The sequence below is a fragment of the Pseudomonas sp. AU11447 genome, assembly GCF_001672555.2.
GTDB classification, from domain to species: Bacteria; Pseudomonadota; Gammaproteobacteria; order Pseudomonadales; family Pseudomonadaceae; genus Pseudomonas; species Pseudomonas nitroreducens.
This window is the reverse complement of sequence record NZ_LZDG02000035.1, coordinates 1-54,665: the sequence shown is the minus strand read 5'-3', so window position 1 is coordinate 54,665 and position 54,665 is coordinate 1. Positions and strand designations below refer to the sequence as shown.

The 54,665-nt window shown below is 65.9% G+C and carries 57 protein-coding genes and 3 pseudogenes (1 of these 60 running past the window's edge); 29 read left to right on the top strand and 31 right to left on the bottom strand.

All coding sequences use genetic code 11. The annotated features are described in order from the left end of the window. Positions 1-349 carry the final stretch of a glycosyltransferase family 39 protein gene (locus tag A6723_RS11070; RefSeq protein WP_054909385.1) on the top strand. Its footprint begins 1,172 nt before the window's first position, so only the last 349 of its 1,521 coding nucleotides appear in the window; the start codon falls outside the window, past its left edge; the stop codon is at positions 347-349. Between the two features lie 22 nt (positions 350-371). Here the strand turns inward: A6723_RS11070 and A6723_RS11065 are convergent, their stop codons facing one another. Further along, positions 372-689 (bottom strand): Mpo1-like protein, encoded by a 318-nt coding sequence (locus A6723_RS11065; protein ID WP_045210136.1) that lies wholly within the window; start codon positions 687-689, stop codon positions 372-374. Positions 690-833: 144 nt separating this feature from the next. Between A6723_RS11065 and A6723_RS11060 the strand changes: the two genes are divergently transcribed. Then, positions 834-1,832, top strand: a complete 999-nt coding sequence (locus A6723_RS11060; RefSeq protein ID WP_054909384.1) for an AraC family transcriptional regulator — start codon at positions 834-836, stop codon at positions 1,830-1,832. Positions 1,833-2,038: 206 nt separating this feature from the next. Here A6723_RS11060 and A6723_RS11055 read toward each other — a convergent pair whose 3' ends face one another. Next, on the bottom strand, positions 2,039-3,493 hold the full coding sequence (locus A6723_RS11055; RefSeq protein ID WP_054909383.1) for a TrkH family potassium uptake protein: 1,455 nt from the start codon (positions 3,491-3,493) through the stop codon (positions 2,039-2,041). Between the two features lie 179 nt (positions 3,494-3,672). On the opposite strand from A6723_RS11055, the gene A6723_RS11050 reads away from it, so the two are divergent. Then, a complete protein-coding gene (locus tag A6723_RS11050) occupies positions 3,673-4,233 on the top strand; it encodes an NAD(P)H nitroreductase (protein WP_054909382.1) in 561 nt (186 codons plus the stop codon). Here A6723_RS11050 and A6723_RS11045 read toward each other — a convergent pair. The 7 genes from A6723_RS11045 to A6723_RS11015 form a co-directional block, all read right to left on the bottom strand. Next, a complete protein-coding gene (locus A6723_RS11045) occupies positions 4,214-4,693 on the bottom strand; it encodes a hypothetical protein (protein ID WP_054909381.1) in 480 nt (159 codons plus the stop codon). The genes A6723_RS11050 and A6723_RS11045 overlap by 20 nt on opposite strands. A gap of 26 nt (positions 4,694-4,719) precedes the next feature. Next, positions 4,720-6,057, bottom strand: a complete 1,338-nt coding sequence (locus tag A6723_RS11040) for a HAMP domain-containing sensor histidine kinase (protein ID WP_054909400.1) — start codon at positions 6,055-6,057, stop codon at positions 4,720-4,722. A gap of 91 nt (positions 6,058-6,148) precedes the next feature. Beyond that, positions 6,149-6,604: a Spy/CpxP family protein refolding chaperone gene (locus A6723_RS11035; protein WP_024766429.1), complete on the bottom strand. Its 456-nt coding sequence runs from the start codon at positions 6,602-6,604 to the stop codon at positions 6,149-6,151. Positions 6,605-6,773: 169 nt separating this feature from the next. Beyond that, positions 6,774-7,451: a response regulator transcription factor gene (locus A6723_RS11030; protein WP_054909380.1), complete on the bottom strand. Its 678-nt coding sequence runs from the start codon at positions 7,449-7,451 to the stop codon at positions 6,774-6,776. Positions 7,452-7,464: 13 nt separating this feature from the next. Next, on the bottom strand, positions 7,465-7,923 hold the full coding sequence (locus tag A6723_RS11025; RefSeq protein WP_054909379.1) for a hypothetical protein: 459 nt from the start codon (positions 7,921-7,923) through the stop codon (positions 7,465-7,467). 102 nt (positions 7,924-8,025) lie between these two features. Then, complete coding sequence (locus A6723_RS11020) at positions 8,026-8,325, bottom strand: YciI family protein (protein ID WP_024766426.1); 300 nt, start codon at positions 8,323-8,325, stop codon at positions 8,026-8,028. Between the two features lies 1 nt (position 8,326). Further along, the gene (locus A6723_RS11015; protein ID WP_054909378.1) at positions 8,327-8,920 is read right to left on the bottom strand and encodes a septation protein A; all 594 of its coding nucleotides are present in this window, start codon (positions 8,918-8,920) and stop codon (positions 8,327-8,329) included. A 166-nt stretch (positions 8,921-9,086) separates the two neighbouring features. On the opposite strand from A6723_RS11015, the gene A6723_RS11010 reads away from it, so the two are divergent. From A6723_RS11010 to bglX, 6 genes are all read left to right on the top strand, one after another. Further along, positions 9,087-9,962: a PHP domain-containing protein gene (locus tag A6723_RS11010; protein ID WP_054909377.1), complete on the top strand. Its 876-nt coding sequence runs from the start codon at positions 9,087-9,089 to the stop codon at positions 9,960-9,962. Beyond that, positions 9,959-10,588: an L-threonylcarbamoyladenylate synthase gene (locus tag A6723_RS11005; protein ID WP_024766423.1), complete on the top strand. Its 630-nt coding sequence runs from the start codon at positions 9,959-9,961 to the stop codon at positions 10,586-10,588. The genes A6723_RS11010 and A6723_RS11005 overlap by 4 nt, the downstream gene beginning before the upstream one ends. A 61-nt stretch (positions 10,589-10,649) precedes the next feature. Next, positions 10,650-11,864 carry a tryptophan--tRNA ligase gene (locus A6723_RS11000; RefSeq protein WP_082450737.1) on the top strand — a complete coding sequence of 405 codons (1,215 nt, stop codon included), beginning with the start codon at positions 10,650-10,652 and terminating at the stop codon, positions 11,862-11,864. Positions 11,865-12,172: 308 nt separating this feature from the next. Then, positions 12,173-13,027: a ScpA family protein gene (locus A6723_RS10995; RefSeq protein WP_233298355.1), complete on the top strand. Its 855-nt coding sequence runs from the start codon at positions 12,173-12,175 to the stop codon at positions 13,025-13,027. A gap of 81 nt (positions 13,028-13,108) precedes the next feature. Continuing rightward, positions 13,109-14,149 (top strand): SMC-Scp complex subunit ScpB, encoded by a 1,041-nt coding sequence (gene scpB, locus A6723_RS10990; protein WP_054909375.1) that lies wholly within the window; start codon positions 13,109-13,111, stop codon positions 14,147-14,149. Positions 14,150-14,354: 205 nt separating this feature from the next. Continuing rightward, entirely contained in the window at positions 14,355-16,652 is a 2,298-nt protein-coding gene (bglX, locus tag A6723_RS10985; protein ID WP_256233945.1) for a beta-glucosidase BglX, read from the top strand. A 61-nt stretch (positions 16,653-16,713) separates the two neighbouring features. Here bglX and A6723_RS10980 read toward each other — a convergent pair whose 3' ends face one another. Next, the gene (locus A6723_RS10980) at positions 16,714-17,493 is read right to left on the bottom strand and encodes a hypothetical protein (protein ID WP_054909374.1); all 780 of its coding nucleotides are present in this window, start codon (positions 17,491-17,493) and stop codon (positions 16,714-16,716) included. Between the two features lie 166 nt (positions 17,494-17,659). Between A6723_RS10980 and A6723_RS10975 the strand changes: the two genes are divergently transcribed. Beyond that, positions 17,660-17,842: a DUF1289 domain-containing protein gene (locus tag A6723_RS10975; RefSeq protein ID WP_054909373.1), complete on the top strand. Its 183-nt coding sequence runs from the start codon at positions 17,660-17,662 to the stop codon at positions 17,840-17,842. A 174-nt stretch (positions 17,843-18,016) separates the two neighbouring features. Here A6723_RS10975 and gap read toward each other — a convergent pair whose 3' ends face one another. Continuing rightward, the gene (gene gap / locus A6723_RS10970; protein WP_054909372.1) at positions 18,017-19,021 is read right to left on the bottom strand and encodes a type I glyceraldehyde-3-phosphate dehydrogenase; all 1,005 of its coding nucleotides are present in this window, start codon (positions 19,019-19,021) and stop codon (positions 18,017-18,019) included. Between the two features lie 128 nt (positions 19,022-19,149). Here gap and edd point away from each other — a divergent pair, with 128 nt between their 5' ends. The 10 genes from edd (at position 19,150) to A6723_RS10920 (ending at position 31,507) form a co-directional block, all read left to right on the top strand. Continuing rightward, a complete protein-coding gene (gene edd, locus A6723_RS10965) occupies positions 19,150-20,976 on the top strand; it encodes a phosphogluconate dehydratase (protein ID WP_054909371.1) in 1,827 nt (608 codons plus the stop codon). A 122-nt stretch (positions 20,977-21,098) separates the two neighbouring features. Continuing rightward, positions 21,099-22,097, top strand: coding sequence for a glucokinase (locus A6723_RS10960; RefSeq protein ID WP_054909370.1), 999 nt, complete (start codon positions 21,099-21,101; stop codon positions 22,095-22,097). A 43-nt stretch (positions 22,098-22,140) separates the two neighbouring features. Further along, positions 22,141-22,875, top strand: a complete 735-nt coding sequence (locus A6723_RS10955; RefSeq protein ID WP_054909369.1) for a response regulator — start codon at positions 22,141-22,143, stop codon at positions 22,873-22,875. Further along, positions 22,868-24,316 carry an ATP-binding protein gene (locus A6723_RS10950; RefSeq protein WP_064979645.1) on the top strand — a complete coding sequence of 483 codons (1,449 nt, stop codon included), beginning with the start codon at positions 22,868-22,870 and terminating at the stop codon, positions 24,314-24,316. The genes A6723_RS10955 and A6723_RS10950 overlap by 8 nt, the downstream gene beginning before the upstream one ends. Positions 24,317-24,480: 164 nt before the next feature. After that, positions 24,481-25,743, top strand: a complete 1,263-nt coding sequence (locus A6723_RS10945) for an ABC transporter substrate-binding protein (protein WP_054909367.1) — start codon at positions 24,481-24,483, stop codon at positions 25,741-25,743. 102 nt (positions 25,744-25,845) lie between these two features. Further along, entirely contained in the window at positions 25,846-26,772 is a 927-nt protein-coding gene (locus tag A6723_RS10940; RefSeq protein WP_064979643.1) for a carbohydrate ABC transporter permease, read from the top strand. Continuing rightward, positions 26,765-27,610 carry a carbohydrate ABC transporter permease gene (locus A6723_RS10935; protein ID WP_054909365.1) on the top strand — a complete coding sequence of 282 codons (846 nt, stop codon included), beginning with the start codon at positions 26,765-26,767 and terminating at the stop codon, positions 27,608-27,610. Before A6723_RS10940 ends, A6723_RS10935 begins: the two co-directional genes overlap by 8 nt. Before the next feature lie 12 nt (positions 27,611-27,622). After that, positions 27,623-28,783: an ABC transporter ATP-binding protein gene (locus tag A6723_RS10930; protein WP_054909364.1), complete on the top strand. Its 1,161-nt coding sequence runs from the start codon at positions 27,623-27,625 to the stop codon at positions 28,781-28,783. Between the two features lie 71 nt (positions 28,784-28,854). Further along, positions 28,855-30,216, top strand: coding sequence for a carbohydrate porin (locus tag A6723_RS10925; protein ID WP_054909397.1), 1,362 nt, complete (start codon positions 28,855-28,857; stop codon positions 30,214-30,216). A gap of 454 nt (positions 30,217-30,670) precedes the next feature. Continuing rightward, complete coding sequence (locus tag A6723_RS10920) at positions 30,671-31,507, top strand: D-hexose-6-phosphate mutarotase (protein ID WP_024766410.1); 837 nt, start codon at positions 30,671-30,673, stop codon at positions 31,505-31,507. A gap of 109 nt (positions 31,508-31,616) precedes the next feature. On the opposite strand, the gene A6723_RS32400 is transcribed toward A6723_RS10920, so the two are convergent. From A6723_RS32400 to A6723_RS10910, 3 genes are all read right to left on the bottom strand, one after another. Further along, complete coding sequence (locus A6723_RS32400) at positions 31,617-31,745, bottom strand: hypothetical protein (protein ID WP_017516671.1); 129 nt, start codon at positions 31,743-31,745, stop codon at positions 31,617-31,619. 73 nt (positions 31,746-31,818) lie between these two features. Then, entirely contained in the window at positions 31,819-32,007 is a 189-nt protein-coding gene (locus A6723_RS10915; RefSeq protein ID WP_054909363.1) for a hypothetical protein, read from the bottom strand. A 21-nt stretch (positions 32,008-32,028) separates the two neighbouring features. After that, entirely contained in the window at positions 32,029-32,466 is a 438-nt protein-coding gene (locus A6723_RS10910) for a hypothetical protein (RefSeq protein WP_054909362.1), read from the bottom strand. A 216-nt stretch (positions 32,467-32,682) separates the two neighbouring features. On the opposite strand from A6723_RS10910, the gene A6723_RS10905 reads away from it, so the two are divergent. Continuing rightward, entirely contained in the window at positions 32,683-33,117 is a 435-nt protein-coding gene (locus A6723_RS10905; RefSeq protein WP_024766408.1) for a PGDYG domain-containing protein, read from the top strand. 154 nt (positions 33,118-33,271) lie between these two features. Beyond that, positions 33,272-34,177, top strand: coding sequence for a YihY/virulence factor BrkB family protein (locus tag A6723_RS10900; RefSeq protein WP_024766407.1), 906 nt, complete (start codon positions 33,272-33,274; stop codon positions 34,175-34,177). On the opposite strand, the gene A6723_RS10895 is transcribed toward A6723_RS10900, so the two are convergent. Continuing rightward, positions 34,174-34,725: a hypothetical protein gene (locus A6723_RS10895; protein ID WP_054909361.1), complete on the bottom strand. Its 552-nt coding sequence runs from the start codon at positions 34,723-34,725 to the stop codon at positions 34,174-34,176. The two genes, A6723_RS10900 and A6723_RS10895, sit on opposite strands and share 4 nt — an antisense overlap. A 111-nt stretch (positions 34,726-34,836) precedes the next feature. Further along, positions 34,837-35,745 carry a LysR family transcriptional regulator gene (locus A6723_RS10890; RefSeq protein ID WP_054909360.1) on the bottom strand — a complete coding sequence of 303 codons (909 nt, stop codon included), beginning with the start codon at positions 35,743-35,745 and terminating at the stop codon, positions 34,837-34,839. A 106-nt stretch (positions 35,746-35,851) separates the two neighbouring features. Here A6723_RS10890 and A6723_RS10885 point away from each other — a divergent pair, with 106 nt between their 5' ends. Then, positions 35,852-37,084, top strand: a complete 1,233-nt coding sequence (locus A6723_RS10885) for an SGNH/GDSL hydrolase family protein (RefSeq protein ID WP_054909359.1) — start codon at positions 35,852-35,854, stop codon at positions 37,082-37,084. 231 nt (positions 37,085-37,315) lie between these two features. On the opposite strand, the gene A6723_RS10880 is transcribed toward A6723_RS10885, so the two are convergent. The 4 genes and pseudogenes from A6723_RS10880 to A6723_RS10870 all read right to left on the bottom strand — a co-directional run bounded on the left by A6723_RS10880 (position 37,316) and on the right by A6723_RS10870 (position 41,753). Beyond that, positions 37,316-38,431, bottom strand: a complete 1,116-nt coding sequence (locus A6723_RS10880; RefSeq protein ID WP_054909358.1) for a PilT/PilU family type 4a pilus ATPase — start codon at positions 38,429-38,431, stop codon at positions 37,316-37,318. A 114-nt stretch (positions 38,432-38,545) separates the two neighbouring features. Further along, a pseudogene (locus A6723_RS32635) lies at positions 38,546-38,986 on the bottom strand (methyl-accepting chemotaxis protein); the annotation flags it as partial. Positions 38,987-39,085: 99 nt separating this feature from the next. Continuing rightward, a pseudogene (locus A6723_RS32630) lies at positions 39,086-39,772 on the bottom strand (PAS domain-containing protein); the annotation flags it as partial. A 226-nt stretch (positions 39,773-39,998) separates the two neighbouring features. Next, the gene (locus A6723_RS10870) at positions 39,999-41,753 is read right to left on the bottom strand and encodes an ATP-binding protein (protein ID WP_054909356.1); all 1,755 of its coding nucleotides are present in this window, start codon (positions 41,751-41,753) and stop codon (positions 39,999-40,001) included. 27 nt (positions 41,754-41,780) lie between these two features. On the opposite strand from A6723_RS10870, the gene A6723_RS10865 reads away from it, so the two are divergent. Continuing rightward, positions 41,781-42,440, top strand: a complete 660-nt coding sequence (locus A6723_RS10865) for a response regulator transcription factor (protein WP_024763105.1) — start codon at positions 41,781-41,783, stop codon at positions 42,438-42,440. A 203-nt stretch (positions 42,441-42,643) separates the two neighbouring features. Continuing rightward, positions 42,644-43,270, top strand: coding sequence for a LysE family translocator (locus tag A6723_RS10860; protein WP_054909355.1), 627 nt, complete (start codon positions 42,644-42,646; stop codon positions 43,268-43,270). Between the two features lie 58 nt (positions 43,271-43,328). Here A6723_RS10860 and A6723_RS10855 read toward each other — a convergent pair whose 3' ends face one another. Together A6723_RS10855 and A6723_RS10850 are read right to left on the bottom strand one after the other, a co-directional pair. Beyond that, complete coding sequence (locus A6723_RS10855; RefSeq protein ID WP_024763107.1) at positions 43,329-43,610, bottom strand: peptidylprolyl isomerase; 282 nt, start codon at positions 43,608-43,610, stop codon at positions 43,329-43,331. 300 nt (positions 43,611-43,910) lie between these two features. After that, complete coding sequence (locus A6723_RS10850; RefSeq protein ID WP_054909354.1) at positions 43,911-44,495, bottom strand: NAD(P)H-dependent oxidoreductase; 585 nt, start codon at positions 44,493-44,495, stop codon at positions 43,911-43,913. 169 nt (positions 44,496-44,664) lie between these two features. Here A6723_RS10850 and A6723_RS10845 point away from each other — a divergent pair, with 169 nt between their 5' ends. Beyond that, on the top strand, positions 44,665-44,958 hold the full coding sequence (locus A6723_RS10845; protein WP_024763109.1) for a putative quinol monooxygenase: 294 nt from the start codon (positions 44,665-44,667) through the stop codon (positions 44,956-44,958). A gap of 7 nt (positions 44,959-44,965) precedes the next feature. Here A6723_RS10845 and A6723_RS10840 read toward each other — a convergent pair whose 3' ends face one another. After that, positions 44,966-46,408, bottom strand: coding sequence for a diguanylate cyclase (locus A6723_RS10840; protein ID WP_054909353.1), 1,443 nt, complete (start codon positions 46,406-46,408; stop codon positions 44,966-44,968). A 241-nt stretch (positions 46,409-46,649) separates the two neighbouring features. On the opposite strand from A6723_RS10840, the gene A6723_RS10835 reads away from it, so the two are divergent. Next, the gene (locus A6723_RS10835) at positions 46,650-47,498 is read left to right on the top strand and encodes a CAP domain-containing protein (protein WP_024763111.1); all 849 of its coding nucleotides are present in this window, start codon (positions 46,650-46,652) and stop codon (positions 47,496-47,498) included. Positions 47,499-47,502: 4 nt separating this feature from the next. Here the strand turns inward: A6723_RS10835 and A6723_RS10830 are convergent, their stop codons facing one another. The 5 genes from A6723_RS10830 to A6723_RS10810 all read right to left on the bottom strand — a co-directional run bounded on the left by A6723_RS10830 (position 47,503) and on the right by A6723_RS10810 (position 51,145). Beyond that, positions 47,503-48,024, bottom strand: a complete 522-nt coding sequence (locus A6723_RS10830) for a hypothetical protein (RefSeq protein WP_054909352.1) — start codon at positions 48,022-48,024, stop codon at positions 47,503-47,505. A gap of 183 nt (positions 48,025-48,207) precedes the next feature. After that, positions 48,208-49,044 (bottom strand): bifunctional allantoicase/(S)-ureidoglycine aminohydrolase, encoded by an 837-nt coding sequence (locus tag A6723_RS10825; protein WP_024763113.1) that lies wholly within the window; start codon positions 49,042-49,044, stop codon positions 48,208-48,210. 177 nt (positions 49,045-49,221) lie between these two features. Next, a complete protein-coding gene (locus A6723_RS10820; protein WP_054909351.1) occupies positions 49,222-50,106 on the bottom strand; it encodes a LysR family transcriptional regulator in 885 nt (294 codons plus the stop codon). A gap of 213 nt (positions 50,107-50,319) precedes the next feature. After that, complete coding sequence (locus A6723_RS10815; RefSeq protein WP_054909350.1) at positions 50,320-50,517, bottom strand: hypothetical protein; 198 nt, start codon at positions 50,515-50,517, stop codon at positions 50,320-50,322. Between the two features lie 433 nt (positions 50,518-50,950). Next, positions 50,951-51,145, bottom strand: coding sequence for a hypothetical protein (locus A6723_RS10810; protein ID WP_054909349.1), 195 nt, complete (start codon positions 51,143-51,145; stop codon positions 50,951-50,953). Positions 51,146-51,427: 282 nt separating this feature from the next. Here A6723_RS10810 and A6723_RS10805 point away from each other — a divergent pair, with 282 nt between their 5' ends. Continuing rightward, positions 51,428-51,751 (top strand): hypothetical protein, encoded by a 324-nt coding sequence (locus A6723_RS10805; protein ID WP_037014990.1) that lies wholly within the window; start codon positions 51,428-51,430, stop codon positions 51,749-51,751. Between the two features lie 144 nt (positions 51,752-51,895). Here the strand turns inward: A6723_RS10805 and A6723_RS10800 are convergent, their stop codons facing one another. After that, positions 51,896-52,246, bottom strand: a complete 351-nt coding sequence (locus A6723_RS10800; protein WP_054909348.1) for a hypothetical protein — start codon at positions 52,244-52,246, stop codon at positions 51,896-51,898. 369 nt (positions 52,247-52,615) lie between these two features. Beyond that, positions 52,616-52,837, bottom strand: coding sequence for a DUF1654 domain-containing protein (locus tag A6723_RS10795; protein ID WP_024763117.1), 222 nt, complete (start codon positions 52,835-52,837; stop codon positions 52,616-52,618). Positions 52,838-53,194: 357 nt separating this feature from the next. Between A6723_RS10795 and ycaC the strand changes: the two genes are divergently transcribed. After that, a complete protein-coding gene (ycaC, locus tag A6723_RS10790; protein WP_054908536.1) occupies positions 53,195-53,824 on the top strand; it encodes an isochorismate family cysteine hydrolase YcaC in 630 nt (209 codons plus the stop codon). Positions 53,825-54,542: 718 nt separating this feature from the next. Here ycaC and A6723_RS32395 read toward each other — a convergent pair. Beyond that, a pseudogene (locus A6723_RS32395) lies at positions 54,543-54,635 on the bottom strand (glutathione-dependent disulfide-bond oxidoreductase); the annotation flags it as partial. Between the last annotated feature and the right edge of the window lie 30 nt (positions 54,636-54,665).

The window sequence follows — 54,665 nt, the reverse complement described above, 5'->3', positions numbered from 1 at the left end:
CGGCGACCGGGTGGTGGTCGATGACATCCTCTGGTACCTGACCTTCCGCTACTACAACCAGACCGGCCACGAACCATTGCTCTACACCGCACCGGCGGCGGATGGCAGCTCGGGGCGGCCGGGGCGTTATGGCTTTGGATCGCTGATCGACGACCGCCAGCATGCCTTCGTCGACCGCCTGGCGGACCTGCCGCAGGACCAGGGGCGCGTCTGGCTGGTGATGAGCCGCTACAACGACCAGGAGATTCCCGACGTGCCGGCCACCTGGAAACGGGTGGCGCAGCATGCCGGCGGGGAGGTGCAGGCGATTCTCTTCGAGCGCACGACGCAGCGTAACGCTGCGCGCTGAGGGCAAGCGTTGCGTTGCAGGCTTAGAAACGGATGCGCCCGGTAAAGGCGTCCTTGAGCATCACCCAGTCGCCCATCAGCGACCACAGCGGGTACTTGAAGGTGGCGGGGCGGTTCTTCTCGAACACGAAGTGGCCGACCCAGGCGAAGCCGTAGCCGGCCAATGGCATGGCCAGCAGCCACAACCAGTGCCCGCTGACGATGGCGTAGGCGAGGATCGACAGCACCAGCAGGCTGCCCACGTAATGCAGGCGACGGCACACGGCGTTGCTGTGCTCCTGCAGGTAATACGGGTAGAACTCGGCGAAGCTCTGGAATCGATCGGCGGTCTGGGTGCTCATGGCGCACCTCCTGTTGTTGTGGTGGCCCAGTGTAGGCTGGAGCTGTCGGACTTGCGGATGGCATAGGGGACCAGTTTAGTATCCCCCTGCGCCGCCAGCTGTCTGGCGGTGGCGCCGTTGACCACCATAACCAGAAGAAAACGCATGCCTGAGCGTACGACCCTGTCCAGTTGGGTGCGGGGAATCGTCCAGTCCCTGGAACTGGAAGGCCTGGACAGCCGAGCGCTGTTCGCCGAACTGGGATTGGATTTCGCTGCCCTCGACGACCCCGATGCGCGCTTCCCGCAGGACGCCATGAGCCGTCTGTGGAACCGCGCCGTGGAGCTGTCCGGCAATCCGGCCATCGGCCTGAACATTGCCCGCGTGCACACTCCGGCGTTCCCGGTGGTGGGCTACGCGCTGATGTCCAGCCGCAATCTGGGCGAGGGCTTCGAGCGGCTCGAGCGCTACCAGCGGATCATTGCCGAGGGCGCCGACCTGACCTTCCGCCGCCTCCCCGAAGGCTGCCTCTACCGCATCGTGGTCCACGGCGACCGGCTGCCGGTGCCGCGGCAGAGCGCGGAGTGCTCGCTGGCCAGCCTGACCGCCATGCTGCGCTGGATTACCGGGCGGGCGATCAAGCCGCTGGAGGTGCGCCTGGCGGGCGAGCCGCCGCAGGACATCGAGCCCTACCGGGAACTGTTCCAGGCGCCGCTGAGCTTCGGCCACGCCGACTGCGCGATGCTGTTTTCCCACGAGGACATGGCCGCGCCGCTACCCACTGCCAACGAGGAACTGGCGCGCCTGCACGACCGCTTTGCCGGGGAGTACCTGGCGCGTTTCGTCAGCAGCCGCTTCAGCCACCAGACGCGCCAGGTGCTGTGCCGCCTGCTGCCCCAGGGCGAGCCCAAGCGCGAGAGCGTGGCGCAGGCGCTGCACCTGTCCGAACGCACCCTGCAGCGTCGCCTGCAGGAAGAGGGGACCAGCTACCAGCAACTGCTCGACGACACCCGCCGCGAGCTGGCCCAGCAGTACCTCGCCACGCCGCGCATGACGCTGCTGGAGATTGCCTACCTGCTGGGGTTCTCGGAGCCGAGCAACTTCTTCCGTGCCTTCCGCCGCTGGTTCGGCAAGACGCCGGGGGAGTACCGCGAGGAGTTGTGATTCCGCCGGCGCCAAGCGTCTGGTTGCAGGAGCGAGCTTGCTCGCGAACCGCTTGATACCGGCGCCCAAGCGTTCGCGAGCAAGCTCGCTCCTACAGAAGCCTGGCGCAGCCGGCTAGCGTAGACGGCGCCTGGGATTGATGGGTATCGCTGCGCTCCACGCCATCCTACCGCGTGTTCATCCTGCAAATTTGCTGGCAGGGACGATCAGTGCCGCCAGAATGCCGGGGTGAACAGCACCAGCACCGTGATGATCTCCAGGCGGCCCGCCAGCATGCCGCCGCAGAGCAGCCATTTGGCGGCGTCCGGCAGTGAGGCGAAGTTGCCCGAAGGGCCGATGATCGGGCCCATGCCCGGGCCGACGCCGGCCACGGTGCTGGCCGCGCCGGTCAGCGAGGTCATCCAGTCCAGGCCGAGGAACGACAGGCCCAGCGCCAGGGCACCGACGGTGGCGCCGAAGAAGAACGAGAAGGTCAGGATCGAACGCACGATCTCCTCGTCCAGACGGTGGCCGTTGTAGCTCTGCTTGATCACCGCGCGCGGGTGGATCAGTTGGTAGAGGCTGGCGCGCAGCAGGGTGAAGGCCACCTGGAAGCGGAAGATCTTGATGCCGCCGGCAGTGGAGCCGGAGCAGCCGCCGATGAAGCCCAGGTAGAAGAACAGCATGATCGAGAAGTGGCCCCACAGGCTGTAGTCGCCCAGGGCGAAGCCGGTGGTGGTGACCACCGAGGTCACGTTCACCGCGACGATGCGGAAGGCGTCCAGCCAGGGCAGGCTGGACGTCACCGAGTACCAGGTGCCCATCACCAGCCAGGTGACCACCAGCAGGCCGAGGAAACCGTGGACCTGGTGGTCACGGATCAGCGCCTTGCGGTTGCCGCGCAGCATGGATACGTACAGCACGAAGGGGATGCTGCCCAGGATCATCACCACCACCGCGACCCAGTGCACCGCCGGTTGGTGCCACTTGGCCAGCGACTGGTCGGAGGTGGAGAAACCGCCGGTGGAGATCGCCGACATGGCGTGGTTGAGCGAGTCGAACAGGCCCATCCCGGCCCACCAGAAGGCCAGCGTGCCGGCGATGGTGATCGCCACGTAAACCCCGACTATGTACTTGGCCACCATGTGCGAGCGCGGCATGACCTTGTCGGAGCGGTCGGAGGATTCGGTCTGGAACAGGCGCATGCCACCGATGCGCAGCATCGGCAGGATCGCCACCGCCATGGCGATGAAGCCGATACCGCCCAGCCAGTGCAGCAGCGAGCGCCAGATGAGGATGCCGGGCGACATCTTGTCCAGCCCCGACAGCACGGTCGAACCGGTGGCGGTGATGCCGGACATGCTCTCGAAGATCGCGTCGGTGAAGCTGATGTGCCGGGCGAACATGAAGGGCAGGGAGGAGAAGAAGCAGACGATCACCCAGCTCGACACGGTGAGCATGTACATGTCCCGCGGGCGCAGGTGCACCTGCTCCGGGCGGCCGGGGATGACCAGGCCGAGCCCGCAGGTGAACGTGATGATCGCCGACCAGATGAACGGGTGCAGTTCGTTCGCGCGGCCGTAGTAGAGCAGCGTGGCCATGGGGACCAGCATGGCGACCGCCAGCGTGATCACGAAGATGCCGATGATGAATCCGAGGGTGCGTAGTGTCGGCAGGGCCATGCGCTGAGGTCTGAATCCAATGGGAATCGGCCATTTTACCTGCCGTCTGCCGAGAGTAAACCGCGTGACGCCGGTCTCCTTTACAAGTTGTGCGGAGAATGACGGCGCTGTCTTTCGCGGGCAAATGCGAACCCTTTGCGTCTACAATGGCGGCTTTCGAGATTGACTGGAGGCAGCCCATGGAGGCTCTCGACGCGTTGCTCAACCGTGTGTCCCATGCCCGCCTGAGCGAGCCGGCACCGTCCGCCGAGCAACTGGACCGGCTGTTCCGCTCGGCGTTGCGTGCGCCGGATCATGGGCAACTGCGCCCCTGGCGTTTCATCACCGTGGAAGGCGAGGCGCGCAAGGAACTGGGCGAGCTGTTCGCCCGCGCTGTGGCGGCGAACGAGCCGGACGGCAAGCCCGAGGCGCTGGACAAGGCTCGCGCCATGCCGCTGCGCGCGCCCTTGCTGGTGGTGGCCGTGGCACGCCTGCAGGAGCACCCCAAGGTGCCGGAAATCGAACAGTGGCTGGCCGCAGGCTGTGCCGCCCACGGTATCGTCCAGGCAGCCTATGTCGAGGGATTGGGGGCGATGTGGCGGACGGGCGCCATGGCGTTCGATCCGCTGGTGCGTGAAGGCCTGGGCCTGACCGAGAATGAGCGCATCGTCGGCTTCATCTACCTCGGCACGCCGGTCGGCGAGCTGCGCCGCCCGGCGCCGCTGGACCCGGCCGGCTTCGTCAGCGCCTGGCAGGGCTGAGCGGCAGTTCCAGGCGAACCTTCCAGCCGCCGTCGCGCGCGCGCCAGAACAGGTGGCCACCCTGCCAGCCGGCCAGTCGCCGCACCGGGGGCAGGGCATCCGGCAGCCAGGCCCGCGCTTGCGGGTCGTGGCCGTGCAGGTCCAGGCGCAGTTCTCCGTGGGCTGAGCTGAGCGAGAGTTTCAGCGCTGCGTGCGGTTGCCGCGCCAGCGCCGCCTCCAGCAACGAATCCAGGGCCTCGCCCAGTGCGTCCGGCCAGCTTTCCAGTGGCCAGGTGCCACTCTGCGGCAGGCTCAGGCGCACGCCGGGCCAGCGTGCGCGCCATTGTGCGGCGTGACGTGCCAGCTCTACAGCCAGCACCAGGTACTGCGGGTCGTCGCAGGGCTCGCTGCGCAGCAGGGCTGCCGGCGGCAGCGCCTGTTGCAGGGCGGGGATCGGGGTAGCGATGGCGGGAAGGCTCATGGTGGCTCTCCGAAAGTGCGCTCGGTTCAGGCGGCTTGCCGACGCAACGGCAGGTCGATGCTGGCCAGGAAACCGCCGTCGGGATGGTTGCTCAGGCGCAACCGCCCATGGTGGCGCTCGATGGCGCGGCGGGCGATGGCCAGCCCCAGCCCGTGGCCGGGGCTGCTCTGGTTGGGAGCGCGGAAGAAAGGTTCGCCCAGTTGCGCCAGGTGTTCCTCGCTAGCGCCAGGGCCGTGATCTCGAATGCTGATGTGCAGGCGCTCGCCGTCGATCCGTGCCTGAACTTCCAGCGGGTGCTGGGGCGGGTTGAAGCGCAGGGCATTGCGCAGCAGGTTGTCGAGGGCGCGTTCGAGCATGTCCGGCCAGCCGTCCAGGGCCAGTTGCGCAGCGACGTCGAGCTGGATGTCCTGTTCCGGGTAGAGCAGTTGCGCGTCATTGCGCAGGCGTTCGAACAGTGGCAGCAGGTCGATGCGGCTGGTGGGGCCGGGATCGGCGTCGAGACGGGCGAGGGCGAGGATTTCGCCGATCAGCGCTTCCAGGCGATCGCATTCCTGTTCCAGGCGTGGCCACATGGCGGCGCGCTGTTCGGGGCCGGCACGTTCGGCCAGGGCCAGGGCAATGCGCAGGCGCGCCAGTGGTGAACGCAGTTCGTGGGACACATCGCGCAGCAGCTGGCGCTGGCTGCCGATCAGCCCTTGCAGGCGGGCGCCCATGCGGTTGAAGTCGCGGGCCAGCACGCCCAGTTCGTCGCCACGGCGAGAGAGGCGGGCGAGGCTGTCCTGTTGATAACTGGTCTGGCCGAGGTCATGCACGGCACGGCGCAGGCGGTTCAGCGGGCGGGTGATGGACAGCGTCAGCAGCAGGCTGAATACGGTCAGCACCACCAGGGCGATGCCCAGCGCACTGAGCGGCCAGAGCAGGCTGCTGCGGTGCCAGGCCTGCAACGTCGGGTGCGGAATACGGTAGATGAACAGGTAGGTCTGGTCGGTGCGGCTGCTGGTGTATTCCTGGCTGAGCTGGCGCCAGGGGAAGCGCGGCAGGTTTTCACGGTCGAAGCTGTTGTCGCGTGGGCGCGGTGGTCGTGGCAGGTAGGTGCCGTTGACCAGGCGCTGACCGGTTTCGTCGAGCACCTGCACCGACAGCTCGTACTGCTGCCGGCGGCTTTCCAGCAATTGCTGTGCGGCGTCGGGGCCTTTCGTCTCGTAGAGCAGGGTCCATTGCTTGGCGATGTCGTGCAGCCCCGGATAGCGGGCGATGACCCAGGTGTCCTGGTTCAGCGCGCGGCCCAGCAGGATCGACAGTCCGGCCACCAGCAACAGGGCAAGCCAGAAGGCGGCGAGTATCCGCCAGAAGAGTGAACGCATGGTCTTCCTGTTCAGCCGCATGGTCTATCCGTTGTCAGGGCTCACGGCAAGACGCCGGGAATGAACCCGGCGCCTGCACATCGTGGAGCGATCAGTTGGTCTTGGCGCCGTCCTTCTGGGCCTTCCAGGTCTGGAATTCCGCCCATTCGGCCTTGCGCTGTTCACGCTGCTTCTTCAGCTCGTCGAACTTCTTCTGCTGCTCGGGCGTGAGGATGCCGCGAATGCTGGCGTCGGCCTTGTCGTGGTTGGCCTTGAGCTCTTCCTGCATGGCCTTGCGATCGGCTTCGGGCAGTTTGTTCCAGTATTTCTCGGTGATCGCGCGGCGATCCTTCATCGAGTCGCCCATCACCTTGCCGACTTGCTGGCGCTGGTCCTGGGTCAGGTTCAGTTCGCGGAACGCACCGCCGCGTTCGCCACCGTGCTTGCCGGGGCCATGGTCTTTCATGAACGGGGCCGGCGGCGGAGCGTCGGTCGGCGCGGGAGTGGCCGCCAGCGCGACGGTCGGCAGGGCGGCGGCGATCAGCAGGGCGGTCAGGGTCTTGCGCATGGTGTTTCTCCTTTCAGGGGCCGGTCGTTACCGGATGAGCCCAGTCTAGGGTCGGCAAGGTCAAGGGCGGTCAGGCCCACGTAAAGCTTCGGTAAAGATTAGGTGAGGCCCTGCTGGAATCTTTACGAAAGCCCGGGCCAGAGCGGCCCGGGCTGGGAGTGCGGAGAGGTCAGGGCGCGTAGAAGTAGCCGCGCCCGCGCAGGGCGAGGATGCGCGGGCGGCCGTCGGGGTGGCCGCCGAGCTTCTTGCGCAGGTTGCTGACGTGCATGTCCAGGCTGCGGTCGTACAGCGTCAGCTTGCGACCCAGCGCGAGCTGGGCCAGGGCCTGCTTGTCCAGCGGCTCGCCCGGTTGGCGCAGCAGGGCTTCGAGGATGCGGCTCTCGGAGAGGGTCAGGCTGATCTCTTCGGTGCCTATGGTGACCACGCCGCGCGACAGGTTCAGCGCCAGGTCGCCCAGTTCCAGTTGCGCGCTGGGTTGCGCCGGGTGGCTGCGGCGTAGCACGGCGCGCAGGCGGGCGGTCAGTTCGCGCGGGTCGCAGGGCTTGGCCAGGTAGTCGTCGGCGCCCAGCTCCAGGCCGAGGATACGGTCCAGCGGCTCGCCTCGGGCGGAGAGCATCAGCACCGGCAGGTCCGGGTGGTCGCTGCGCAGCGACTTGAGCAGTTCCAGGCCGCTGCCGTCGGGCAGCATGACATCGAGCACGACCGCGTCCGGCGCTCGGCTGCCGAGGGCAGCTCGGGCCTGCGCGCCATCATGGGCGGCGCGGATGCTGAAGCCTTCCTGGGTCAGCCAGGTGCTCAGCAGCTCGCAGAGTTCGACATCGTCGTCGATCAGCAGCAGTTCACTCATGAAGAGGCTTCTTTCAGTTGATCCATTCGCGGCGCTGGCGGCGCTTGCCGCGGGCCAGTGCACCGAGGATGAAGGCCAGCAGGGCCGTGCCGGCGCCGGTCACGTACCAGGTCTGCTGTTCGCTGAGCAGGCGCGGCGGCTGGTTGGCCTGGGCTTCACGCAGCTGCAGCTTCAGACGCTGGTTTTCCTGGCGCAGACCGGTGATCTGGGCTTCGTCCTGGCTATTGTCGGGGGCGGCCAGTTGCTCGCTCAAGGCCTGGCGCTGCTGTTCGCTTTCGGCGAGGCGGCTTTCCAGCGTGGCGATGCGGTCGGCGGTTTCCTGCCCGCTGTCCGTAGCATGGCTCGAGGCATTGTCGGGCAGGGGGATGGGGCGGGTATTGGACAGCGCCGGCGTCAGGGGTTCCGTGGCGGGCTCTTCGGCCAGGGCGGCGGCGGGCAGGGCGAGGCACAGCAGCAAGGGCAGACGATACATCGGGACTCCTTGTTCGATGATACGGCGCCAGCCCGGACGGGCCGGCGGATACGACTGCGCATCCCCGGCGTCCCTGCCCTGGGGCTGCAACGATGGGGGTCGTTACGGCAGGACTTTCTTGAACGGCTTGACCACGACGTCAGCGTAGACACCCGCGGCGCGGTACGGGTCGGCGTCGGCCCAGGCTTGCGCGGCGGCCAGGGAGTCGAATTCGGCGACGATCAGGCTGCCGGTGAAGCCGGCGGCGCCCGGGTCGTTGCTGTCGATGGCCGGGTGCGGGCCGGCCAGGACCAGGCGGCCCTCTTCCTTCAGTTGCTCCAGGCGGGCGATGTGCGCGGGGCGGGTGGCCAGGCGACGTTCTTGGGAGGCGGTGATGTCACGGGCAATGATCGCGTAGAGCATGTCAGTCCTTGGGTTTTTCGCCGGTAGGCTCATCGTGCATGTGGCGGGCCAGGAACACGCCCTGGCCGATCAGGAACAGCAGGGTCATGCCCAGGCTGCCGAACACCTTGAAGTCCACCCAGTAGTCCTGGAAGGTGAAGGCGACGAACAACTGGACACAGCCGCAGATCAGGAAGAACAGCACCCAGGCGATGTTCAGCTTCGCCCAGAGGGAATCGGCCAGGTTGACCGCGTGGCCCATGATGCGCTGGATCAGCGGCTGGCCGCCGATGAAGTGGCTGCCGGCGAAGGCCAGGGCGAATAGCCAGTTCACCACCGGTGCCTTCCACTTGAGGAAGGTTTCGCTGTGGAAGGCCAGAGTCATGCCGCCGAACACCAGGCATGCTGCGAGCGTCACCCATTGGCCCTTGTCCAGCTTGCGCTGCTTGATCAGCAGGGCGCCGTAGACCACCACGGAGGTGGCGATCAGTACGGCCGTGGCGCTGTAGATTCCCCCGACCGAGAAGCTCTGGCCGGCGAGTTCGACGTTGCGCGGGTCGAGCTTGTAGACGATGAAGAAGAGAATGAGGGGAATGAAATCGATGAATTGCTTCATTACGGCAGCCAGAGCCCAGTAGAGCCGGCATAATACCAACCTGCGGGTGAACTGAAAGGGCCATCCGCCCAACGCTGCGTCAGATCATGGTTTCAAGCCGTTGCCGCGGGAGCGTTGGCACAGAAGCGTCTATACAGAAAGTTATCCCCTCGTCCCAGGAAACCGCATGCGAGTCGACCTGCACTGCCACAGCACCGCGTCCGACGGACAGCTCAGCCCGACCGCCCTGGTCGAGCGTGCCCACGGGCGCGGCGTGCGCGTGCTGGCGCTGACCGACCACGACACCCTCGACGGCCTGCCCGAGGCGCGCCGCGCTGCAGAGGCGCTGGGCATGGAGCTGGTGGATGGCGTCGAGGTTTCCTGCACCTGGGGTGGGGCGACCATTCATGTGCTGGGCTATGGCTTCGACGTGACGGCCGAGCCGCTGGTGAAAGCGCTGGGCGACCTGCACCGCGCGCGCTGGACCCGTGCCGAGGAGATCGGCCGGCGCCTGGAAGCCAAGGGCATGCCCGGTGCCTTCGAGGGCGCGCGGGCGATCCAGGCGGAACTGGGCGACAGCGAAAACGCCCCGGCGCGCCCGCATTTCGCCGAATTCCTGCTACGCCAGGGCCATGTCAAGGATCGCGCCGAAGCCTTCCGTAAATGGCTGGGCGCCGGCAAGCTGGGGGACGTCAAGCAGCACTGGCCGAGCCTCGCCGACGCCGTCGGCACCCTGCGCGAGGCCGGCGCCTGGATCAGCCTTGCGCACCCCTACCAGTACGATTTCACCCGCACCAAGCGGCGCAAGCTGGTGGCGGATTTCATCGCCGCCGGCGGCCATGCGCTGGAAGTCTGCAACGGCCCGCAGCCGGCCGAGCAGGTTGGCGTGCTGAGCATCCTGGTCCGCGAGTTCGGCCTGATGGTCACCGCCGGCAGCGACTTCCACGGTCCCAGCGACTGGTCGGAGCTGGGGCTTTACCGCCGCGTGCCGGAGGACCTGCCGCCACTCTGGCCGCGCTTCGCCAGTGCCGAGAACGCCATCGGGATCGAGGAGACTCCATGAGCCAGTTCTTTCAGATCCACCCGGAAAATCCCCAGGCGCGCCTGATCAAGCAGGCCGTGGAGATCGTCCGCCAGGGGGGAGTGATCGCCTATCCCACCGACTCGTCCTATGCGCTGGGTTGTCGCATCGGCGAGAAGGCCGCGGTGGAGCGCATCCGCCACATCCGCCGGCTGGACGACAAGCACAACTTCACCCTGGTCTGCCGTGACCTGTCCGAGCTCGGCCTCTACGCCAAGGTCGACACGCGCCTGTTCCGCTTGCTCAAGGCGCATACACCCGGCCCCTATACCTTCATCCTCAATGCCACCCGCGAAGTGCCGCGCATGTTGCTGCACCCCAAGCGCCGCACCATCGGCCTGCGCGTGCCAGCCTGCCCGATCGCCCTGGCGCTGCTGGAGGAACTGGGTGAGCCGCTGATGAGCGTCAGCCTGATCCTGCCGGGAGAGACGGAGCCACTGAACGACCCCTACGAGATGCGCGACCAGCTGGAGCACCTGGTCGACCTGATCATCGATGGTGGTTTCGGCGGCGGCGAAGCCTCCACCGTGATCGCCCTCACCGACGAAGACCCGGTGGTGGTACGCGTCGGCTGCGGCGATCCGGAACCCTTCATGGTCAACGCCTGAACACGCCCGGCGTGCTGGCTATACTCCCTCGTTCCATCGCCGAACCCGCGAGGTTGACCGCTTGAGCAGCGTCGAATCCCTGCGCCGCGTGCTGTCCGGCATGCGCCCCACCGGGCGCCTGCACCTGGGGCATTACCACGGCGTGCTGCAGAACTGGGTGAAACTCCAGCACGAGTACGAGTGTTACTTCTCCATCGTCGACTGGCATGCATTGACCACCGAGTACGACGAGACCGCCAGCATCCGCCAGCACGTACGCGACATGGCCATCGACTGGCTGGCGGTGGGCGTCAGCCCCAGCGCGGCGACGCTGTTCATCCAGTCCCAGGTCCCCGAGCACGCCGAGTTGCACCTGCTGCTGTCGATGATCTGCCCGCTGTCCTGGCTGGAGCGTGTGCCGACCTACAAGGAACTGCAGGAAAAACTGGTCCACAAGGACCTCTCCACCTTCGGCTTCCTCGGCTACCCGCTGCTGCAGGCCGCGGATATCCTGATCTACCGCGCAGGCCTGGTGCCGGTGGGCTCCGACCAGTTCGCCCATGTCGAATTCACCCGCGAGATCGCCCGCCGCTTCAACCACCTGTACGGCGGCGAGGTGGACTTCGAGGACCGTGCGCAGACTGCCATCGCCCGCCTGGGCAAGAAGACCGGCAAGCTGTACGTCAGCCTGCGCCGGGCCTGGCAGGAGCAGGGCGACGCCGAAGCGCTGGAAACCGCCCGCGCGCTGCTGATGGAGCAGCAGAGCCTGACCCTGGGCGACCGCGACCGGCTGTTCGGCTACCTTGAAGGCACCAGCCGCATGCTGCTGCCCGAGCCGCATACCCTGACCAGCCACGCACCGAAGATGCCGGGGCTGGACGGACAGAAGATGTCCAAGTCGCACCACAACACCATCGCCCTGCGCGACAGCCCGGCCGTGATCGAGGAGAAGATCGCCCGCATGCCCACGGACCCTGCGCGCGTGCACCGCCGCGATCCGGGCGACCCGGAGCGCTGCCCGGTGTGGCAGTGGCACCTGATCTATTCCGACGACGGCTGCCGCCAGTGGGTGCAGGAAGGCTGCCGCAGCGCCGGGATCGGCTGCCTGGACTGCAAGCGGCCGCTGATCGAGTCGATCCTCCAGGAACTGGCGCCGATCCAGGAGCGCGCACTGGACTACGAGGACAACCCTGAACTGGTGCGCAGCATTCTCGCCGAAGGCGCCGAGCGCGCCCGTGAGGCGGCGCGGGAGACCTTGGTGGAGGTGCGGCATGCCATGGGGCTGTCGTACCGATAGGCAGCGCATTTGCTTTTCGTAATGCCAGGGCCGCATCGCGCCGGTAACCGACCGGGATCAAAGTCCGCTGCTACCCACAGGCTTGCCGCCGCACCATGTGAATCCGCCAAAAGCTCCTCGCGCCGCCGGCAAAAGCAGGGATAATGCCGCCTTCGAACCCTGAGCCTGACGAGTGGCCGATGAGTGACCTGACCGAGCCGGAAGCCCCTGCCGCCGCCCCTGAATACCAGGTGCCGGTGCAGCTGGCGCTCGTCTACGGCGAGGCCCTGACGGAGATGCCGCAGGACCTGTACATCCCGCCGGATGCCCTGGAAGTCTTCCTCGAAGCCTTCGAGGGCCCGCTCGACCTGCTGCTCTACCTGATCCGCAAGCAGAACATCAACATCCTCGACATCCCCGTGGCGGAGATCACCCGCCAGTACATGGGCTACGTCGAGCTGATGAAGTCGGTGCGCCTGGAACTGGCCGCCGAGTACCTGGTAATGGCCGCCATGCTCGCCGAGATCAAGTCGCGCATGCTGCTGCCGCGCTCGGCCGAGGCCGAGGAAGAAGAGGACGACCCGCGCGCCGAACTGATCCGCCGCCTGCAGGAGTACGAGCGCTTCAAGAAGGCCGCCGAGGACCTCGACGAACTGCCGCGCCTGGGTCGTGACTACGTGGTGCCGACCATCGCCGCGCCGGATGCGCGGGCGCGCCGGTTGCTGCCGGACGTGGACATGCAGGAATTGATGCTGTGCATGGCCGAGGTGCTGCGCCGCGCCGACCTGTTCGAAAGCCACCAGGTCACCCGCGAGATGCTCTCCACCCGCGAGCGCATGAGCGAGATCCTCGAGCGCCTGAAGGGCGAGGGTTTCGTGCCCTTCATCACGCTGTTCCGTGTCGAGGAAGGCAAGCTGGGCGTGGTGGTGACCTTCATGGCAGTGCTGGAACTGGTGAAGGAGCAACTGGTGGAACTGGTACAGAACGAGGCCTTCGCGCCGATCCATGTCCGCGCCCGCAGCGAGGTGCAGGAAGGCGCTGCGCCCGTCGAGGAGGTGCTGGAGGAAGGCGACGAGGACGTCTTCGAGCCCCGCGAGGAGGTGCCGGCTGACCTGACCTTCGAGGACGGCCACTTCGACGAGATCGCCGAGGCCGACAGCGAGCCGGACGAAGAGCCGCTGTGATCCGATAGCGTTGCCCTGGCGCTGCGCTTTGAGTAGTTTCCCGCCTGTACCGCAACCTTATGACCTGACCCGAGCTTCCCGATGAATCTCTCCGACCCGCAAGAACTGGCGACCCTGCTCGAAGGCATCCTCCTGGCTGCCGGCAAGCCCATGTCGCTGGAGCGCCTCGGCGAGCTGTTCGAGGAAGCCGAGCGCCCCGAGCCCCAGCAGTTCCGCGACGCGCTGGCGGTGCTGGGCCTGTCCTGTGCCGGGCGGGCTTATGAACTGAAGGAAGTTGCCACCGGCTATCGCCTGCAGGTGCGCGAGAAGTTCGCCTCCTGGGTGGGCCGTTTGTGGGAGGAGCGCCCGCAGCGCTATTCCCGCGCGCTGCTGGAGACCCTGGCGCTGATCGCCTACCGCCAGCCCATCACCCGTGGCGAGATCGAGGAAATCCGCGGCGTCGCGGTGAACACCCAGATCGTCAAGACGCTGATGGAGCGCGAGTGGATCCGCATCGTCGGCTACCGTGAAGTCCCCGGCCGCCCGGCCATGCTCGCCACCACCCGGACCTTTCTCGACTACTTCAACCTGAAGAGCCTGGAGGAGTTGCCGCCGCTGGCCGAGCTGAAGCTGATGGAGCCCGAGCCGCAGCCGATCCTCGAGGACATGGCGCCCACCGTCAGCCTGCCCGGCCCCGAGGAGTACGACGAGGACTACATCCCGCCGTCCCTGCAGGCGCTGGCCGACCAGGCCGTACGCGATGCCGGCGAGGAGCCGGAGCCCGCGCCGCCGGAAGAACCGAAGGAAGAAACCAGTTTCCGCAGCCTGCTCGCCGAGCTGGACGAGATGGAGCAGGGCCTGAAGACCGACTTCGACGACCTCATCGACCGCCCGCCGAGTGACGACGAAGACAGCGGCGTGGATGCCGATTTCAGCGGCGTCCACGGCCTGCCCGAAGTCGCGTCCGACGCCGAGGCTGCAGGCACCGCCGAGCCCGATGCGCCGGCCGAGCCCGCTGCGCAGCCGGAACCGGCGCCCCAGCCGCCGGCCCCCGCGCCGGAAGAAGAGTGGGACGAGGAACGCGCCCTGCGCGAAGCCATGCGCGAGGAAATGGAATTCAACCGGCTCAATCGCGACCATTGAGACCCATTCACCGGCGTTTTCCAGCCGTTCGGTGATTGACTTCCGCCCTCGGCGCGACGACCTTATGTGCCGCGTTCGAAAGGCGCTGGCGACTACACCCGGGGGAGTCGCCGGAATCCCACCTGTTCGATGCCCCTCTAACAACATTCCACAGTGGCCCGGCGCTTCGCGCAGGCTGCTGAGTACCCATATGAAAAGAACTCCAATCAGCCGTATCTGCTGGCTCGGCCTCCTGCTGGGCCTGACCAGCGCTTCGCTTTCCGCCGCCCAGGCGCCTGCCGATGCTCCTGCCGTACCGCTCGCCGGCCAGTCGAAGGACGCCTTCATCGACAGCCTGATGCAGCGTATGACACTGGAAGAGAAGATCGGCCAGCTGCGCCTGGTCAGCGTCGGGCCGGACCATCCCAAGCCGGTACTGCTGAAGGAAATCGCCGAGGGCACCACCGGCGCGGTATTCAACACCGTGGTCCGTCCGGGCATCCGTGACCTGCAGGACGCGGCCATGAAGAGCCGCCTGAAGATTCCGCTGTTCTTTGCCTACGACGTGGTTCACGGCCACCGCACCGTATTCCCCATCGGCCTGGGGCTGGCGGCAAGCTGGGACCTGGCGGCCATCGAGCGCAGCGCGCGCGTCTCGGCCATCGAGGCCAGCGCCGACGGCCTCAACCTGACCTATTCGCCCACCGTCGACATCGCCCGCGATCCACGCTGGGGCCGTGTTTCCGAAGGCTTCGGCGAAGACGCCTGGCTGACCAGCAAGGTCGCCGCCGCAGTGGTCAAGGGCTACCAGGGCAAGGGCTTGAACCAGCCGGAAACCATCATGGCCGGGGTCAAGCACTTCGCCCTGTACGGCGCCGGCGAAGGCGGTCGCGACTACAACACCGTGGACATGAGCCCGCAGCGCATGTTCCAGGACTACCTGCCGCCGTACCGCGCGGCCATCGATGCCGGCGCTGGTGCGGTGATGGTCTCGCTCAACAGCATCAACGGCGTGCCCGCCACCGCCAACAAGTGGCTGCTGCAGGACCTGCTGCGCAAGCAGTGGGGCTACAAGGGCCTGACCCTGAGCGACCACGGTGCGGTGCTGGAGCTGATCAAGCACGGCGTGGCCGCCACCGAGCGCGATGCCACCCAGGCAGCGATCAACGCTGGCGTCGAAATGAACATGAACGACGACCTCTACGGCAAGCACATGCCCGAGCTGCTCAAGGCCGGGCTGATCAGCCAGGACGAGATCGACCGTGCCTGCCGCGACGTGCTCGCCGCCAAGTGGGACATGGGCCTGTTCCAGGACCCGTACCGTTACCTGCAGGGCAAGGACCCGGTGGATACCGATGCCGAAGAACGCCTGCACCGCGCCGACGCCCGCGAGATCGCGCGTAAGGGCATGGTCCTGCTGAAGAACGAAGGCGGCGTGCTGCCGCTCAAGCGCGACGGCGTGATCGCCCTGATCGGCCCGCTGGCCGACAGCAAGCGCGACGTGATGGGCAGCTGGTCCGCCGCCGGCAAGGCCTTCCAGGCCGTGACCGTGCTCGAAGGCATGGGCACCGCCACCCGTGGCCACGCCGCGCTGCTCTACGCCAAGGGCGCCAACGTCACCGACGATCCGGAGATCGTCAAATACCTCAACGAGTACAGCGATGACGTGAAGGTCGACCCGCGCAGCCCGAAGGCCATGATCGACGAAGCCGTCGAGAAGGCGAAGCAGGCTGACGTGGTGGTGGCCGTGGTCGGCGAATCCCAGGGCATGGCCCACGAGGCGTCGAGCAAGACCAACCTGCACATCGCGCAAAGCCAGATCGAGCTGCTCAAGGCCCTCAAGGCCACCGGCAAACCGCTGGTGCTGGTGCTGATGAACGGCCGGCCGATGGACCTGCGCTGGGAAAGCGCCAACGCCGACGCCGTGCTGGAAACCTGGTTCAGCGGCACCGAAGGTGGCAATGCCATCGCCGACGTGCTGTTCGGCGACTACAACCCGTCGGGCAAGCTGACCATGACCTTCCCGCGCTCCGTGGGCCAGGTGCCGATCTACTACAACCACCTGAACACCGGCCGCCCGTTCGACCACGAGCACCCGAACAAGTACACCTCGCGCTACTTCGACTCGGAGAACGGCCCGCTGTACCCGTTCGGCTACGGCTTGAGCTACACCGACTTCAGCGTCTCCGACGTGAAGCTGTCGGCGGCCAAGCTGAAGAAGGGCGACCAGCTGACCGCCAGCGTCACCGTGAAGAACACCGGCAAGGTCGCCGGCGAAACCACCGTGCAGCTCTACCTGCGCGACGTCGCCGCGTCCATCAGCCGTCCGGTCAAGGAGCTCAAGGGCTTCGAGAAGATCCTGCTGCAGCCGGGCGAGTCGAAAGTGGTGCAGTTCCCGATCCGCGAGGAAGACCTGCGCTTCTACGACAGCCAGTTGCGCTACGCCTCGGAGCCGGGCGAGTTCAAGGTCTACGTCGGCCTGGATTCGGACAACGTGAAGGAGCAGAGCTTCACGCTGCTCTAAGCGTTACCCGCTGCTGCAGACGAAAACGCCACGGCTGGTCCAGCCGTGGCGTTTTTCTTTGTCAGGCGGCTTTGGCGAGCCTTCGCGATCGCACGCCGATCAGCCAGCGCACTGTGCCCTGTAGCAGAACGGCCAGCAGTGCCGCCTCGGCAAAGCTGGGCAGGATGTCATTGCCAGGCAAACGCAGCGCCAGACACAGGCAGAAAGCCGCGAAAGCCGGGCGCCCGGTGACCATGCCGCGCAGCAGGGCAATGACGAAACCCGGCCCGTGCAGCCGCTGGGACGACACGCAAAGCACGATGGAGAGCAGCGGGAATACCGCCAGCAAGCCACTCCAGCTGGGGCCCGCCCAGCCGGCGAGGGCGGTGACGGCCAGCGTCAGCAGCGCGCCGGCGAGCATGCGCAGGCTCAGTTCGAAGCGGCCCAGTGGAGCGATGGCGGCGCTCAACTCGGCACGGGGCATGAACAGCTGACTGGTCAACGCGCCCATGGCCGCAGCGAGCAACGCCCAGACGGGCGAGGCGGGCAGTTGCGTCAGTGCCCAGCCGGCCACCAGCCAGGCGAGCATCGCGCCGGTCAGTGCCAGCGGCCATCCGTGGCGCCGACAGATCCAGGCATAGGCGAAGTTGAACGCTTCAGCGGCAAAGATCGCGGCCAGTGCGAGCAGCGCGGCGTGAGCGCCGAACTGGCGGCCATGCTCCACGGTGATCAGATAGAGGATCGGCCCCGCGATGGCGGGCAGGGCGGCCAGGCAGCCGGCCACGGCCGGGCCCCACCAGCGCCCGGAGAGCGAGACCAGCAGCAGGAACAGCGGAACGAGGGTGAGCTTGAGGGCGAGCATGGGCGAGGTCGGGCAGCGTGGACGGCGGATTCTAGCAAGGCGCGCACCCTTCGATTGCCAGGGTCGATGGCGCCGATGGGGAAATCGAGTTGGACCTTGGCGCCGCGCGGGTGTCCATTAGTAGAGACCCACTGACATTCATCCAGCCGAAACCACGAGGAAGTCCGTGAAGAGTCCGTGCATCAAGGTCTGCGAGTTCGAAGAAGGTATCTGCCTGGGCTGTGGCCGCAGCCGCGAGGAAATCAAGGCGTGGAAGCGCGTCGATCATCTCGGCCAGGAAGCGATCCTGGCCGAGGCCGACATGCGCCTGCTGGTGCTGGAGGCGCAGGGAAGACGTCGCTATCGCTAAACAGGCCAACCTGGCAGCTCTGTGCCCTGTATTTCCCTCACCCTAACCCTCTCCCAGAGGGAGAGGGGACCGTTCTGTGCAGGGAGAGCCAATGGCGCCAGCCGGCACAATCGGCTCCCTCTCCCTCTGGGAGAGGGCAGGGGTGAGGGGCTCTTGCGGGCAGCCGAGCGCCGTTCACCCCCGCGCCGAAACCATCGCCCTCGCCGTATCCAGCATCCGATTGGAAAACCCCCACTCGTTGTCGTACCAGGCCATCACCTTCACCAGCCGCGCATTCACCCGCGTATGGCTGGCATCGAAGATGGCCGAGCGAGGATCGTGATTGAAGTCCACCGAGACCAGCGGCAGGCGATTGAAGCCGAGGATCGGCGAAAGCTCGCTGGCACGCTCCATCAGCTCGTTGACTTCCTGCGCGCTGGTATCGCGGCCGACCTGCACCGTGAGGTCCACCAGCGAGACGTTAATAACGGGAACCCGCACCGCCAGCCCCGTCAGCTTGCCGGCCAGTTCCGGCAGCACCAGGCCTACCGCTTCGGCGGCGCCGGTCCTGGTCGGGATCATCGATTGGGTCGCCGAGCGCGCCCGGTAGGGGTCGCTGTGGTAGACGTCGGAGAGGCTCTGGTCGTTGGTGTAGGCGTGGATGGTGGTCATCAGCCCGTGCTCGATGCCCAGTTCGCGGTGCAGCACCTGGGCCACCGGCGCCAGGCAGTTGGTCGTGCAGGAGGCGTTGGAGACGATCTGGTGTTCGGCGCGCAGGATGCCTTCGTTGACGCCGAAGACCACCGTGGCGTCGACGCCCTGGCCCGGCGCCGAGATCAGCACCTGGCGCGCCCCGGCCTGCAGGTGCGCGGCAGCCTTGTCGCGGGAGGTGAAGTGGCCGGTGCATTCGAGCACGATATCCACCGCCAGCGCCTTCCACGGCAGCTGCGCCGGATCGCGGATGGCCGTGACGGCAATCACGTCGCCCTCTACCCTGAGACTTTCGGCGTCATGCTCGACCTGGCCGGGAAAACGCCCATGCACGCTGTCGAACTGCAGCAGATGAGCGTTGATCGCGGCGTCACCGAGGTCGTTGATCGCCACCACTTGCAGGTGCTGGCGATAGCCGCCCGAGTAGAGCGCGCGGAGTACGTTCCGACCGATGCGGCCAAATCCGTTGATTGCCAGGCGTATAGTCATTGAGGTCGTCTCTTTTCTTTTGTTGTGGTAAAAACCATTAAATTTCCACGCCGTTGAAAAGTAAACGCCTTGGAATAAACAATTATGTTGTAAAAACAACAACTGATAGTCTGTAGGAGAATGCTGCCATGCACCCCCGTGTGCTTGAAGTCACCCAGCGTATCCAGGCCCGCAGCGCGGCCACGCGACAGCGCTACCTCGACCTGGTCAAGGCTGCCGCCACCAAGGGCCCGCACCGCGGCACGCTGCCCTGCGGCAACCTCGCCCATGGCGTTGCGGCCTGTGGTGATTCCGACAAACAGGCGCTGCGGCTGATGAACCAGGCCAACGTCGCCATCGTCTCCGCCTACAACGACATGCTCTCCGCGCACCAGCCGCTGGAGCGCTTCCCCGAGCTGATCAAGGACGCCCTGCGACAGATCGGTTCGGTCGGCCAGTTCGCCGGCGGCGTGCCGGCCATGTGCGATGGCGTGACCCAGGGCGAGCCGGGCATGGAACTGTCCCTGGCCAGCCGCGACGTGATCGCCATGGGCACCGCCATCGCTCTGTCGCACAACATGTTCGATGCCGCGCTGTGCCTGGGTGTGTGCGACAAGATCGTCCCCGGCCTGCTGATCGGCTCGCTGCGCTTCGGCCATCTGCCGGTGGTGTTCGTGCCCGCCGGCCCCATGCCTACCGGTATCTCCAACAAGGAGAAGGCCGCAGTGCGCCAGTTGTTCGCCGAAGGCAAGGCCACCCGCGAGGAGCTGCTGGCTTCGGAAATGGCCTCCTACCACGCGCCGGGCACCTGCACCTTCTATGGCACCGCCAACACCAACCAGTTGCTGGTGGAAGTGATGGGCCTGCACCTGCCGGGCGCTTCCTTCGTCAACCCGAACACCCCGCTGCGCGACGAGCTGACCCGCGAAGCCGCTCGCCAGGCTGCGCGCCTGACGCCGGAGAACGGCCAGTTCGTGCCCATGGCGGAGATCGTCGACGAGAAGGCCATGGTCAACTCGGTGGTGGCGCTGCTGGCCACCGGCGGCTCGACCAACCACACCCTGCACCTGCTCGCCATCGCCCAGGCGGCCGGCATCCAGCTGACCTGGCAGGACATGGCCGACCTCTCCGAGATCGTGCCGACCCTGGCGCGCATCTATCCCAACGGCCAGGCCGACATCAACCACTTCCAGGCGGCGGGCGGCATGTCCTTCCTGATCCGCCAGTTGCTCGACGGCGGCCTGCTGCACGAAGACGTGCAGACCGTGGTCGGCAAGGGCCTGCGTCGTTATATCCAGGAGCCCTTCCTCGATGGCGGCAAGCTGGTCTGGCGCGAAGGCCCGGCGGCGAGCCTGGACGAGAACATCCTGCGCCCCATCGACAAGCCGTTCTCGCCCGAGGGCGGCCTGCGCCTGATGGAGGGCAACCTGGGCCGCGGCGTGATGAAGGTCTCTGCCGTTGCGGTGGAACACCAGATCGTCGAGGCGCCGGTGCGCATCTTCCATGACCAGTCGAGCCTGGCCGCCGCCTTCAAGGCCGGCGAACTGGAGCGTGATCTGGTCGCCGTGGTGCGTTTCCAGGGCCCGCGCGCCAATGGCATGCCGGAGTTGCACAAGCTCACGCCATTCCTCGGTGTGCTGCAGGACCGCGGCTTCAAGGTCGCGCTGGTCACCGACGGGCGCATGTCCGGCGCGTCCGGCAAGGTGCCGGCGGCCATCCATGTGTCCCCGGAAGCGCTCAACGGCGGCCCGCTGGCCAAGCTGCGCGACGGCGACGTGGTACGCGTCGACGGCACGACCGGCGAACTGCGTGTGCTGGTGGATGCGGCGGAATGGGAGGCGCGTCCGCTCGTCGAGACTCCGGCCATTGATAACCTGGGCATGGGCCGCGAGCTGTTCGCCTTCATGCGCAATGCCTTCAGCCCGGCGGAGCAGGGCGCCTGCAGCTTCACGGCTGAACTGAACGGTCCGAGCTGACTGTCGCAGCGCCCCGCGCGAAGGGACTGCCTGTCCATCGCGCGGGGCGTTTTCGGCGCTGGCCTATGCTGGCATGATTCCGCGCCGCACCCTTTCACCCAACTTCCAGGCCCGAGCCCGCAATGAACTCCAACAAAGCTCACTCCGCCTCGAACGGTTTCGCCCTGGTCGGCGACATCGGTGGCACCAATGCCCGCTTCGCCCTGTGGCGCGGTGAAGTCCTCGAATCCATCGAGGTCCTGGCCTGTGCCGACTATCCGCGCCCGGAAGACGCCGTGCGCCATTACCTGCAGCGTATCGGCCAGCCGCTCTCTTCTGTCGAGAACGTCTGCCTGGCCTGTGCCGGGCCGGTCGGTGCCGGCGACTTCAAGTTCACCAACAACCACTGGGTCATCCAGCGCGATGCCTTCCGTACTGAACTGGGGCTGAGCCACCTGCTGCTGGTGAACGACTTCAGCACCATGGCCTGGGCAGCTTCGCGACTGTCGGAAGAGCATCTGGTACAGGTGCGTCCGGGCAAGGCTCTGGAGGGGCGCGCCAAGCTGATCATCGGCCCCGGCACCGGCCTGGGCGTCGGCAGCCTGATGCCGCTGCCGAACGGTGGCTGGGAAGTGCTGCCCTGCGAAGGTGGCCACGTCGACCTGCCGGTGACCTCCGAGCGCGACTTCGCCCTCTGGCAACTGCTTCGCGAGAAATATGGCCACGTCTCGGCCGAGCGCGTGCTCTCCGGCAGCGGCCTGGAAAACCTCTACCGCATGAGCTGCCAGCTCGATGGCGTGGAGCCCAAATGCGCCACTGCCGCCGAGATCGGCGAGCGCGCCATGGCCGGCGACGCCTACGCCGACGCGGTGCTGGAGCACTTCTTCCTGTGGCTGGCGCGGGTCGCCGGCAACGCCGTGCTGACGGTCGGCGCGCTGGGTGGCGTGTACATCACCGGCGGCATCGTCCCGCGCTTCCTCGAACGCTTCCAGCGCAGCGGCTTCGCCGAGGCGTTCCGCACCCGCGGCAAGACCAGCGGGCCTTATCTCGATCCGGTGCCGGTATGGGTCATGACCGCGGATCATCCGGGGCTGTTCGGCGCCGGCGTGGCCCTGGAACAGGCACTGCGCAACGAAGGCTGATTCACCGCGCCACCGTTGAAAACAACAAGAAAGGACGCCCGAAGTGAACCAGCCTGCCAAATCCATCCTGCTGGTGGACGACGACCAGGAAATCCGCGAGCTGCTGGACACCTACCTGAGCCGCGCCGGTTTCCAGGTGCGCGCCGTCGCCAACGGCGAGGACTTCCGCCGCGCGCTGTGCGATGAGGAGTCCGCCCTGGCGATCCTCGACGTGATGCTGCCCGACGAGGACGGCTTCAGCCTGTGCCGCTGGATTCGCTCGCACCAGCGCCACGCCTGCATGCCGGTGATCATGCTCACCGCCAGTTCCGACGAGGCCGACCGCGTGGTGGGCCTGGAGCTGGGTGCCGACGATTACCTCGGCAAACCCTTCAGCCCCCGCGAGTTGCTGGCGCGGATCAAGGCGCTGCTGCGTCGCGCGCAGTTCACCCAGGTGCGCGGCGGCGAGGTCATCGCTTTCGACGATTGGCGGCTGGATACCATCAGCCACCGGTTGTTCCACGAGGACGGCGAGGAGCATTTCCTCAGTGGTGCCGACTTCGCCCTGCTCAAGCTGTTCCTCGACAATCCCCGGCAGATTCTCGACCGCGACACCATCGCCAGCGCCACCCGTGGCCGCGAGGTGATGCCGCTGGAGCGCATCGTCGACATGGCCGTGTCACGCCTGCGCCAGCGTCTGCGTGACACCGAGAAACCGGCGCGGCTGATCCAGACCGTGCGCGGCAGCGGTTACCTGCTGGCCGCCCAGGTTCGCCCGCACCTCGCCGGCCATGAGTGAGCGCCGCCGCTGGGCCCTGGTACCGCGCTCGCTGCTCGGCCGCATGCTGCTGCTCACCCTGCTGGCGGTACTGCTCGCCCAGGGGCTGTCGAGCCTGTTCTGGATATCCCACCTGCGCTCCAGCCAGCGCGACGGCCTGCTCACCAGCTCGCGCAGCCTGGCCTATTCCATGGCCGCCAGTGTCAGTTACTTCCGCTCGTTGCCCATCGGCTACCGCCCGCTGGTGCTGGACCAGTTGCGCAGCATGGGCGGCACGCGCTTCTTCGTCTCGCTCAACGAGCGCCCGCTGAACCTGCGCGCGCTGCCCGACACCACCAACAAACAGGCGGTGATCGACATCGTGCAGGACGTGCTGCACCAGAAGCTGGGCAAGGACGTGGAGCTGCAGGTGGAGTTCGTCAGCCCCGACGACCTGCGGCTGTTCAATGGCGAGCTGAAGCTGGAGGAGCTGCCGCGCTCCTGGGCGCACTACGCACTGACCCTGGAACCGGTGAACCCGCCGGTGCTGGTCACGCAGATCCGCATCGGCGAGAGCGAATGGCTGTACATCGCCAGCCTGATGCCGGCGCCCTACGTGACCCTGGAACCCGAGGGCCTGCCACCGCAGCAGATCATTTCCATCGCCTTCACCAGCCTCCTGTTGCTGCTGTTCACCGGCTTGCTGGTGCACTGGCAGAGCCGCCCGCTCAAGCACCTCGCCCGCGCGGCCCGCGACATTGCCCTGGGCGGCCAGGACCAGCCGCTGGAGGAGAACGGGGCGAGCGAGCTGGTGGAAGTCTCGCGGGCCTTCAACACCATGCGCGAGCGCATCGACCGCTACGTCAACGAGCGGGGCCAGTTGTTCAGTGGTATCTCCCACGACCTGCGCACGCCGATCACCCGACTGCGCCTGCGTGCCGAGTTGCTGGACGACGAGCAGGCGCGGGACAAGTTCAGCCACGACCTCGACGAACTGGAACTGCTGGTGAAGGGCGCGCTGCAATGCGTGAAGGACACCGACATCCACGAGAACATCGAGCCGGTAGACCTCAACCAACTGCTGCAGTACATCGCCGGGCCCTACCTCGCCGATGGCCGGGTCCAGGTCATCGGCGCGGCGCGCGAGCCCTATCCCGGCAAGCCGCTGGCGCTCAAGCGCTGCATCGGCAACCTGCTGGACAACGCGTTGAAGTACGGCGAGCGCGCGCAACTGAGCATCGAGGACGATGCCGATGCCGTGGTGCTGCACGTCGACGACCAGGGCCCCGGCGTACCGGAACAGCGCCTGGAGAAGGTCTTCGAGCCGCGCTTCCGGCTCTCCGAACGCGGCCAGGGCTACGGCCTCGGGTTGGGCATCGCGCGCAATATCGCCCACACCCACGGCGGCGAGGTCAGCCTGCAGAATCGCCGCGAGGGCGGGTTGCGGGTGACGTTGCGGTTGCCGAGGTTGGAGGTGGAGTAGGGCGCCTCCAACCTCGGCAACTTTTCCAATGAACTCCCGCCCAAATGTCACCACCCCGTGACAATCGAAGATCGCTTCGTTACCCGGAGAGCGGAATGCCTTGGATAGACTCGGACCATCGCAAGCGCAGACTTGCCTCCAATAACAAGAACAAGGTGCTCCCCATGAATGCGATCCGTCGCCTGTCGGCCGCCATCTGTCTTTCCTCTTTCTGTCTCTCCCCGATGCTGGCCCACGCCGGTGAAGTCGAAGTGCTGCACTGGTGGACTTCCCCTGGCGAGAAGCGCGCCGCCGAAACCCTGAAGAAACTCGTCGAGGCCAAGGGCCACACCTGGAAGGACTTTGCCGTCGCCGGGGGCGGTGGTGAAGCCGCCATGACCGTGTTGAAGACCCGCGCCGTCTCCGGCAATCCGCCGGCCGCCGCGCAGATCAAGGGGCCGGACATCCAGGAATGGGGCGAACTCGGTCTGCTCGCCGACCTCAACGATGTCGCTGCCGAAGGCAAGTGGGACCAACTGCTGCCGCCGCAGGTGGCGCAGATCATGAAGTACAAGGGCGACTACGTGGCCGTGCCGGTCAACGTGCACCGGGTCAACTGGCTGTACATCAACCCGGAAGTCTTCAAGAAGGCCGGCGCCACGCCGCCGACCACCCTGGACGAGCTCTTCGCCGCCGCTGACAAGCTCAAGGCTGCCGGCTTCACGGCGCTCGCCCACGGTAGCCAGCCCTGGCAGGACGGCACGCTGTTCGAGAACCTGGTGTTGAGCAAGATGGGCCCCGAAGGCTACCGCAAGGCCTTCGTCGAGCAGGACAAGGCGACGCTGACCGGCGCACAGATGGCCGACGTCTTCGCCGCGCTGAAGAAGCTGCACAGCTACGTTGACGCCGACGCTGCCGGCCGCGAATGGAACGTCGCTACCGGCATGGTGATCAACGGCAAGGCCGGCATGCAGATCATGGGCGACTGGGCCAAGAGCGAGTTCACTGCCGCCGGCAAGGTGGCGGGCAAGGACTACCAGTGCCTGCCGTTCCCCGGCACGCAGAAGGCTTTCGACTACAACATCGATTCCCTGGTGATGTTCAAGCTGAGCAACGCCGAGAACCGCAAGGCCCAGGAAGACCTCGCTCGCGCGGTGCTCGACCCGGCGTTCCAGAAGGACTTCAGCCTGAACAAGGGCTCGATCCCGGTGCGCCTGGACGTCGACATGACGCCCTTCGACGCCTGCGCCCAGCAGTCCATGAAGGACTTCAAGGCCGCCTCCGCCGACGGCAACCTGGTGCCGAGCATGGCCCACAGCATGGCCGCCTCCAGCTACGTGCAGGGCGCGATCTTCGACGTGGTCACCAACTTCTTCAACGACCCCGCCGCCGATCCGCAGAAGGCCGCGCAGCAACTGGGCGCCGCCATCCAGGCCGCCGCGCAGTAACGCGCTCGCCGGCTCCGTGACGGAGCCGGCTTCCTGATTCCCCAGAACGACTCCGGGCCGCCACGGCAGCCCGGGTGGGCTCACTCATCCTCGAGAAAGCAGATGGCGACCCGATCCCCGACTTTCACTCCCGCCGCCGCGCCTCGGGCTTCGCTGCTCGACGGCCTGCAGGCCTGGCTGCCGAAGCTGGTGCTGGCCCCGAGCATGCTCGTGGTGCTGGTCTGCGTGTACGGCTACATCGGCTGGACGCTGCTGCTGTCCTTTACCAATTCGCGCTTCATGCCGGCGTACAGCTGGGCGGGCCTGAGCCAGTACCTGGGCCTGTGGGACAACGACCGCTGGTGGGTGGCGAGCAAGAACCTGCTGTTGTTCGGCGGCCTGTTCATTGGCACCTGCCTGGTGCTCGGCGTCTTCCTCGCCGTGCTGCTGGACCAGCGCATCCGCCGCGAAGGCTTCATCCGCACCGTGTACCTGTACCCCATGGCACTGTCGATGATCGTCACTGGCACCGCCTGGAAGTGGCTGCTCAATCCCGGCCTGGGCCTGGACAAGCTGCTGCGCGACTGGGGCTGGACCGGCTTTCGCTTCGACTGGCTGGTGGACCCGGAACGGGTCGTCTACTGCCTGGTGATCGCCGCCGTTTGGCAGGCCTCGGGCTTCGTCATGGCGCTGTTCCTCGCCGGCCTGCGCGGGGTCGACCCGGCCATTGTGCGCGCCGCGCAGGTGGACGGTGCAAGCCTGCCGACCATCTACCTGCGCATCGTCCTGCCGAGCCTGCGCCCGGTGTTCTTCAGCGCGCTGATGATCCTCGCGCACATCGCCATCAAGAGCTTCGACCTGGTCGCCGCGATGACCGCCGGTGGCCCCGGCTACTCCTCCGACCTGCCGGCGATGTTCATGTATGCCCACACCTTCACCCGCGGCCAGATGGGCCTCGGCGCGGCCAGCGCGATGCTGATGCTGGGCGCCGTGCTGGCCATCGTCGTGCCGTACCTGTACTCCGAACTGCGGGGCAAGCGCCATGCATGACTCGACCCTGAAACCGTCGTTCAGCCTGACCCGCCTGGCGGTGCACGCGACCCTCTGGGGCGCCGTGGCGCTGTATGTGATCCCGCTGCTGGTGATGCTGCTGACCAGCTTCAAGTCGCCCGAGGACATCCGCACCAGCAACCTGCTGGCGCTGCCGGACGTGTTCACCGCGATCGGCTGGGTGAAGGCCTGGAGCGCGGTGGGCGACTACTTCTGGAACTCGGTGAAGATCACCGTGCCGGGCGTGCTGATCTCCACCTTCATCGGCGCCATGAACGGCTACGTGCTGTCGATGTGGCGCTTCCGCGGCTCGCAGCTGTTCTTCGGCGCGCTGCTGTTCGGCTGCTTCCTGCCGTTCCAGGTGATCCTCCTGCCGATGTCCTTCACCCTCGGCAAGCTCGGGCTGGCCAACACCACCACCGGCCTGGTGATGGTCCACTGCATCTACGGGCTGGCCTTCACCACGCTGTTCTTCCGCAATTACTTCGTGGCGATTCCCGATGCCCTGGTGAAGGCCGCGCGGCTGGACGGCGCCGGCTTCTTCACCATCTTCCTGCGCATCCTGATGCCCATGTCCACGCCCATCGTGATGGTCTGCCTGATCTGGCAGTTCACCCAGATCTGGAACGACTTCCTGTTCGGTGTGGTGTTCGCCAGCGGCGACGCGCAGCCCATCACCGTGGCGCTGAACAACCTGGTGAACATCAGCACCGGGGTCAAGGAATACAACGTCGACATGGCCGCCGCGATGATCGCGGCGCTGCCCACGCTGGTGGTCTACGTACTGGCTGGCAAGTACTTCGTGCGCGGGCTGACTGCCGGCGCGGTCAAAGGTTGAGGTAAGCCCAAGATGTCCACACTCGAACTGCGCAACCTGCACAAGTCCTACGGCGGCGGCCTGGCCGACACGCTGAAGTCGATCAACCTGTCGATCGGCTCGGGCGAATTCCTGATCCTGGTCGGCCCCTCCGGCTGCGGCAAATCCACCCTGATGAACTGCATCGCAGGGCTGGAGAACGTCACCGGCGGTGCGATCCTGGTCGATGGCCAGGACATCAGCGGGATGAGCCCGAAGGATCGCGACATTGCCATGGTGTTCCAGTCCTATGCGCTGTACCCGACCATGAGCGTGCGCGAGAACATCGCCTTCGGCCTGAAGATCCGCAAGCTGCCCAGGGCCGAGATCGACGCCGAAGTGGCACGGGTCTCCAAGCTGCTGCAGATCGAGCACCTGCTCGAGCGCAAGCCCTCGCAGCTCTCCGGCGGCCAGCAGCAGCGCGTGGCCATGGGCCGGGCGCTGGCGCGGCGGCCGAAGATCTACCTGTTCGACGAACCGCTGTCGAACCTCGACGCCAAGCTGCGCGTGGAGATGCGCACCGAGATCAAGCTGATGCACCAGCGCCTGAAGACCACCACGGTCTACGTGACCCACGACCAGATCGAGGCCATGACCCTGGGCGACAAGGTGGCGGTGATGAAGGACGGCATCGTCCAGCAGTTCGGCACGCCGCAGCAGATCTACAACGACCCGGCGAACCTGTTCGTTGCCAGCTTCATCGGCTCGCCGCCGATGAACTTCATTCCGCTCAAGGTGCAGCAGCAGGGCGGCCGCCTGGTCGGCCTGCTGGACAGCGGCCAGGACCGCTGCGAGCTGCCGCTGCAACTGGACGCCGGGCTGGCCGAGGGGCGCGAGCTGATCCTCGGCGTGCGCCCGGAACAGGTGCAGTTGGCCACCGATGGCGCCAACGGGCCGAGCGACCTGCGCGCCGAGGTCGAAGTCGTCGAGCCCACCGGTCCGGACACCCTGGTCTTCGTCACGCTCAACGGTGCCAAGGTCTGCTGCCGCCTCGCGCCGGACCAGTCGCCGCAACCGGGCTCGTCCCTGCAACTGCGCTTCGATCCTTCCCGTGCGCTGCTGTTCGACGCGCAGAGCGGCGAGCGCCTGCGCGCTGAGCCGCGCGGCGACGGCGCGAGCAAGGTGACGCCGCTGGCCCGACAGAAGCATTCCTGAACGGTACGACCACTGCTTGAAATCCACTGCCTGTAACTACGCTAGAAACCAAGACAACGAGGATGCTGGAGATGCACAAGAACAAGAATACCCGGCCAATCGCCCGTACCCTGGGCTGCGTGATCGCCCTGGGTGGCGCCTGCGCGGGCCACGCCCAGGCCGCTGACGCCTTTTCATCCGAGTCCCAGTGGGGCCTGGGCGACTGGGGAGGCAAGCGCACCGAGCTGCTGGAGAAGGGCTACGACTTCAAGCTCGACTACGTCGGCGAGGTCGCCAGCAACCTGGGCGGCGGCTACGACCAGCACACCACCGCACGCTACTCCGACCAGTTCGCCCTCGGCACCCACCTGGACCTGCAGAAGATCCTCGGCTGGGAAGCCACCGAGTTCCAGCTGACGGTGACCGAGCGCAGCGGTCGCAACCTCTCCAACGACCGCATCAGCGACCCGCGCGCCGGGCAGTTCAGCTCCGTGCAGGAAGTCTGGGGCCGGGGCCAGACCTGGCGCCTGACGCAGATGTGGATCAAACAGCAGTACTTCGACGGCGCACTGGACGTGAAGGTCGGCCGCTTCGGCGAGGGCGAGGACTTCAACAGCTTCCCCTGCGACTTCCAGAACCTGGCCTTCTGCGGCTCGCAGGTGGGCAACTGGGTGGGCGGCATCTGGTACAACTGGCCGGTCAGCCAGTGGGCCGCCCGTGTGAAGTGGAACTTCAACGATGAGTGGTACGCGCAGGTCGGCGCCTACAACCAGAACCCGTCGAACCTGGAAACCGGCAACGGCTTCAAGCTCAACGGCAGCGGCACCAAGGGCACCATCCTGCCGGTGGAGCTGGTGTGGATGCCAAAAGTCGGCGCCGCGCAACTGCCGGGTGAGTACCGCCTGGGCTACTACTACAGCACCGCCGAAGCCGACGACGTGTACGACGACGTCAACGGCAACCCGCAGGCGCTCACCGGCGAGCCGGCCAAGACCCACAGCGGTAAGCACGGCTGGTGGGTGGTGGCGCAGCAGCAGGTCACCGCGCACAACGGCGACGCCTCTCGCGGTCTGAGCCTGTTCGCCAACTTCACCGTGCACGACAAGGCCACCAATACCGTCGACAACTACCAGCAGCTCGGTGTCGTCTACAAAGGCCCGTTCGACGCGCGTCCCAAGGACGACATCGGCTTCGGCGTGGCGCGCATCCACGTCAACGACGACGTGCAGGATCGCCAGCGCCTGGTGAACCAGGTCAACGGCATCGACGACTACGACAACCCGCTGTACCAGCCCATCCAGGACACCGAGTACAACGCCGAGCTGTACTACGGCGTGCATGTGACCAATTGGCTCACCGTGCGCCCGAACCTGCAGTACATCCGCCATCCGGGCGGTGTGGACGAGGTGAACAACGCCGTGGTGGCCGGCCTGAAGATCCAGTCCAGCTTCTGATTGCTCCCTGGTGCGAACCTGGCCCGTCCTTGTGACGGGCCTTTTTTTGCCAGCTGAGTGGACGGCTTTGGGTAGCAGGTTCTCTGTCTGCCTCCGGAGGGCGTCAGTCAGCTTTCGTAGGGCGCATAACGCGCCAGCGTTATCCGCCGCGCTGGCCGGCGGATAACCTGTTCCAGGTTATGCGCCCTACGGTGCTGCTTTTTGCAGGAGCGAGCTTGCTCGCGAATACCCCGGGGCTCCGGTGTCAGGCGGTTCGCGAGCAAGCTCGCTCCTACAGAGGCCAGAAGCGGGCAGACCCGGAGCGGGTGAGGAACCGTTTTTCATTGGCGCAAGCGCTGCGCGTGACTAGGCTTTGCGGTTAGAATCGCGGCCTTTTCTGTAAGATGTAGTGAAACTACAGAGAATTTCACGCCCCGGAATGTCCGGGCAGGGATTGGATCAGGACATCCGGACAATGCTCGAGCATCCGCTGCAGCGTTTTTTTCATTCCATGCGGGCCAAGCGGCCCTTCGACTGGGTGCGCTTCCAGCGTCGCGACCTGCTGCTCATCGATCATCCGCAATGCCAGGCGGTATTCAGCCGCCAGGGCGCGCAACTGCTGCACTTCCAGCCGCGCGGCGCACGCCCGCTGCTGTGGTGTTCCAGCCAGTGGCCGAGCCTGAGCACGGCACCGATTCGCGGCGGTATCCCGGTCTGCTGGCCGTGGTTCGGCAGCCATCCCACCGAGGCCGACTGGCCCCAGCATGGCTGGGCGCGCCAGCGCGAGTGGCGCATGCTCGACGCCTGGGCCGACGACCAGAAGGCGGTCGTCAGTTGGCAACTGGATATCGAGGACTGGCACGTACGCCTGGAAGCGCGCCTGGGCCAGGACCTGGACATCGAACTTTCCAGCTACCACGAGGATGACAGCGACTGCCTGTTCAGCTTTGCCCTGCAGCCTTACTGGCGCGTGGGTTCGCTGCGTCGCTCGGTGGTCCACGGCATGGAACTGGACGGCAAGGCCAGCGGCCTGCCCAATACCTGGGCGCCGCGTGGCGCGGTCAAGCAGGTGCTCTACAACACCGGTTCCCTGGTGCTGGAAGATGCCGGCTGGCAGCGCCGCCTGCGCATCGACAAGAACACCAGCGCCGGCAGTGTCATCTGGCATCCGGGCAGCCGCGCGGTGGAGCAGGTGGAGCCGGGCGAGGCGGAGCGCTTCCTGTGCATTGGTGCTGCCGGCTATCGTGCGGGCGGGCTGATCCTCGCCCAGGGCGAGCGCATGCTGCTGAACTTGCGCGCCGGGCTGGTCTGACCGGCTGATTTCAACGGTTGGCTGAGCCCGCTCCTACGAAAAGCAACGGCCAGGCGAGGTGAGCGGACAGCCCCTCACCGAGGCCATCCGCAAGACGAGGGGATTACCCTCAGGACGGTTGTTGCGGAGTACCCAGCAGCGACTTGCCGGTTTTCTTCTGCCGCTTGGCCATGCGTTTTTCATGCGCGGTTTTCAGCGGCTTCTTCTTCGCTTGTTTCTTCGCGTCGAGACCTTTCACGAGCCTGTCCTCCAGGGGACGCCCTCGGGCCGAGAGCTGACAGCTTCAGCATAGTCCCGCTGCGCACGGCCGCTCAGCCGGCGGTCAGGCGTTCCAGTTCGCGGCGTACCATGTTGGCGTAAGGCGCCGGGCTCAGGCGGTACAGCTCGCTGGCCACCCAGGGCAGCCAGCGGGCGCCGAGGTTGTCGCGCTCGGCCAGCAGGCGCCGGGCTTCGGCCTCGGCGCGCTGGGCGTGTTGCTGGTGGTAGTCGGCACGGCTCATCGGTGGCTCTTGGGTGCAGCGTCAGGTCTTCGCGCAGCTCAGGGTCTGCGGGTCGATGGTGATGCTGGCCAGCGGCTTGGCGTCGCTGCCGGCGTATTCGTGGGTGACGCTCAGGTGATGTTCGCGGAAGCGCTGCAGCAGGTCCGGCTGTTCGCAGGTAGTGCCTTCAAGCTGCTTCTTCAGGCCGTTCTCGAACTTGGCGCGGGCGCCCAGGTCCATGGCGTCCAGGCGCAGGTTGGAGATGGAGTAGCGGTAATACAGCATCTTCTTCGCCGGGTCGAGCTGCACGCTGTTGAGGGTGGTCACCTTGTCAACCTGGCGCGGCAGGTTGGCCTTGGTCACCTGGTCGAAATAGTCCGCCGATTCCTTGAGGAATTTCGCCTCGTCGGCAGAGTCATCGGCGTGGACGGCAAGGCTGGTGAGCAACAGCAAGGGCAGGGCGAGACGGGCAAACGGCATGGGAGATTCCTGTACGGCTGATGGGGGCGGAGGTGCAGGCTCAGTAGGTGCGACAGCCAGGGTATGGCCGGGTTCGATCGAGTGTGCAGTGGCTGCACGCTCATGGCCTGTGAGTGTAGAGCACCGCCAGCCGCTGGCCGCTCGCGGGACGATTCTTTTGCAGGTAGGCTTGCGACCGGTCGTTCCCCACCATTTCCGCAGGTCTGCAGTCCCGCCATGATCGAACTCACCCAGCTCGACCTCCGCACCGATCCCGCCGCGCAACGCGTGGTGAAGGATGAAACCGTCACCGTCGAATTCGCCGTCGCGCCGGGCGAGTTGATGAGCCTCGAAGGGCCGAACCGCTACGCTATCGGTGACGCGATCATCAGCAGCGCGACGGGGGAGAGTTGGGTCGTTTCCCGCGAGCGTTTCGACCCGAAGTACCTGCCCGCCGATGCGGCGCTCACGCACGGGCACCCCGGTGCCTACCGCAACCGTCCCAGCGTGGTGCTAGCCCGGTGCATGGACCAGCCCTTCACCCTGCTGCGCTCGGCAGGTGGCGACCGTCTCACCGGCGCCGCGGGCGACTGGGTCATGCAGTACGCGCCCGGCGACTACGGCGTGGTGAAGGCAGAGCGTTTCGCCAAGGTCTATCGGCTGGCTGACTGAAACCTTTCCGCTCTGGCATCCCGGCCCCGCCAGCGGCTATGGTCTGTGCTGGCGGGCGCTCTGCGTCGCGCATTTCTTGCAACTTTGCCGGCGTTGCGCAGGTCCACCCTGCAGTTGCCGGCAGGTGGAGCGCTCATCGGGAGGACGGTGCGGGATGCGATTCATGGACATGCGCGGGCTCAGTCTGGGGCCCTGGAAACTGATCAGCCTGACGCTGAAGGAGTTCCTCGAAGACGAGATGCCCACCTACGCCGCTGCGCTGGCTTACCAGGGGCTGTTCTCGCTGTTTCCCTTCCTGCTGTTCCTCATTGCGCTGCTGGGCTTCCTGCACCTGCCCGAGTTCTTCGACTTCCTCCGCCAACAGGCCAACTACGTGCTGCCCGCCCAGGCGCTGGACCAGGTCAACCCGGTCATCGACCAATTGCAGCAGCGCCAGGGCGGCCTGCTGTCCATCGGTATCGTGGTGGCGCTGTGGTCGTCCTCGGCGGCGGTGCGCTCGCTGATGATCGCGCTCAATGCCGCCTACGACGTGCGTGAAGCGCGCCCGGCGTGGAAGCGCATCCCGCTGTCGCTGTTCTACACCTTCGGCCTGGTGGCCATGCTGATGCTGATCGCCGCGCTGATGATCCTCGGGCCCCAGGTGATGGGCTGGATTGCCGCCCAGGTGGGTCTGGAGGACTTCGTGGTGATCCTCTGGAGCATCCTGCGCTGGCCGGTGATCGTGCTGCTGATGATGATGGCGGTGGCGATCATCTACTACGTCACGCCCAACGTGCAGCAGAAGTTCCGCTTCATCACGCCCGGGTCGGTGCTCGCCGTGGTGCTGTGGATATCGGCGTCACTGGGGTTCGGCTACTACGTGAAGAACTTCGCCGACTACAACGCCATGTACGGCAGCGTCGGCGCGATCATCGTGCTGCTGCTGTACTTCTACATCTCGTCGGCGGTGCTGCTGCTGGGAGCAGAGCTGAATGCGGTGATCGAGCACCACCTGCCTCACGGCAAGGGTGAAGGCGAACGCACCTTCGACCAGGCCGAGCCGGCGCCGGACGAGGGTTAGGGCTGGGCAGGCTGGCCGGCGACGGCGGGCGGTTCGCTGAGCAGGGCATCGACCAGCGCGCTGGCCTTCTCGAAGGACGGGTAGCCGCTCTTGGCGACGTCGAGGTTGGCGTAGTCCTCCAGGTACTGCCGGGCCTTCTGCGGGTCGGCCTGCTCGACCAGGAAGGGCTCGGACCAGATCTTGTACAGCAGCGCCACCGCGTATGGTTGGCCGGCGTCGGCGGCCTTGCCCAGCAGCGCCAGCACTTCGTCCACTTGCGGGCCTTCCTTGATCTTCAGCAGTGCCATGTAGAAGCTCGCCTCGCCGCGCTCGTCCTTCTCCAGGGAGCGCGTCAGCAGGGCCTCGGCCAGCTCGTAGTTGGCCAGGTCGCCGGTGGCGATCAGCAGCTTCGCCTGCAGCATGTCGTTCTGGTAGAGCAGGCGTTCCTGGCGGCAGGCCTCGCCGCTCAGCGGCTCGTCGCAAGGGTTGCTGGCGGGCGTGGAGCAGCCGGCCAGCAGCACTGGCAGGGCCAGGGCGGCCAGCAGGTAAGGTGTGTGTGGCTTGCCCATGCAAGTCCCTCGGGGGCGAGTGTCAGGGTTCGACCGGCCGGCGGGCGCGCCGGTTCGGTTCAATGGCGAAAAGCATAGTCGCTGCGCTGCACGGGGAACCGCGCAGGGCGCTCACAGGGCTTCGAAGCCGGGCAGGTGCGGCAGGCGCTCGATGAGGAAGTCGATCAGCGCGCGGGTCCGGGCCGGCAGAAAACGGCGCGAAGGATACAGCAGACTGGCCTCCTGGGCAGGCCCGTGCCAATCCGCAAGGAGGCGCTGCAGGCTGCCGTCGGCCAGCAGGTCGGCCACCAGCCAGGCCGGCGTCAGGCCGAAGCCGGCGCCCAGGCAGTAGCTCTCGCGGATCGCCAGGGAGCTGTTCGCCGTGTAGCGGCTGCGCGTGGCGAGGCTCAGCTCTCGGCCATCGGCATGGCGCAGCAGCAGGTTCTGCCCGGCATCCAGCCAGGCGAAGCGCAGGTAATCGGCAGGCGGCAGGTCTTCGGGACTGTTCAGTACTGGCACGCGTGAAATCCAGGCCGGCGCCGCGACCAGATAGCGTGGCGAGCGGGCCAGCGGACGGGCGATCAGCTGCTCCGGCAGTTCGCCGCCCAGGCGCAGGGCGAGGTCGATGCCTTCTTCGGTGAGGTCGACGAAGCGGTCGTTGAGCAGCAATTCCACCTCCACGTCCGGGTGCCGCTGCATGAACTCCAGCAACAGCGCGTTAAGCCGCAGCACGCCCAGGCTCACCGGCGCGCTGACCCGCAGGCGGCCGCGCACCTGTTCGGTCTCGCCACGGGCCTGGCTGACGCCCTCGGCGTAGCTTTCCAGTGTCTGCCGCGCATGCTCGTAGAAGCGCCGGCCCTGCTCGGTGGGCTGTACGCGGGTGGTGCTGCGGATCAGCAACTGCGCACCGACCTGGCGCTCCAGTGCCGCCATGGTCTTGCTCACCGTCGGCTGGCTGCTGCCGGACTCGCGGGCAACGGCGGAAAGGCTGCCCAGCTCCACGGCGCGAACGAAACAGTGCAACGCCTTGAGAGTATCCATGTCCTATTCGTTTATCGAATGACGGGTCTGCAAATATGCCGTCTACCGCCGTGAGTGGGAATGGCAGAGCCTGTGGCCAACCCCTTCACCGATTTCGAGGAATGCCATGAACAGATTGTTGCTCGCCGCCCTGATCGCCCTTGTCCTGCCGCTGGCGCAGGCGGATGAAGGACATTGGCAGGCCACCTGGAGCGCCAGCCCGCAACGCACCTGGAGCAAGGAGGTGCCGCTGCCGCTGGGCGTACCGATGCAGATCGGTAACCAGACGCTGCGGCAGACCGTGAATGTCAGCCTCGGCGGCCAGCGTGTGCGCATTGCGCTGTCCAACGCCTATGGCAGCCAGCCGGTGGCGATCGGCGGGGCGGCCGTGGCACTGGCTGCACCGGCCGGGCGGCTTGGCGGCCCCAGCCATCGGCTGACTTTCGCCTGCCAGCCCACGGCGTACATCGCACCGGGTGCCGAGCTGCTGAGCGATCCGCTGGACCTCGCCGTCCCGGCGTTGGGCGAACTGGCGGTGTCGATCTATCTGCCGCAGCCGACTGCCATCGAAACCTTCCATTGGGACGGCAAGCAACGCGTCCATGGCGGACCGGGCGAACAACTCGACGCTACGCTCCTGCCGGTGGACGGCAAGATGGAAGCGCGGCTGTTCCTCGCCGACGTGCTGGTGGAAAACCCCGAGCCGCGGTCGGTGGTGGCGGTGCTGGGAGACTCGATCACCGACGGCCGTGGCGCCAGCCTGGACGGCAACCAGCGCTGGCCGGACCTGCTGGCGCAGCGGCTGGCAGCGCGCGGCGTGGGAGTGATCAATGCCGGCATTTCCGGCGGGCGGCTGCTCTCCGACGGCATGGGGCAGAGCGCCCTGGCGCGCTTCCAGCGCGACGCACTGGGCAAGCCGGGCGTGCAGGCGGCGATCGTGTTGCTGGGTATCAACGATATCTCCTGGCCCGGCAGTACCTTCGCGCCGAATAACCCGCTGGTGCAGTACGAGGACCTGGTCGCCGGATACCGGCAGCTCATTGCCCAGGCCCGTGTGCGCGGTGTGCGTATTGTCGGCGCGACCATCCTGCCGTTCGAGCGCGCCCTCAGCGGCTCACCGATAGAGAACTACCACGCGGCCAACAAGGAAGCGCTGCGCCAGCGGGTAAACCAGTGGATTCGCCATAGCGGGGAATTCGATGCGGTGGTGGACCTGGACGCGCACCTGCGCGACCCCGCCCACCCGCAACGCCTGCTGCCGGCTTACGACAGCGGCGACCACCTGCACCCCGGCGATGCGGGGAACCGGGCGATGGCGGAGAGCGTGGATCTGGGCCTGTTACTGGAGGGGCAGTTGTAGGAGCGACTGTCTGTCTCGGACAATTCGTGCCTGGGATTTCCCTCTCCCTAACCCTCTCCCTGAAGGGAGAGGGGACCGTTCGGTGCAGGTTGAAACCAAAGCGTCAGCCGGCACGGTCGGCTCCCTCTCCCTTCGGGGAGAGGGCGGGGGAGAGGGCAGGCCTGGCACGAGATTTAATGTAGGACCCCGCCCGCGTTTGGCTCGACACCGGCACATACCGACCAGACTCGCTCAACTACCAAACACCGTCCCCACGCTGTCGGCATCCATCCCGCGCTCCAGCTTGATCTTCAACGCCAGGTCGGTGCGCGAATCGGCAAACTTCAGCGCATCGGCCACGCTCACGCGGCCTTCCTCCAGGAGCTTGTAGAGGCTCTGGTCGAAGCTCTGCATGCCGCTCTCCAGCGCGCGTTCCACCGCGCCCTTGAGTTCGGGCAGCTCGTCGCGCTGGATGATGCCGCGGATGTGCGGCGTGCCCAGCACCAACTCCACCGCCACAGCGCGGCGCTGGTGCGTGCCGGGCACCAGGCGCTGGCCGACCAGGGCCAGGATGTTCTGCGACAGGTCGGCCAGCACCTGCGGGCGGGCCTCGTCGGGGAAGAAGCGGGTGATGCGCTCGATGGCGTGGCGGCAACTGGTGCCGTGCAGCGTGGCAACGCACAGGTGGCCGGTTTCGGCATAGTGCAGTGCGTGCTGCATGGTGGCCGCGTCGCGGATCTCGCCGAGCATGATCACGTCCGGCGCCTCGCGCAGCACGTTGCGCAGGGCGTCCTCGTAACTGTGGGTGTCCAGGCCGACCTCGCGCTGGTCGATGATCGACTTCTTGTGCGTGTGGAGGAACTCGATGGGGTCTTCGATGCAGACGATGTGGCCGGAGCGGTGGCGATTACGGAAGTCCAGCATGCTCGCCAGGGTCGTCGACTTGCCCGCGCCCGCCGCCCCGATCACCAGCAGCAATCCGCGATCCTGCATCGCCAGCTTGTCGAGGATCGACGGCAGGCCCAGGGCGGTCACGTCGGGAATCACCTGCTTGATCAGGCGCACCACCATCGCCACTTCGCCGCGCTGGTAGTAGATGTTCGCGCGGAAACGCCCGACGTCCGGCACGCTCAGCGCCAGGTTCATCTCCAGGTCGCGCTCGAAATCCTGCGCCTGGGCCGGCGACATCAGCTGCCAGGCCAGGGTCTTCACTTCACCGGATTGCAGCACGCGATCGTCCGCCGGCTGGCTGTGGCCTTCGGCCTTCAGGTGCGGTGGCGCGCCGACGCTGAAGAACATGTCCGAGCCACCGCGCTCGGGCAGCAGGCGCAGATACTGGATGACGTCGGGGAGGGGAGTGTCGCTCATGGGGTCGTCCTTGGATGGCGAGGGGGCGCATCTGCATTGAGCCTAGCTGCAATGCCGGACGGGAGACTAGGGGAGGCTGCAGCACGCCGTGTTGACGTGCCGCAGGCAAGCGCATCAGGTCGACAGCTGGTTGGCGAACTGGCCCACGGCGTTGACCACGCGCTGGGCGCTGTCCTGGATCTCGATGATCACCGTGCCGGCCTGGCCTGACAGCTCCAGGCCCAGTTCGGCCTGCTGCTTGCCGCGGTCGATCATGGCCACGGCCTGGCCGGCCAGGTGCTGGTTCTGCTCCACCACGCGGGTGATCTCCTCGGTGGCGGCGCTGGTGCGCGAGGCGAGCTGGCGCACTTCGTCGGCGACCACCGCGAAGCCGCGCCCCTGGTCGCCCGCGCGGGCGGCTTCGATGGCGGCGTTGAGCGCCAGCAGGTTGGTCTGGTCGGCGATGCTGCGGATGCTCTGCACCAGCGCGCCGATGGCCTGGGACTGGCGGTCCAGCGCCTCGATTCCCTCGGCGGCTTCCTGCATGCGCTGGGCCAGTTCGCGCATCACATCCACGGTCTGCTGCACCACGGAGGCACCCTTGGTGGCGCTGTCGTCGGTGGTCTGCGAGGTGTCGAAGGCGATGGTTGCGGCCTCGGCCACGGCCCGCTCGCGGTGCACCTGTTCGGTGATCACGGTGGCGAACTTGACCACCTTGTAGAGGCGGTCGTGGGCGTCGATGATCGGGTTGTAGGAGGCCTCCAGCCACACTTCGTGGCCACGGCTGTCGACGCGCTTGAAGCGGTCGGCGACGAACTCGCCGCGGCGCAGCTTGGCCCAGAAGGCCTCGTATTGCGGGGAGTTGTAATCGGCGGGTTCGCAGAACATCCGGTGATGCTTGCCCTGGATCTGCGCCAGGCTGTAGCCCATGGCGTTGAGGAAGCGGCTATTGGCGGTGAGCACCTCGCCCTGCAGGTTGAACTCGATCACGGCGGTAGAGCGCTGCAGTGCCTCGATCAGGTTCTCGTGCTCGCGGGAGTTCTCGATGGTGCGGGTGAGGTCGCTGGCGTAGATCGAGAAGTGCTGGATCACCCCGGCGGCGTCGTGCACCGGCTGCAGGATCGAACGCAGCCAGGCCTCCTCGCCGTTGCCGCGCAGCAGGCGGATCACTCCGGCCAGGTGCTCGCCGCGCTCGATGGCGTGCTTCACCTTGAGGTGGAAGTCCAGCCCGCGCACGTGGTCGGGGATCAGGTCCAGCAGCGGGCGGCCCTTGAGCTGGTCGCCGCGGTGGAGCATTTCCTTCTCGAAGTTGGCGTTCACCGACTCGATGCGGCCCCGCGGGTCGAGGAACAGCACGAGCATTTCCTCGTCGAGGCTGGCGCGGATCTCTTCGACGGAGGCGAGTTCTTCACGCAGGGCGGCCAGTTCCTGCTTCAGACGCGAGTTGAACATTCGTGGGCTTTCTCTAGTGGTGAGGCACGAAGGCTGTTGCCGATTCGTTTCACCCATTGCATCGGCTGATCGCGCCGCGACTTTAGCCCCGAATCACTTGGCGCATCCCGCATGTAGCAAGGGCTGGCGCCAGTTTTCAGACGGTCATCGAATGCTCCTGGCTGACGTCGATCGCGGCGCGCAACTGGTCGGTGTCCAGTGGCTTGTGCAGCAGCTGGCTGCCGCTGGCAGCGGCTTCACGGAGGCGCTCGGGCGAGGTATCTCCGGTGACGATCAACGCCGGTACCCGGCGCGACAGGTAGCTGCGGATGCGCCGGATGGCATCGGCGCCGGTCTGGCCTTCGCCCAGGCGGTAGTCGGTGAGGATCAGGTCCACCGGCGCGTGGCCAAGATGGCTGGCCTCGATGTGCCGCTGGCAGGCGAGCAGGGCACTGGTGCCGGGGTAGACGCGATGCCCCCAGACCTCCAGCAGGTTGCACAGCGCGTGCAGCACGTCGTACTGATCCTCTACCACCATGATGCCCAGGCCGGGGCCGCGTTCGCTCGGCTCCGGCGGCGGGGCGATCTGCAGCGGTGCCTCGGCCAGCGGTACGCGCAGGCTGAACATCGAGCCGCGGCCGGGCAGGGAGTGCAATAGTAGGCGATGGCCGAGCAGGCGCGCAGTGTGGCGCACGATGGCCAGGCCCAGGCCGAGGCCCTGCTTGCGATCGCGCTCGGCGTTATGCAGTTGGACGAACTCGTCGAAGATGACTTCCTGCTGGCTGGAATGGATACCCACGCCGGTGTCGATCACCTGGATCTCCAGCTCCCGGCCGCGCCGGCGGCAACCCAGCAGCACGCTGCCGCTGCGGGTGTAGCGGAAGGCGTTGCTGAGCAGGTTGTCGAGTACGCGCTTGAGCAGCAGGGGATCGCTGTCCACCCACAATCGGCTCTCGCGCACGCGCCAGCGAAGATTACGCTCGCTGGCGGTGCCGGCGAACTCGCCCTGCAGGTCGCTGAACAGCTTGCGCAGCGAGATCGGTTCGCGTGCCACCGGCACCACCCCGGCGTCGAGGCGCGAGATGTCCAGCAGGCCATTGAGCAGGCCGCCGAGGTTGCCGAGCATGGCGCGCAGGCGCCCGGCGATTTCACGGGCCTGGCGGGCGTCGACCGGGCCGCGTTCGGCGAGGGCTGCGAGGGCGCCGACGAACAGCCCGAGGGCGTGGATCGGCTGGCGCAGGTCGTGGCTGGCGGCGGCGAGGAAGCGCGACTTGGCCTGGTCGGCAGCGCGGGCGCGATCGCGCTGTTCGCGCAGGTCCTGCACGAGGTCGGAGTTTTCCTGGCGCAGGCGGATGGTTTCGCACAGGCTGCGGTAGGTCACCCGGCTGTAGTACAGGTTGACGCCGGCCAGGCACAGGATGAAGAAGCTGTAAGTGGTGTGCTGCTCGTCGGCTACGCTCAGGCACAGCACCAGCACGGGCAGCAGCATCGCGACCAGCGAGCCGACATAGGCCGGTGGATGGGCCGACAGCGACGGCACCGCGCCGCACACCAGACCGGTGAGCACGATGCAGGTGAAGGCGAATAGCTGCGGGTCGCCGTGGACGAAGCCGACCCAGCCCAGCCAGCCCCACAGCAGGCTGCTTGCCCAGGACAGCAGCGTATTGCTCCACAGCCAACTTTTGCCCAGCGTGCGCGCAGGGGCTTGCCGGAAGTACGCACGTGCCAGGACAATCCGCGCCAGCGTGAGCGAGTAGAGCACGGCCAGCCAGAAGACCATCGCCGTCGGCGCCATGGCATTACGGAAGATGTACAGCACCGGCAGAGGGATCACCAGGTTGGCGAAGAGCACGGCATACGACTGGCGGAACAAGAGATCGACCAGGTCGCGCTGTTGCAGGCTGTTATGCATGTCCGTAGTGCCTCAGGGAGACGAGTGATGGAAGGGAAGCGCGAACTGCGGGTGCTCATCGCCGATGACCACGGCATCGTACGGGACGGCCTGCGCCTGCTGCTGTCGACCCTGGACGACATCCGCATCGTCGGCGAGGCGGCGGACGGCCTGCGCCTGCAGGCTTTGCTGGAGGAGCAACGTGCGGACCTCCTCCTGCTCGACCTGAACATGCCCGGCCTCAACCGGCTGCAGTTCATCCATGAACTGCGCCAGCGCCATCCCCGGCTGAGAATCCTGGTGCTCACCGCCAACACCGAACTGGCGACCGTGCGTTCGGTGCTCGATGCCGGCGTCCACGGCTACCTGAGCAAGGGCGAGGACACCGCCGAGCTGCTCGAAGCCATAGTCGCCCTGCGCAGCGGCCAGCACTACCTGGCGCGCGCCCTGCGCTTCCAGCTGGAAAGTCCGACCGCGCGCCCGCAGGGCGATGCCGATCTGCTCTCGGCCGTGGAGCTGACCCGGCGCGAGCGGCAGATTCTCTCCCTGGCCGCCCAGGGCCGCAGCGCGCGGGAGATCGCCGAACACTTCAGCATCAGCCCGCTGACCGTGCGCAAGCACCGCGAGAACCTGATGCGCAAGCTCGACCTGCACAGCACTGCCGAGCTCGCGGCCTACGCGGTGCGCCTGGGCATTCCCAGCGCCTGAGTCGAAGCAGTGCCTTGCCTGCATGCGCATGCTGCGCGTCCTGTCGGTGGAGGGTTCGGCAGAGACTAGCGTCCTGCAGGCCGGGGAAAAATACGGCAACTGCCGTATGTGCCGGCCCCGCCTCATTCCCTAACCTTGCGAAACGGACCAGGCGCCACGTCGATGCGCGTCGGCCGATACCCGATCAAGGGAAGGATCACTCCATGACACTGCCTGCCTATTGGGCCTCGTTCGCCGTGGCGACGCTGGCCTTCGCCTGCATGCCCGGCCCGGCCATCCTCTACATGACCTCGCAGACCCTCGCCCACGGTCGCCGTGCCGGACTGCACGCCGCGCTGGGTATCCACCTGGGCTGCTATGTACACATCTTCGCTGCCAGCGCCGGGCTCGCCGCGTTGCTGCACCACGCGCCCAATCTCTACCTTGCGCTGAAGCTGGCGGGGGCCGCCTACCTGATCTGGCTCGGCGGCTCGATGATCTTCGGCCGCCGCCGCTCCGAGCATGGCGAGGGCATCGAAACCCGGCCGAAGGTGCTGCGCGACAGCATGGTCGTGGAGATACTCAATCCCAAGACGGCGCTGTTCTTCCTTACCTTCCTGCCGCAGTTCGTCGACCCGGCCGCTAGCCTGCCGGTGGGCCTGCAGTTCTTCATCCTGGGGATGATCGTCAACCTGGTGTTCTCCACCGCCGACGTGCTTGCCGTGCTGTTCGCCTCGCTGCTGCTGGGCGCGCTGGGGCAGGGGCGCGGGCAGCGGGTGATGCCGCGGGTGTGCGGTTCGATTCTGGTGGGGCTGGGGGTGATGCTGGTGGCCCGCGGCGGGCCGGTGTGAAGCGGGGAGGGAAGGGGCGCGCCGCTCCCTGAGTCGGGTGCGGCGCGGGCGAAGCGGATCAGTCCTCGCGGCTGGTCACTTCCACCAGGTGGTAGCCGAACTGGGTCTTCACCGGACCCTGGACGACGTTCAGCGGGGCGCTGAACACGACCTGGTCGAATTCGCGAACCATCTGGCCCGGGCGGAAGCTGCCCAGGTCACCGCCGCTGCGGCCGGACGGGCAGGTCGAGTTGTCGCGGGCGACGGCGGCGAAATCCGCGCCGTTCTCGATCTGGGTCTTGAGTTCGTTGCACTTGTCTTCGCTGGAAACCAGGATGTGACGGGCGGATGCACGGGCCATGGGATAACTCCTGAACAGGCAGTAGGAAAAAGCGAAGCCTAGCCGATTCCGGGCCTGAACCCAATGCCAGGCGGCGGGTGGCTTGCCCTTCGTAGGAGCGAGCTTGCTCGCGAACTGCCCGACGCCGGAGCAGCCGGGGAGTCATCGCGGACGAAGTCCGCTCCTACGCAAGTGTCTGCCTCAGACGCCGAACACTTTGCCAGTGTTCCTTGTAGGAGCGAGCTTGCTCGCGAACCGCCCATCGCCGGAGCAGCCGGGAAGACATCGCGGACGGAGTCCGCTCCTGCGCAAATCCCCGCCTCAGGCGCCGAACACTTCGCTCAGGTGCTGCTGGTAGCGCTGCACGTCGCCTTCGATGTTCGGGCGCTTCATCACGTCCACGCAGAGGAAGGTCGGCAGCGGGCTCATACCCAGGAACTGGTTGGCCTTGTGGAAGGGGAAGTACACCGCATCCACGCCCTTGCCCTCGAAGAAATCGGTCGGGTCATCGAAGGCTTGCTGCGGTGCGTTCCAGGTGGCCGAAATCATGTACTGCTTGCCGTGCAGCAGGCCACCGCTGCCGTACTTCTGCGAAGCGTCGGAACGGGTGCGGCCGTCGTTGGCGTAGAGGCTGCCGTGGCCGGCGGTGAAGACTTCGTCGATGTACTGTTTCACCGTCCAGGGCGCGCCCATCCACCAGCCGGGCATCTGGTAGACGATGACATCGGCCCAGAGCATTTTCTGCACTTCTTCCTGGATGTCGTAGCCGCCGTCGATGAAGGTTTCCTTCACGTCGAAACCGGCGTGGTCCAGGTGGGCGATGGCGGCTTCGTGCAGGGTGGCGTTGTAGCGGCCGTCAGAGTGGGCGAACTGTTTGCCGCCATTGATCAGCAGAATCTTTTTCATGAGTGGGCTCCGCAAGGGGATGGAAAGTCGATGGCGGCAGAATATCGAGCGCGGCAGGATGGAAAAACCCGCTTCCGGACAAATGATCCGTGCGTGAGATTCAAAAATGGAGTTGATTGATTTGCGTCAGGATTAGGCAATCCATCCACCCACCAGGAACGCCGATCCGATGTACGCCTTCATCCTCCAGGCCCACACCCGCCCCGAAAGATCCCAGGATTTCGAGGACCTGTTCCGTGCCTACCTCACGCCCAGCCGCGCCGAAGACGGCTGCGTGCAGTACCACATGTTGCGCGACGTGAACGACCCGACCCTGTTCACCTTCTTCGAGGTCTGGCAGAGCCGCGAACACCTGGCCATTCACACCGCGCTGCCGCACATGCGCGAGTTCCACGAGCGGCGCATGGAATACCTGCGCCGCGATTTCCACATCCAGGAAGTCGAGGTGATGGCGCCACGCTGACCGCCGCTCAGGCCACCACCCGGTTGCGCCCACCTTCCTTGGCCTTGTAGAGGTTGGCATCCGCCGCATCGATCAGCGCCTGGATGCTGTCTGCCGCGATATCCGAGGTGCTGGCCACGCCGACGCTGATTGTCACGATGCCGCGCGTGCTCTTCTCGTGCGGCAGCGCGGTTTCCTCCACCGAGCGGCGGATCGACTCGGCCACGCGTGCGGCAGCCGCACTGTCGCAACCGGGGAGGATCATCACGAACTCCTCGCCGCCGTAGCGGGCCGCCCCATCGTCCTCGCGCTGGCAGCCCTGGCCGACCAGGTGCGCCACGTTGATCAGCGCCAGGTCGCCGCGCGGGTGGCCGTAGTGGTCGTTGTAGGCCTTGAACTGGTCGATATCCATCATCAGTACCGCAAGGTGGCCGTCGCCGGCGCGCCGGCGCTGCCATTCGCGCTCGGCTTTCTCGTCGAACCAGCGACGGTTGTGCAGGCCGGTCAGCGGGTCGGTGCCGGCCTCGGCGCGCAGGCGGCTTTCCTTGGCGTCGCGTCGCCGCAGGTGCCGGGTCAGGCGATAGGCGAAGAACAGCGTCGCGGCGTTGATCGCCACCAGCAGTCCGCTGGTGATCCAGGTGCGTGCGGTCCAGGTGTTCAGGATCACTTCACGGCACAGCTCCACCGAGACCACCGCCGGGTAGTCACCGATGCGCCGGTAGCCGCGCCAGTAGGCGTCTGAGCTGCTGCCCTGCTGGAGGAAGTAGTCGTTGCGGCCGCTGTCGACGAACTCGCGGAAGGTGCCGATTTCTTCCTCGCTCGAACGCGGCAGTTCCGGCGGCCATTGGGCGAGCACCGTGCCGTCGAGCAGGCGGATCGAGACCACCCCGTGCTTGCCCAGATCGAGGCCGCGCACGAAGGATTCCAGGTGTTGCAGCTCCTTGATCGCGGCGACCACGCCGACGAACTGGCCGTCCTTGCTGATCACCGCGCGGCTCAGCGCGGTACTGCTGGAGGAGCGTGGATAGGACGGCATGAAGGGATGGCTGAGGAACAACCGGCCGGGGTTGTCACGCGCCATCGTGAAGTAGTCGCGCATGGACAGGTCGCGGTTCGACTCGCCGGCGTGGTTCAAGTCCACCAGCAATTGGCCGTGGGCGTCGGTCACCACCAGGGTGCCCGCGTGTATCGAGCCGGCGGCGTGGCCTTCGACCAGTTCTTGTAGAACTTGCTGGGAAAGGTCCGGCGTCGCCGGGCCGGTGATGACGTTGGAGAGCGTCAGCAGCGTCTGCGCGTGCACGTCCAGGTCGCGGTGGAACTCGCGCTCCACCAGCAGCAGGGTGTTCTTGCCGCTGGCGTGGGCGTAGGCCAGGGCATCCTGCTTCATCTGCAGCATGTGCCAGCCGGCCAGCAGCGAGGCGAGTACCGCCAGCAGGAAGGTAAGGCAGAAGACGCGAATCGGTTTGAGCACGGCGTACCTCCTGCATGGCTCGGTCGATGTTCAGGTACCTCAATTGTCCGATATGTCGGGCGGCATACAACGGCAGTTCGAAGCCCCCTTGCCCCATGTCAGGCCGCCTGGCAATTTTCCGTGCGCGGCGCACCGCAACCTTTTCCGGGTTTTTCCGCCAACGGAACTCGAACGCGGCAGCCGCAGCCAAATGCCGAGAAATCACGCATCATTGAGCCCTTTTCGATCATCGGAGCCGTCCATGCCCAGCCAGTCGTTCCTTCTGCGCAGCCTGCTGTTGTCGCTCGGCCTGTGCGCCGCCGCTTCCGCCAGCGCAAGCGATCAGGATCAGCTGCTCGAAGCCATCAACGCCTACCGCGGGGATGTGCAGTCCTGCGCCGGCCAGGCGTCCCAGGTGCTGCCGCCGCTGTCGCCGGATTCGCGCCTGGCGCTACCGGCCTCGGCGGGTGAGTGGAAGGCCGCACTGAACCAGGCCGGCTATCCGATGAGCAGCGTGCGCATGCTCAGCCTCACTGGCCCGCGCGATGTGACGGCCGCCATGAAGGCGCTGCAGGAGAGCTTCTGTCAGGTGCTGCTGGACCCGCAGTTCGTCGATGTCGGCATCGTCCGCGAGGGCGATGACTGGCGCGTGCTGCTCGGCCGGCAGCTGGTACAGGCCAAGCTGGGCACCTGGGAGGCGGAAGGGCAACAGCTGCTGCAGGCGATCAACGCCGCGCGCGGCAAAGGCCGCCAGTGCGGCGGGCAGGCCTTTGGCCCGGCGGGCGCCCTGAGCTGGAACGCCACTTTGGGCGGCACCGCCGAAGCCCACAGCCGCGACATGGCCAACAACAACTACTTCGACCACAAGGGCCGCGACGGCAGCACGCCGGGCGACCGCGCGGAACTGGACGGCTACGCTGGCCAGCGCATCGGCGAGAACATTGCCGCCGGGCAGGGCAACGCGCAGAAGGTAGTGGACAGCTGGCTGGCCAGCCCCGGCCATTGCGCCAACCTGATGAACCCGCAGTACAGCGAACTGGGTGCGGCCTACGCGGCGGACCCGAAGAGCGACGCGGGCATCTACTGGACGGCGATGTTCGGTTCGCCCTGAGTCCTTATCGACCGCCGCTGACAGCGCCGGGCTCGCTGGCCTGGCGCTTCACCTTGGCCTCCAGGATGGCCGCCTCGATCGCTGCCAGCGTGCCTGATGCCGCCGGGTGTTCGAATACCTTGCTTTCGGCGAGCGTGGACACGCGTTCGCCGTCGTTCAGGGTGAATTCCACGAACCCCAGGTGCTCCGACCAGGAGCGATAGCGCCGCACCATGAACAGGCTGTGGCGGCTGCGTACCGAGCTGATTCTTTCCAGCGCGATCTGCCGGTGGCTTTGCTTGCCGCACAGCACCAGCTCGCCCTTGTCGATGAAGGCCGGTTTGGCGCGCGAGACTCGCAGCCACTCGATAGTGAAGCGCCAACCAAACAGTGACAGGCAGAGGGGCACGAAGGAGAACAGGCTGACGCCGCCGCCGAACATCTTGATCAGCGTAAAGGCGGCCATCGCCAGCAGAATCAGCAGGGTCATGACGCGATAGAAATGGACGATGTCGAATTCGGGTTGCGGCAAGAACCGGACATCCATGTGTTTTCTCCTGGGCGACTGCGAAACGTCCTTCAGCCAGACGTTTTAGCAGACTGGGCGGCGCCTGCCATGCGAGCCCGGTCACGACACTGACCGAATCGCCCAAAGAAAAACCGGCGCCTGGGCGCCGGTTTCTCCTGTGATGCGCGGGGTACGCAAAGACTTCCCCGCTGAACCTGCCTGTCAGTGAGCCTGGTTCAGGGTCAGGCGCATCTGGCGGTTCACATCCTTGTACAGCAGGTAGCGGAAGCGGCCGGGGCCACCGGAGTAGCAGGCCTGCGGGCAGAAGGCGCGCAGCCACATGAAGTCGCCGGCTTCCACCTCGACCCAGTCCTGGTTCAGGCGGTAGACCGCCTTGCCTTCCAGCACGTACAGGCCGTGTTCCATCACGTGGGTCTCGGCGAACGGAATCACGCCGCCCGGCTCGAAGTTCACGATGTTCACATGCATGTCATGGCGCATGTCGGCCATGTCGACGAAGCGGGTGGTGCTCCAGCGGCCTTCGGTATCCGGCATCACCTTCGGCTCGATGTCCTGCTCGTTGGTGACGAAGGCTTCGGGCAGCGGTACGCCGTCGACTTTCTGGTAGTGCTTGCGGATCCAGTGGAAGCGAGTGTGCTGGCCGCTGGTGTTGCGCACCTTGTAGTCGGCGCCCGGCGGAATGAACGCATAGCCGCCCGGCTTCATGGTGTGCACTTCGCCCTGCAGGGTCAGGCTCAGCTCGCCTTCGACGATGAACAGCACCGCCTCGGCGTTGACGTCCTGCTCGGGCTTGTCGCTGCCGCCCTGGGGCGCCAGCTCGACGATGTACTGCGAGAAGGTCTCGGCGAAGCCCGACAGCGGGCGGGCGATGACCCACATGCGCATGTTGTCCCAGAAGGGCAGGTGGCTGGTGACGATGTCACGCATCACGCCCTTGGGGATCACGGCGTAGGCTTCGGTGAACATGGCGCGGTCGGTGAGCAGCTCGGTCTGTGCCGGGTGCCCGCCGTGCGGCGCGTAATAAGTGGATTTGGCCATGGGGTGACTCCTCATTGTTGTCTTGCTGCCCGGCGCGTGCGGCGCCGTGGTGAGCAATGGGTGCAGAGCGGCGCGCTTGTCGGTGCGCTGGCCGTCGCTGGAGACCACGATATCCAGTGGTATGTTCATGCACAAATTAAATGTTGGAATTCGCTGTATTCGATTTTCGAATGCTGATCAGCCCTTCGTATCCTGTGCCAACACTCGCGACAGCACCCGCGCCAGCTCCTTCACCATCGGGTCCACCGCCGGCCGGTGCAGCATCGCCACCTCGAACACGTCCACCGAGGGTAGCCCGATATTCTTCGGCAGCACCGCGTGCTCCGTCGTCACCGCGCGCTGCGGCAGCAGGCCGATGCCCATGCCATCGGCGATGGCCGACTGTATGCCGGAGAGGCTCGAACTGGTGAAGCTGATGTGCCAGCGGCGGCCGATGGATTCCAGCGCGGCGATCATCTCGTCGCGGTACACCCCGCGCGGCGGGAAGGTCACGATGGGCAGCGGGTCCAGTTCGATGCAGGCGTTCTTCGCGCTATCCACCCAGCGCGTCTTCTCCGGCCAGCAGGCCACCGCCTCGCGGGCGTTCTGCCGTTGCTTGAGCAGCACCAGGTCCAGCTCGCCGCGGTCGTAGCTGGCGGAAAGGTCGCGGCTCAGCCCGCTGGTGACTTCCAGCTTCACCTGCGGATAGGCACGGTTGAAGGCCGCCAACTGCTCGGTCGTTCGCCCGGTGGCGAAGTCATCCGGCACGCCGATGCGCACCGTCAGCGCCACGGTCGCGCCGGACAGCGCCTCGACCATCTCGTCATTCAACGCCAGCAGCCGCCGCGCATAGCCCAGCAACGTATCGCCGGCATCGGTGGGCAGCACATCGCGGTTGCCACGCTCCAGCAGCCGATGCCCGGCCATCTCTTCCAGCCGGCGGATCTTCTGGCTCACCGTCGACTGGGTCGAATGCAGCCGCGTCGCCGCCGTGGTGAAACTGCCGCAATCGGCCACCGTGACGATGGCGCGCAGCAGATCGAGGTCGAAGAGACGGGTATTTGGTTTGTCACTGTCGCTCATGGCGGTATCGGTTTTGCAAATGTCGACACCGACTTTTAGCAGTTCGCCGATAGACCGGCAACGCAGCGGATGGCCGATCACTATCCCTGTGTGTTGGGTATCCAGGGAATTTCCGGTGGAGGTAGGGCGGGGGCAGAATGATTCGGCAGAGTCGGCGGCAGAACTGTGCGGGGAAAGCAGCAGGCCCCTGCAGGAACAGGGGCCAGGCAGAAGTTACGCGGCGGAACGCAGCAGGGCCGGGATCTGATCGGTGTCCTTCAGAGCGTTCAGCAGGAGAGGGTCATCGTCGAACCAGCCCTTCTCCGCCAGCTTCATCTTGTCCTCGAGCAGGGCACAGATCGCCAGCGCAGCAATGGCTCGGTCGCCATTGGACTCACGGATCGCTTTCTCGATTTCTTTACGCAGTTTCATATCGTCATCCCTAAGCGCCGGATTGAATTGGATGGCCTCGCCGTCAGCGGGGCTACTTTCGGTTCATTTCGCATAGGTGCGCGGAACACAGAAACTTGGGCACCTGTTATCGCCAACGGTTCCCTCGTTAGCCCCTTGGTTGCGTTCTGATCAATGATCAAAGATGTCCCGGGGGCCGCAGGCTGACGCCGCACGAACAGTCGAGCCAGCTAGAAGAGTAGTTGAGCGCGGAAAAAACGCTTGGCCTCTGAAACATGGGCCAGTTGCTTCCGTGGTGTGACGATGCACCGGCAGTATTAAGATCGTCTTAAGGAACGCTGCAATGTGCAAAGAGTCAGCCCGGCGGCTCTGCAAAGGGCTTTCTGGCTGTCTGCGAGGCAGGAGTGCGGCAGTAAAAAAGAGGCCTCCCATAGTGCGGAGGCCGCTTTCTTCATCAAGCCAGGGCTTTCAGATGCCGGTTGGGTTGCACGGTCTGAATAGCCTGTTGCATCAGCGGATCGTCATCGAACCAGCCCTTTTCGAATAGCCCCAGCCGGGCTTCGAGCATGGCGCAGATCGCCTGGGCGGCGCTGGCGCGGTCTTCGTTGGCTTCGCGAATCACTTTTTCGATTTCTTTTCGCAGCTTCATCGTTTCATGCCTGTGGGTATGGGGACCCCGTCCTTGGGCACGGTGCGGCTCTCCAACGCCGAGAGGTGTTCAGCGATTGCCGCAGTTGGCCCCTTTATATGCTGAATTCTTTACACGAATGTTCCTATTTTTATGTAGGAGCAAGAATTATGACGTTCTTGTGCGCGTCATCGCGGAATTGGCCATTCTGCGTGGTGCAGAGACCTGCCTACCGATCCGCTGGCGGCGATCTAGACTCCAGAGGCTGACCATATCCGGGGGAACCACACGGAGAGCGTCACCATGAACCGTCTACCGATATCCCTGCCGGTGCTGGCTGCGGTTGCCGCGTTGTCCGGTTGCATGAGCAACGAAGAGTTCCTCGCCTCCAACCAGCAGGCCGCGATCAAGGCCACCGAGTCGCGGGCGAAGTTCGAGATGAACTGTGAGGCGGTGACCAGCAGCGTGCTGTCGAGCAAGGTCACCAGTGTGCGCCGGGCCATGGAGCGCACCGAGTACACCATCGGTGTGCGCGGCTGTAACAAGCAGGTGACCTACATCACCTACTGCCTGAATCCGGAAACCTGCAACGCCATCGCCGATACGGCGCGGATGGGGGCGCCGTAAGTTCTGCCGGGACGGGGAGTTTGTGGTCCATCCTTTACCCCCACGACTTTTCCGCTTCAGATGTGGGCTGGGCCCGAGGACTGTGTTTGCGCGAGCCCTTTGGGCCTCGCCCCGCCGGCCTGTACGGCGGAGCGAATGGCGCTGTCACTCCTCCGGCAGCTCCCGCCCGTGGCGCTTGCCCAGCGCCGTCACGTAGTCCACTTCATTACAGAGTTCGTAGCCTGCCATGAAGGCCGTGGTGTCGATCTGTGTGCCTTTCTGCTGAGCCTGGTCGTAGGCGGCCTGGTCGTACGCAGGGAGTTTGTTATGGCTGAGGAATTCATTGATCAGTGCGATGCGCTGGGCGTCGCCTTCGTCGTAGCCGCCGTCATAGAACAGGCGATCGATGCAGGTGACGGCGCCCTGGTAGCGGGATTGCGCTTCATTCAGTTCGAGGGCGTGGGCGCTGCCGGTCAGGGCCAGGCCGAGGGCAAGCAGGGTGGTACGCAGGTGCATGGGGCAGACTCCGTTCTACAGGTGTGAGGATGGCGACGTTCATCCAGCGCCGCGTCTGGTGCAACAAAGTCGGATTCACCAACGAAAATGCCCCGCACAAGGGCGAGGTTCTTCCTTCATCGATCAGGGTTCAGCGCCGGCAGTGGGCGCCGTTGGGGGAGTTCAGGAGAGTGGCGGGGAACGGCGGGGATGCAGGGCCATCGCTTCGCTGCGCCGGGCGAACCGGCCTGCGCATGAAGCCGCTGAATGATTGGCTGTGCCATGGAGTTTCGTCCCTGAAATCCCGGTTGTTGCCCGGGATTCTGCCTGGGGAGATGGCATGCGGCTACTACGCAATTCACAAATCTTGCAGTGGGTCGGGCTGGCGGCTCAATCCAGCCAGCTATGCCACGCCAGGCGAATCGCGCCGTCCTGCAGGGGCAGCAAAGTGAGGTTCGGCGCCTGGCGCAGATCGGTGACCAGTTGGCTCCAGGCGGCGGAGTCGTCGCTGGGTTCACGGCGCAGGGTGATGCCGAGGTTCTTCAGGGTGGTCGGGTCTGCCAGCAGGGCGTTCACGCGGGCGGACAGTTGGTTGTAGGTTGCGGCGTGCATGGGAGGCCTCCAGGTCGGGGTGGATGGAAAATACTGTATGTAAATACAGTATTTCTTGTAAAGGCCTGCGTGACCATCGGTAGGTGGGTTTCTGGATGGTTTGAAACTGGAAGGCTCTGGGGCGGTGCCTTGAGTGGTCGGCGGCATTTGCCTGGGAGTTCAGGCCTGGAGCCGTAGAGTTGGGGGTTGGTCTGTCGCTATCGTTCCGAAAATGGAACGCTAGATCTGATTTTTGCCGTCTGGTGCATCAAGGGTGTCGAAATTAATCTTTGTTCCATGCAGTGACGCACTGCAAAACGAGTCCAAACCCTTTCCGGCAGCGCCGGCACCCACTGAAAGCAAATCGAGGATTTCACCATGACCAACGCTACCTACAACCGCCTGGACAAAGACAACGCCGCCGTMCTGCTGGTCGACCACCAGGCCGGTCTGCTCTCGCTGGTCCGCGACATCGATCCGGACAAGTTCAAGAACAACGTGCTGGCGCTGGGCGACCTGGCSAAGTTCTTCAACCTGCCGACCATCCTCACYACCAGCTTCGAAACCGGCCCCAACGGCCCGCTGGTTCCCGAGCTGAAAGCGCAGTTCCCGGACGCGCCGTACATYGCSCGCCCCGGCCAGATCAACGCCTGGGACAACGAGGATTTCGTCAAGGCGGTGAAGGCCACCGGCAAGAAGCAGCTGATCATCGCCGGCGTGGTGACCGAGGTCTGCGTGGCGTTCCCGGCGCTGTCGGCCCTTGCYGAAGGCTTTGATGTGTTCGTGGTGGCGGATGCSTCCGGCACCTTCAACGAGATGACCCGYGAYGCSGCCTGGCGCCGGATGGAAGCGGCCGGYGCGCAGCTGATGACCTGGTTCGGCGTGGCYTGTGARCTGCACCGCGACTGGCGYAACGATATCGAAGGGCTGGCGGCGCTGTGCTCGAATCACATTCCGGATTATCGGAATCTGATGACCAGCTACAGTGCGCTGACTGCGGGCAAGTAACCGCTCGCTGAAACGAAAAAACCGGAGCTTCGGAAGGAGCTCCGGTTTTTCTTTGCTCGGCTCCTGTAGGAGCGAGCTTGCTCGCGAACCGCTTGGCACGGTGCTTACTCGTGGGAGCGGACTCCGTCCGCGATGTGTCTGCCTCGTGCCTTTGTTTCCTGCGTGGCTTCGGCGTGCGCGCGGATTTTGCGTTTCGCCCCCTCGGGCGAGTCCCTTTTGTCAAACGTCGGATAGCCGCCCTCCCAAAAGGAACCAAAAAGTCTTGCCCCGGACATCCGGTTTTTCGCTTAGGCGAAAAATTCCCTCGTTGAATCGAAGTTTCAGGGGCACGCCGCGAAGGGCCATCCCTGGCCCATCGCGGCTCTCGCGGCATCCATGCCGCTCAACCCCTGAAACTCCAATCCAACGAGGCCTCCTGAACGGGGCACTCGGCGCGTGCGAATGTTTCTCTGGAAGACTTATCAAGCCAGAGCCAGAGCCAGAGCCAGAGCCAGAGCGCGGTGCATGGAGTTCCTGTAGGAGCGAGCTTGCTCGCGAACCTTTGAACCGAGGTCGCTGGCTGGCCAATCGCGGACGGAGTCCGCTCCCACGTAGCCTGATGTTTTTGTAGGAGCGGACTCCGTCCGCGATCGCCATCCAACTGCAGAGGAGTGACGGAAAACCTGGGATCGGGCCATTCCTTCGATCTGTCGGCAGGATTGGCGTCACGTCAAGCAACTCAGCGCGTGAAATCCTCAGCACTGTGCCGCTCCGGTAACGCATCATCGCCCCAGGTACGGTTCACTCGGCGCCCGCGCTGCACCGCCGRCCGCRCGSCGTGGAAGCTCTACCAGAACTACGC

Excerpts from the sequence above, each read along its gene's own strand:
- A6723_RS11065 (WP_045210136.1), bottom strand. The coding sequence starts at position 689 with ATGAGCACCCAGACCGCCGATCGATTCCAGAGCTTCGCCGAGTTCTAC.
- A6723_RS11060 (WP_054909384.1), top strand. The coding sequence starts at position 834 with ATGCCTGAGCGTACGACCCTGTCCAGTTGGGTGCGGGGAATCGTCCAG.
- A6723_RS11055 (WP_054909383.1), bottom strand. The coding sequence starts at position 3,493 with ATGGCCCTGCCGACACTACGCACCCTCGGATTCATCATCGGCATCTTC.
- A6723_RS11050 (WP_054909382.1), top strand. The coding sequence starts at position 3,673 with ATGGAGGCTCTCGACGCGTTGCTCAACCGTGTGTCCCATGCCCGCCTG.
- A6723_RS11045 (WP_054909381.1), bottom strand. The coding sequence starts at position 4,693 with ATGAGCCTTCCCGCCATCGCTACCCCGATCCCCGCCCTGCAACAGGCG.
- A6723_RS11040 (WP_054909400.1), bottom strand. The coding sequence starts at position 6,057 with ATGCGTTCACTCTTCTGGCGGATACTCGCCGCCTTCTGGCTTGCCCTG.
- A6723_RS11035 (WP_024766429.1), bottom strand. The coding sequence starts at position 6,604 with ATGCGCAAGACCCTGACCGCCCTGCTGATCGCCGCCGCCCTGCCGACC.
- A6723_RS11030 (WP_054909380.1), bottom strand. The coding sequence starts at position 7,451 with ATGAGTGAACTGCTGCTGATCGACGACGATGTCGAACTCTGCGAGCTG.
- A6723_RS11025 (WP_054909379.1), bottom strand. The coding sequence starts at position 7,923 with ATGTATCGTCTGCCCTTGCTGCTGTGCCTCGCCCTGCCCGCCGCCGCC.
- A6723_RS11020 (WP_024766426.1), bottom strand. The coding sequence starts at position 8,325 with ATGCTCTACGCGATCATTGCCCGTGACATCACCGCCTCCCAAGAACGT.
- A6723_RS11015 (WP_054909378.1), bottom strand. The coding sequence starts at position 8,920 with ATGAAGCAATTCATCGATTTCATTCCCCTCATTCTCTTCTTCATCGTC.
- A6723_RS11010 (WP_054909377.1), top strand. The coding sequence starts at position 9,087 with ATGCGAGTCGACCTGCACTGCCACAGCACCGCGTCCGACGGACAGCTC.
- A6723_RS11005 (WP_024766423.1), top strand. The coding sequence starts at position 9,959 with ATGAGCCAGTTCTTTCAGATCCACCCGGAAAATCCCCAGGCGCGCCTG.
- scpB (WP_054909375.1), top strand. The coding sequence starts at position 13,109 with ATGAATCTCTCCGACCCGCAAGAACTGGCGACCCTGCTCGAAGGCATC.
- A6723_RS10980 (WP_054909374.1), bottom strand. The coding sequence starts at position 17,493 with ATGCTCGCCCTCAAGCTCACCCTCGTTCCGCTGTTCCTGCTGCTGGTC.
- gap (WP_054909372.1), bottom strand. The coding sequence starts at position 19,021 with ATGACTATACGCCTGGCAATCAACGGATTTGGCCGCATCGGTCGGAAC.
- edd (WP_054909371.1), top strand. The coding sequence starts at position 19,150 with ATGCACCCCCGTGTGCTTGAAGTCACCCAGCGTATCCAGGCCCGCAGC.
- A6723_RS10960 (WP_054909370.1), top strand. The coding sequence starts at position 21,099 with ATGAACTCCAACAAAGCTCACTCCGCCTCGAACGGTTTCGCCCTGGTC.
- A6723_RS10950 (WP_064979645.1), top strand. The coding sequence starts at position 22,868 with ATGAGTGAGCGCCGCCGCTGGGCCCTGGTACCGCGCTCGCTGCTCGGC.
- A6723_RS10945 (WP_054909367.1), top strand. The coding sequence starts at position 24,481 with ATGAATGCGATCCGTCGCCTGTCGGCCGCCATCTGTCTTTCCTCTTTC.
- A6723_RS10940 (WP_064979643.1), top strand. The coding sequence starts at position 25,846 with ATGGCGACCCGATCCCCGACTTTCACTCCCGCCGCCGCGCCTCGGGCT.
- A6723_RS10935 (WP_054909365.1), top strand. The coding sequence starts at position 26,765 with ATGCATGACTCGACCCTGAAACCGTCGTTCAGCCTGACCCGCCTGGCG.
- A6723_RS10930 (WP_054909364.1), top strand. The coding sequence starts at position 27,623 with ATGTCCACACTCGAACTGCGCAACCTGCACAAGTCCTACGGCGGCGGC.
- A6723_RS10925 (WP_054909397.1), top strand. The coding sequence starts at position 28,855 with ATGCACAAGAACAAGAATACCCGGCCAATCGCCCGTACCCTGGGCTGC.
- A6723_RS10920 (WP_024766410.1), top strand. The coding sequence starts at position 30,671 with ATGCTCGAGCATCCGCTGCAGCGTTTTTTTCATTCCATGCGGGCCAAG.
- A6723_RS10915 (WP_054909363.1), bottom strand. The coding sequence starts at position 32,007 with ATGAGCCGTGCCGACTACCACCAGCAACACGCCCAGCGCGCCGAGGCC.
- A6723_RS10910 (WP_054909362.1), bottom strand. The coding sequence starts at position 32,466 with ATGCCGTTTGCCCGTCTCGCCCTGCCCTTGCTGTTGCTCACCAGCCTT.
- A6723_RS10905 (WP_024766408.1), top strand. The coding sequence starts at position 32,683 with ATGATCGAACTCACCCAGCTCGACCTCCGCACCGATCCCGCCGCGCAA.
- A6723_RS10900 (WP_024766407.1), top strand. The coding sequence starts at position 33,272 with ATGCGATTCATGGACATGCGCGGGCTCAGTCTGGGGCCCTGGAAACTG.
- A6723_RS10895 (WP_054909361.1), bottom strand. The coding sequence starts at position 34,725 with ATGGGCAAGCCACACACACCTTACCTGCTGGCCGCCCTGGCCCTGCCA.
- A6723_RS10890 (WP_054909360.1), bottom strand. The coding sequence starts at position 35,745 with ATGGATACTCTCAAGGCGTTGCACTGTTTCGTTCGCGCCGTGGAGCTG.
- A6723_RS10885 (WP_054909359.1), top strand. The coding sequence starts at position 35,852 with ATGAACAGATTGTTGCTCGCCGCCCTGATCGCCCTTGTCCTGCCGCTG.
- A6723_RS10880 (WP_054909358.1), bottom strand. The coding sequence starts at position 38,431 with ATGAGCGACACTCCCCTCCCCGACGTCATCCAGTATCTGCGCCTGCTG.
- A6723_RS10870 (WP_054909356.1), bottom strand. The coding sequence starts at position 41,753 with ATGCATAACAGCCTGCAACAGCGCGACCTGGTCGATCTCTTGTTCCGC.
- A6723_RS10865 (WP_024763105.1), top strand. The coding sequence starts at position 41,781 with ATGGAAGGGAAGCGCGAACTGCGGGTGCTCATCGCCGATGACCACGGC.
- A6723_RS10860 (WP_054909355.1), top strand. The coding sequence starts at position 42,644 with ATGACACTGCCTGCCTATTGGGCCTCGTTCGCCGTGGCGACGCTGGCC.
- A6723_RS10855 (WP_024763107.1), bottom strand. The coding sequence starts at position 43,610 with ATGGCCCGTGCATCCGCCCGTCACATCCTGGTTTCCAGCGAAGACAAG.
- A6723_RS10850 (WP_054909354.1), bottom strand. The coding sequence starts at position 44,495 with ATGAAAAAGATTCTGCTGATCAATGGCGGCAAACAGTTCGCCCACTCT.
- A6723_RS10845 (WP_024763109.1), top strand. The coding sequence starts at position 44,665 with ATGTACGCCTTCATCCTCCAGGCCCACACCCGCCCCGAAAGATCCCAG.
- A6723_RS10835 (WP_024763111.1), top strand. The coding sequence starts at position 46,650 with ATGCCCAGCCAGTCGTTCCTTCTGCGCAGCCTGCTGTTGTCGCTCGGC.
- A6723_RS10830 (WP_054909352.1), bottom strand. The coding sequence starts at position 48,024 with ATGGATGTCCGGTTCTTGCCGCAACCCGAATTCGACATCGTCCATTTC.
- A6723_RS10825 (WP_024763113.1), bottom strand. The coding sequence starts at position 49,044 with ATGGCCAAATCCACTTATTACGCGCCGCACGGCGGGCACCCGGCACAG.
- A6723_RS10820 (WP_054909351.1), bottom strand. The coding sequence starts at position 50,106 with ATGAGCGACAGTGACAAACCAAATACCCGTCTCTTCGACCTCGATCTG.
- A6723_RS10815 (WP_054909350.1), bottom strand. The coding sequence starts at position 50,517 with ATGAAACTGCGTAAAGAAATCGAGAAAGCGATCCGTGAGTCCAATGGC.
- A6723_RS10810 (WP_054909349.1), bottom strand. The coding sequence starts at position 51,145 with ATGAAGCTGCGAAAAGAAATCGAAAAAGTGATTCGCGAAGCCAACGAA.
- A6723_RS10805 (WP_037014990.1), top strand. The coding sequence starts at position 51,428 with ATGAACCGTCTACCGATATCCCTGCCGGTGCTGGCTGCGGTTGCCGCG.
- A6723_RS10800 (WP_054909348.1), bottom strand. The coding sequence starts at position 52,246 with ATGCACCTGCGTACCACCCTGCTTGCCCTCGGCCTGGCCCTGACCGGC.
- A6723_RS10795 (WP_024763117.1), bottom strand. The coding sequence starts at position 52,837 with ATGCACGCCGCAACCTACAACCAACTGTCCGCCCGCGTGAACGCCCTG.